We start from the raw sequence: 57,671 nt of genomic DNA, 5'->3' as shown, positions 1-57,671 counted from the left end.
CAAGTTGTTTTATCCATGCAGTTGCCATTTGCAGTGATACCGCTGGTACGGTTCGTATCAAATCGCACACTAATGGGCAGTTTTGCCATTAGTCGTAGCGTGGCGGCGCTGGCATGGTTTATCGCCCTGCTGATCGTTGCGTTGAACATCAAGCTGCTCTTCGATGTACTTACCGGCCAGGGAGGCGGCATCTTCTAGCTTTACGGCGAGCAGCGGCCAGGTAATAGCCAGGCTGCATACAAAAAAGCCAGGACCGTCTCCGATCCTGGCTTTTTTGTATCAGATGTTTTTATTGAGCGTCCTTCAGCGTCCCTGAACGACAGCGGCAGGTATCCGGTTGGCTGCCGCATGGCGCTTGCCCACCAGATTACCGATGGCGACCACGATCAGGGCCAGCAGGCCGGTTGCCATGATTTCCATACGGTGCGCCTCGCTGAACAGCATGACGGTCAATGCGCCAACGATGAAAACAATAACTGCCCAGGTCAGGTAGGGGAACAGCCACATGCGAAACTCGATCGCCTCGCCATGAGCTTCCAACTTGTGACGCAGACGCAGCTGGGAAATGGCGATGACCAGATAAACCAGCAAGGCAACAGCGCCGGAGGTTGCCAGCAGGAAGCCAAAGACGGCTTCAGGCATAGTGTAGTTTGCAATGGTACTCATAAAGCCTACGGCCGTGCTGGCCAATACAGCCGAGCGGGGGACGCCGTTTGCCGAGACACGCCCTGTCATTGCAGGTGCATCGCCACGACGGCTCAGCGAGAACAGCATGCGTGAGGCGGTATACAGGGCCGAGTTCAGACAACTGGCTACTGCCACCAGCACCACAACATCCACGATCAGCTTGGCGTGCGGGATGGACATCACCTCAAGCGCACGCTGATACGAACCCACGATAGGCAGCTGGGGGTCATTCCACGGAACCATGGAAACAACCAGGAAGATCGACACCAGATAGAACAGCGCAATACGCCAGATAACCGAGTTAGTCGCCTTGCTGATTTGTTTGGAAGGATTCTTGGACTCGGCCGCGGCAATGGTCACGATCTCAGTGCCCATGAAGCTAAACATTGTTGTAAGCAAGGCACCCAGCACTGCGCCAAAGCCATGGGGCATAAACCCACCGGTCATTTCCATCAGGCGCCCCAGGCCACTGACTTCCCGTCCTGGCAGCCCACCGGCCAAGGCAAATGCACCCAGCGCAATGAACGCAACAATAGCCATAACCTTGAGCAGCGCGAACCAGAACTCGAATTCACCGTATTTGGCAACACTAAAGAGATTGGTAACGGTAAGAAGCGCAGTGATAGCCAGTGCAAATTGCCACGTAGCCACTACAGGGAACCAGGAGTTCAGAATGGACGCTGCGGCAACGGCTTCGAGGGGGATAACCAGTACCCAGAACCACCAGTACAACCAACCGATTGTGAACCCTGCCCAACGTCCAATGCCGCGTTGCGCGTAAGAAGAAAAAGAACCCGTGTCCGGCGAAGCTACTGCCATCTCGCCCAACATGCGCATAACCAGTACGACAAGGGTGCCTGCCAGTGCATAGGCCAGCAGAACAGCGGGACCTGCAGCGGCAATGGCGTGGCCGGATCCTACAAATAAACCGGCACCGATTACCCCAGCGATTGAAAGCATAGTGACATGGCGGGGTTTTAAAGCGGGTGAAAGGCTTTTTTCATTATGTACTTGGCTCATAGGTGCTACCTAAAGCGGAAAAACCTTTCAGCAGCAATATATGAGCCAGCTACCAAACACCTTTGATAAACGCCATAAATTGAAGCGAACTTCCACCAATATGCACGATTTTTAAGCTTACTCCTTGCTAAAGGCTTGCTGAATGGTTTCACCTATATAAATAGCTCGCACTTTAATTGTGCTTATAACGGTAACAATGTGTGCAACCCGCATCAAAAAGGTGCATAGATTGGTAGCAACCTGGTTGCACCTTTGCAAGACAACTAAAGAAAGCCTCGCTTTAATGACGAGGCTTTCCTAAGTTAGATTCTGAAGCTTGAAACCAGCTGATCGAGGCGATTGGCCTGTTGCTCTAGGGCATGGCAAGCGCCCAAGGTCGCGTTCAGGTTTTCCACGCCCTGCTGGTTGAGCGAGTTGATCTCGGTAATGTCGACATTAAGCGACTCCACTACCGCGCTCTGCTCTTCTGTTGCGGCCGCCACCGATTGGGTCATGCCATCGATATCGGTAATGCGCTCGGCTACCGAGCCCAACCGCTCGTTGGCCTTTTGCGCGATGGTCATGCTGTCCTCGCTGAAGCGCTGACTTTCGGTCATGGTGGAAACCGCTTCGCCCGCCCCGGTTTGCAGCTCCTGAATCATGCTCTGGATTTCCCGGGCTGAACTCTGGGTACGATGTGCCAGACCACGCACCTCGTCCGCTACCACCGCAAAACCACGCCCGGCATCGCCTGCCCGTGCAGCTTCGATCGCAGCGTTGAGCGCCAGCAGATTGGTCTGCTCGGAAATGCCTTGGATCACCTCCAGGATATGTCCGATGCGGGTGGTCTTCTGGTTCAGCTCATCGATACGGCCGCAGGAGGCGCTGATGTTGGCGGACAGGGTTTCCATTGCCGTCAGGGTCTGGCCCAGTACGCGGCGACCCTCCTCTGCCTGCTGCCGGGCACTGGTAGCCTGTACGGACGCATCGGCAGCGTTGCGGGCGATCTCCTGTGTGGCGGCCCCTAGCTGGTTAATAGCTGCCGCCACGCTTCCGGTACGCCCGGCCTGATTGTCCGAGTTGTGCAGCGAGGAGTTGGAGGCCGCCAGCACCTGACGGGAGACCTCGTTGAGCTGACGGGTACTGGCCGATACTTCGCTGATCGAGCCATGGATACGCTCGACAAAGCGGTTGAAGGCAGCGGCCAGCACACCAAACTCGTCTTGGCTATTGATGGCCAGACGCCGGGTCAGGTCGCCCTCTCCTTGTGCGATGTCCTGCATTGCCTGGCTCATGGTCGTGAGCGGACGCATCAGTACACGGATCAGCACACCCAGGAGCAGCATGATCAACACAACGCCAATCACCATGGCCAGCACGGCCGAGGTTCTGAACTCCCTGAGCGGGGCGTAGGCTTTCTCTTCATCAACCATCAGGCCCAGGTACCAGTTGACCGATGGCAGACCGGTGACCGGCTTGAAGACCATAAGCTGAGGCTTGCCGTCCAGCTCGACCCGCTTGAGCGCGCCATCCAGTGCAGGCGCACCGGCGGGAAACAGCTCAGCGAGGCTTTTCATCACCTCCTCTTTTCTGGGACTGACCAGCACCTTGCCTTCGCTATTCACCAGAATCGCATGACCGATACCGCCCAGGTCGAGCGAATTGACGATACCCACCATCGTCTGCAGACTCAGATCGCCTCCCAGAACACCCGCCAGTTGCCCCTCATGCATGACGGGTGTGGCAAGGCTCATGATCAATCCGCCCGAAGCGGCATCTACATAAGGCTCGGTCAGAATCGAACCGGCTTTGGTTTGGGCGCCCTGATACCAGGGGCGTGTTCTCGGGTCATAGCCGGCAGGCATACTGATAGAGGGTCGAACCGTAAAGGTACCGTCCGCCTGCCCCAGATAGGTCAGGTCAAAACTTGAGGTATACGCTTTCTGCTCCAGCACTGCAGTGAATGCCTGAGGGGCGAGATCACGCTGTACCGCCTGCGCCTCTCCTTCAAGCAGCGTGATACGCCCGCTTACCCAGTTGGCAATATTGCTGGAGGCACTGGTGCCAAGTTCATTGAGGCGGACGGTCAGGTCCCGGGTGATTGCCGTACGTTGCAGATAATCGTTGTATGTCATGAACAACGAGAAGGCAGCAATCAGCACTACCGAGGCCGTTGCCAGGATCTTGTGGCTGAACTTTATTCTACTGAGCATACGACTCGGCCCTACTGAAGATGGGGATATACAAGGTCTGGTTAACAGATTTCTGTTTGGCTATAGAGGCTATCGGCCAGTCACGTGCGGTCTTCAGCGGCGCGATAATATTTTTCTACAGAGCGACGAGGATTGTCCTACTGTTTTCTTAAAGCCTATGACGATCCGGCCGATGTAGCCTAAGCAGTGGGATGGCCGGTACGGTCGCGGCAGAACCTTGGGCGCTCCGTCCGGTCAGTCATCTAGGATTGACAGAGGCGAGGTTCTCATGACGTATGCAGCAGCACGAGCGCTCAAGGTCGCGGTCTACGGCGCGCAAAGCCCGCTGGGCCAGGCGTTGATCAACGAGTTGCTTAATCGCGAACATGAGGCCGTGCCGCTACAGGCAGATCTCAAGACATTGCCGCCCCGCCCCTATCCTCAATCAGCTCCTGGCAACCTATTCAGCGCCTATAAGGTCAGCCAGGGGGTGGCGGGAATGAAGGCAGTCGTCGCGGTACTGGAGCCGCCTCGCGTAGTAATTGAGGTCGAAGATCCCAACTACCTGATCGATGCTGTGGCTGCACTCATCAGCGGCCTGCGCAAAGGCAAGGTATCCCAGCTCATGCTAGTAGGTGATTTCGCCGCGCTGGAAGATGAGGATGTCGACCCTCGCTGGCGACGTGTCTGCCAGAAGATTCACGAACGGCTCGATACCAGCCCGCTTCACTGGACGCTGGTCAACTGTCCCATTCTGGATGAACGGGGAGCCAACGACTCGACCAGTCTCGAAGAAGATTATGAGCTTCTTCATCTCGCCGCCGAGGTCGCCGATGTACTTGAAAAACCCGGACACAGTGGTCGCCAGCTGAACCTTGATTCCTGACCCGCTCGTTCGCTGGCCTGAGGCAAGCATGGCCGCCTCTGTCAAGCAGAAAGTTGGACACTTCTTATACGTACCGCTTCACAAATCCATCAGTTGTGATATACCACGCGCCCGTTACCCATGAGCAGGAGGCAGGAGTCACCATGGACGCGTACTGGAAGCGTTATATCCGCTGCATCAAAAACCCGGACAGCCTAGGAGAGATTCGCTGGAACAAGAAGGCAGTCGAATCCTATGGCTGGCAACTGCTGCTGGAAAACCAGATCACGGAGGATCAGTACGCGGCATTTCTGGAACAGGAAAAAGCTGGCCGGTATATCGATGAGGATGTCGTTGAGCCTCAGCAGAGCTCACAAGCGAGCTAAGCCTCGCTCTTAAAAATTGCTATTATTAGGCAAATAATACTATTTATTCTTGATTTTAGCTATTATTTAGCTATTAAATAGCCATCATTATCGAAATCTTGGGAAATTTTATTTCCCTGAACTTTGCACACGTTCGCCGTTTCGCTTGTTCCAAATAGCAGTACGTGACTCCCCGCACAGTCACTCCTTATAAATACCGCTTCCTCCTCGCACAATGCGCCCCCGCAAACGCACCAGGATGCCGTTTGCAGCCCACACCTGTTGTTTAACCATCATAAATGTATGGAGGATAGGGTCTTGTTCACCCGTTCCCTGAAGCTTGCCACACTCTTTGCTGGATGCATCGCCAGCGCACATTACGCCGCTGCTGCTCAGAGTTCTGAGGCTTCTTCGTGCACCATTCGCATGTTGTTCGTTGGTAACAGCTACACCTATGCGAACAGTTTGACGACCACCCTGATGGGAATGGCGTCACGCGCCCACGACAGTGCATCGTCGTCTTGCACCATCGAGGCGGACTCGATTGCCAAACCCTCATATACCCTTGAGCAGCACTGGAACAGTGGAGCGGTACAAAGCAAGCTGGCAAGCAACACCTATGACTATGTTGTCCTGCAGGAGCACGCCGCTCGGCCACTGCTTCAGCCAGAGCGGCTGGAAGAATATGCGCTGAAATTCAATGACCTGATTCGTGCCCACCATGCCAAGCCGATTCTGTTCGAAACCTGGGCCAACGAGAATCAACAGGGTAAGCAACCACAGATCTATAAGGAGTACGTGAGCCTGGCGCGCAAGATGGGCGCCCAACTCTCCCCTTGCGGTGAGTCCTGGAAGGGTACGTTTGCAAGCGATTCAGTGGCCAAGCTGTACATAGCTGACGGGCGCCATGCCTCTTTCTCAGGCGGGTATGCCTGCGCCGCCTCCTTCTACACCTTGCTGTTCCGTCAGAAGCCTCTTCAGCCCAGCGCAGAAGAGGCCAATATCCTCGCGTCGGATAAGACATCCGCACCGGAGCTGCACCAGGCGGCTCACCAGGCCGTCGGTAAGCTGGCTCCGGATGTACGCGGCTGGTAAGCGCTTGGTCATCTACTGATCGCGCATACTGCAGGCCAGTCTCTTGCAGGCTGGCCTGTTGCAGGAGAGCTGTGCTGACTAATGGACAGTAATGGCAAAACAGGACTGGTTACGTCCTGCGGCCTTGGCCTGGTAAAGCGCTGTGTCAGCCGCTCTGGAATAGTCGACACGCGTATCGTCTGGTCGAGGAGAGCGGCATTCAACGCCAATACTTACTGTAAAATGCAGCGTTCCGCTGTCCGTTTTGATGCTGAGGGAGGCCATGTCGAGTCGAATACGTTCAACAAGCGTTGCCATTTCAGTCGGGGTGCGATTCATGAAGAGTAGAATGAACTCTTCTCCACCAAAACGCGCTGCATGATCGCCTACCTCCTGGGTATGATTCAGCAATACCTGCCCAACCTTGACCAGACACTCGTCACCTGTCGAATGACCATAGGTATCGTTAATTTGCTTGAAGTGATCGATATCGATCATGACAACACTCAGTATTTGCCCAGCTGCCAGGGCCTGTGCAAGCGAGGCGGTAAAGTTTTCTTCAAAAGCACTTCGGTTCTGTAACTGAGTCAGAGCATCCAGCCGACTCAGGCGTGACAGCTGAAGGTTTGCCTCCTCCAGGGCCAGGGTCCGCTCCCTCACTCGCCGCTCGAGCGCTTCGTTGGCTTCCTGCTGAAGAGTCAATAGTTTCTCTTGTGCCTGCAAGGTCGCCAACCGCTCCCGTGCCAGATGCTCACTGGTTCTTATTGCCTCCTGCTTTGCCTGTATTCGTGCTGCACGCTCACGGTTTATCCGCTCGGCCAAAGCCATCGACAGCAACAGGAACTCAAGCGCGAACCCCAGCATCTGGACATACAACGGATTGACCCACCCCTTGCTCAAGCCAGACATGACCAGCGTCATATATAAGGTGGCTAGATTGAGCACTATCCAGGCGATGGTGAAATAACGGGCCGATACATGGCCTCGCCACCACAAGGCAAGGCCAACCCATAACCCCGTGAGGCAGCTGAGAAAGACCATGACATCGATACCAAGAAACGGAATGAACGCAGGGTCAATCGCGATAATCAGCGAGGCGCCAAGCCAATAGATCAGGAAGCTTTTACATAAGACTAAAAAGAAGCGGCTGTGGCTGGATAACTGAAGAAAGTGCTTGATGAACTGGGCGGCCCCGGCCATGCAAAGCGAAATGGACAGAACGGTGGCACGCACTGCCAGTTCAGTCCATTCCGGCCACAGATACAACCGTCCAAAGCCGGTCGCACAGACCATATAGAAGATAGCACCGGCCAGATAACCGCTATACCAGAGATAGGCCCGGTCCCGTATGAAGACATAGAGTGATAGGTTGTAAGCCAGCATGATTACTGCTGCGCCCAGAAAGGCGCTCAGGCTCAGGGCTGTTTGCGTATAGATGCGCTCATACGCGGCAGGAGACATGATCTCCATCGGAATGGTCAGCGGCTGGCTCGCACGCATGCGACCATACAGAACCATGGCCTGATTGGGCGGCAAGTCAAGCGTAGCGACCGGATAAGGGCCGCTGGTGGCTTGCCTACTCAAGGGTATGCGATTACCAAGCGATTCGACTGAAGACCACCGCTCCAGAACAGGATCGAACAGGCGCAGCTCAAGCTGATCGATCAGAGGGGTTTCGGCCACCAGTAACCATCGGCGAACCTCGGACGAGGGGTTTTCCAGCCTTAATCGGATCCAGCTACCGTCCTGCTGATACCCAAGACTGATTAATGCCTTTGCGTTCGGCTGCCACGCGCTATCAGGTACAGCGTAGCGAATAGCCTCGAATGTCTCGGCGAAGGGGTGCAACAGATAGTCCGTCTGGTAGCCTGCAGGATAGTTATCCTGGTTATCCAGAACCAATACGCGTCCTGGTGCAGCAGGTGCTTCTGCTGCCAACGTGGAGCAAGCGATCAGCACCACGACGAGCGACGTAATACCTGCTGAACAGGACAGCCTTCGAAGGCAAGCGTGTAATACAAAAAGCAAAGCGACCATCGAAGAACCTGTCACACATCATCAAGAATAAAGCAGATCGTCAGCCCTACGAGTGGCTTGTCACTATCTGGCTCCAATACTCAGCCGGTTACCAGTCAGTTACTTAGCAGCGGCTCATTCAACACCCAACCTTTCCAAACGGTGTGCCTGTACCCGAGAAACAAAACCGCCGATCAACATGGCGGATGTTCCACTGACAAGCCCGGCCCCTTCCAGCGCAATCATGAAACCGTCAATCTTGGCAGCAGCCAGCTCCAGCTCAGATACATTCCGGGCGGTACGCAAAGCGTCTAGAAAGAAGTAGAAGCTATCGATATTGGCGGCCGGCAGTCGGGCACCGCAAATATTGTCCAGCCGGTTTTGCAGTTGATAGCAATCGAATTCGGTCAAGATCATGGATGTCTGCCCCTACCCAGTCGAACTGCCAGCTGATGTCTAGATGACACTTCGACTATAAGGAACGAAAACGTTTCCACTCGATATAACAGAACACTGCCGCTCTGCTTGCACTACCTGATGTATTGCAACAAGTATAATGGCACTCAGCCATCATCGTAATCATCAATGAGCGCTACTGGATAAATGGAGCAACAGAGGTGACGGCATGATAATAATAGACTGAACGGCTAGTACCTTTGGCATGTACTGGTGTATCGGTTATCTTTTTCACGCACTTATGCACGCATTGCCTGATATTTCCAGCTCGGGATACGCAGGCTGGTAGGTAAAAAAACGGCCCTCCACGGGCCGTTTTAATGTCAGATGCGGTTCAGGCCAACTGATAAGGCTCCCGCTCAGGATGATTGGACAGCGATTCGTTGGGCATCTGGCTATGAAACGTTTTAAGTGCCTGGAAAACAAATAACAAGGCAGTCATACCCTCCTGATATTCGAAGATACCTTGCAAAGGCCAGATAGAAAGATGGGCCAGGAACACAGCCAAGGTAAAATCCAGACTGGGATTCAGCCGCTTGGCCACTTTGAAATACACCAGGAAGCTGACCGGAATGATCGCGATGGTTAGAAAACCAAAGCGGAACAGCGTACCGATCACACCTACATCGGAAAGGAAGAAGTAGTAACTGAAGTAGTGCTTGAAACCATCATTCCACATCAGGCTCAGACTACCGCTGGGTACCCAGTTGTACTCATGCAGATGATCCATGATCTGGGCGATGGTAGCCTCGCGCACATTATCCGTAGCGCCGCTCTGGGCAGATTGCATGTAGAAATCGATATTAACCCCGAAAAGCTCGAGCAGGTCAGGATCGATAACGAAGGGGGAAACGAGCAAGCCGCCAATCACCGCCAGCTTCACGGACTTAACCCGCAGGCACAGGAACGTAAAGATGATGCACAAGAGAATGACCTGCCGGGTCTGTGTGACGAACACCAGTGTCGCAAGGTAAACGAGCGCCAACACTCCATAGCGAAGACCGGAGCGAGGGCTGCCGTCGATAGGTGATTTTCCTTTGCCCCAGAAGTAGATGCTCAGGCAGTAGCCAATGATCAGGGCAAATGCCCCGGTCGAGGCGCGGCCCGGTCGGCTGAGGTCCAGGTCCATCCCATCTCGCAGATCTGGCAACACCTCGAAATAGCACAGCCAGGACAGGACAACAGCCCCTAGCGCCACGATCAGAATGCAATTTTCAAACTGTGCCGCCGACACACGTTTGGCCAGGTACAACAAGGGAATGACACTAAAGCAGAGCAGCACCCTGCGTTCTTCGATTACCCCATAGACCAGCGGCTGACCATAAAAGAGTTCGGCAAACAACGCCGGGAGGAAGGTAAAGGTAAAAGCCGAAAACAGACAGAACAGGAACGCAACACTGTAATCTTTTCGTTCAGCTCCAACGGTTCCCACTAGAAACATGGCGCTGAAACCCAAACAGGCGGCCAGATAAAGCTCTGTCAGGTATTTGATACCAATAGGGTTCTGGGGATTCTGCTCAAGCAGCCCGAAATGCAGCACAAATGCCAACCCCAACAAACCACAGTACAACGTATTTGTACTTACTTTCTTCATTGACTACCCGTCCTATTACCTGGACATGACGTGCCGCCTGATGCGGCTACACAACCGATATGCAATCCTTGATTGCACCACTCTGAAACACCAACAACCTACCGCGCTCAAGCCGTGGGGACACACCTGCTACTAAAGTCACTGCTCAAAAGCGCGAACGCAACCGATCAACTTACAGCATCAAATGGTTACATTTGTACATACAAAAAACTTAAATTGACTTGACAGACCTTGATGCCAACAGTCGGACTCTAGGATCTAAAAGAGTTCAATAGGGCGCAATGAAAGCCATCAAGGCGATGCATAAAGGGAGAAGTCGCTAACACTTAGGGCTGAGAGGAAGCGAGAAGATACTGCGCCCAGCAGATACAGGGCGCTACGGAAGAGCCCTATACGTAATAGAGCAGAACATCGCGCCTGTAATGCCAGGCGGCGAGTTCATTCAACAGTAATGGAGGTAACACAAGTTAACCCTGAATGACAGCGTTGAACTTTTCCTCCGTGTCGACATCCTCGGCCATGACCAGCTTGCCCTGGGCATGACATGGCGAAACGATGGATGCGAGGCTGCTCAAATAAGGGACATTTCCAGCCGCTTGACGATAGGCATGTCGAGCCTGATGGTGTCGGTAGGAAATTGGCGGACATTAGCCAAAGAACACTACAGCGCTTGCAAGAACAAAGGCAAACAGTCCGATATAGGCCAGAGGCCGATCAAGGCGAACAGTACGTGTCGCCTTATAGCTGCGCCCCATGTGCCCTAGCACAAGCGCTACGATCAACATCCCTGCTGCAATGAACATTCCTGTTAAACCTGTACTCAAACCGCTGCGCTGTTCTATTTCAGCGCTTGCCATTGACAAAAGTCCCCAATAACGGGCTCAGATCGCTGTTATCCGACGATTGGGCCGCATTTATCTAGCAATTTTGACTCAGACGTCTATCTGAATGCCAGTACGGAATTGCGCCTAGGCGAAGGAGACCAAAGTCGCCATGTTTGTGGATTTTCTTTCTAATGCCGCTTTACTTCTGGCGCTCTGCTGGCTACGGGACTACCTCTGGCGTACCTGGCCACACAAGGTACTGTCATCGGAACTGATTGTTGGATGTGCAACAGGCCTGATCTGTATTGCCGTCATGATACATCCCGTACCGATTGGCCTCGGGATCTTTGTAGATGCGCGGCTGGCCATACTGTCGGTAACCGCGTTGATGGCAGGCCCCCTGGTTGCTGGTATCGCAGCGGCAATCACGGCGCTGTATAGGTTCTGGCTAGGCGGCGTAGGGGCCTACCCCGGCGTATTGAATGCCTTCATGGCGGTGGCGTTAGGTCTCGCTTATCGCATGGCCTACCACCGAGGCTGGATCAGGCAAGGCCCTCTTCAGGTACTGTTGCTGGGCGGTGCGGTACATGCCCTCGCCCTGCTCACGCTTACCCTCGTATATGGCCCTTTCGGCCAGGCGGCTCAACGTACCATGCTGGCCATGATGCTGACGATGCCCCCTACAGGCCTGCTCGTCTGGCTTCTGTTTCGTGACCAGGAAAAACGCAATCAGGCTGAACAGGCTCTGGCGCGAAGCGAAGCCCGGCTGAGCGCCATTACCCAGGCAATTCCTGACATCCTGTTGGTTATCGATCAGGACGGTCGCTTTCAAGAGGTCGCCTCGTCCTCCCATGATACCAAGAAGATCAATGAGCACTTGGCGAAGGTGGGCCAGCGATTACAGGATGTGCTGCCTTATACCCAGGCGAACTACCTGACCACCTGGGTCAGAAAGGTCCTGAAAAGCCCGACACCTCTTACCGTGGAATACCAGCTCAGCTCTCCTTCGGGGGAGCGCTATTTCGAGGGCAAGGCCCAGGCAATCGCTTCGGATGCAGAACATAAGCAGGCGATCGTTATGGTAACTCGTGATGTCACGGCTAGGCATGAGTATGAAGAGCAGATCCGTCGGCTGGCGTTTTACGACACCCTGACCGAACTTCCCAATCGGCGATTTTTCCTGGAGCGGCTCAAAACGGCCCAGCTTGCCTGCCAGCGACACGGACATAGCGGCGCCCTGCTATTCATCGATCTGGATAACTTCAAAAACATCAATGATCTGTATGGTCACGATGCCGGCGATACCGTTCTCAAGGAAGCAGCACACCGTCTGAAACAGATCGTGCGGGCGACCGATACCGTGGCTCGCCTGGGTGGGGATGAGTTTGTCATCCTGCTGGAAGGCTTGTCGGAAGACGAACAAGCTGCCGCGCACCAGGCAAGTCACATCGGCCAGCAGGTGCTGGCGGCCCTAGAACGTCCTTTCGAATTCGAACAAGGCAATCAGACTATTAGCGGTAGCGTAGGCATTGTGTTGTTTGACAGCAGAAGTGCAAGCTACGACTTGCTTCAGCAGGCCGACATCTCCATGTATTCGGCCAAGAGCCACGGCAAGAATGCCATTCGCTTTTACGATCCGAGCATGCAAAGCAGCATTGCTGCTCGCCTGCAACTGGAGCAACAGATCCGGCAAGGGCTGCTCGACAATGAATTCCGCGTTTACTATCAGCTTCAGTGGAGCGATCAGAAAGGGCTTATCGGCCTTGAAGCGCTTCTGCGCTGGCAGCATCCGGATTGGGGCCTGGTAGGCCCTGCCGCGTTTCTGGAAGTCGCAAGCAACACAGGATTACTTACCGAGTTGGACCGTTGGCTGCTCGATGAGGTGTGCTCGCAGTTGCTTGCCTGGTCAAAAGAGCCTTCTCTCGCCCACCTACCGGTTTCGGTCAATGTCTGCGCGTCCCATCTACGGCAATCCAGTTTTGCCACTGAGGTTATGGACGTCTTGAAACACAAGCATATCGATCCTGCCCTGATCAAAATCGAGCTGACCGAGGCAACCCTGATACTGGACCTCGACCAGGCCTGTTCGCATATCGAAACACTTAGAGGACAAGGTGTTCGCTTCGCCCTGGATGACTTCGGTACCGGGTACTCATCACTCAACTATCTGCAGAAGCTCCCCATCGATCAGGTCAAGATCGACCAGAGCTTTGTGCAACGGCTGCCAGGGTCGGAGAGTGTTGCCATCATCCAGGCCATTTCCGGTCTGGCTACGACCTTTGGCCTCGATATCGTAGCAGAGGGTGTGGAAAGTGAAGCACAGCGCCAGCTGCTGGCCGAAAATGGTTGCACAACCTATCAGGGCTATCTGTTCGCTAAACCCTTGCCGGCTAGAGACGTAGTCCGTGCGGCGGAACTGGCCAGCAACTGACGGGAGTGATTGCCAATGTGACAGACCAGCTGCCTAATCCTGCCGCTGGTCTGTCATAAATATTTAATGACCATCTGTCTTTCATTAAATCCTGTGGGCGCCGATAAATGAACCAAGCCTCCCCTTTCGGCCGCTTACTTCAAGGATCAATCATGTTCTTCAAACGCCTCAAACAGGAATTGGCCGCCCTGCGGGAAAGACTCTCGGTTGTACAACAGGTCAAACAAAGCCTCGATACATCGATGATTGGCTTTACCCTTGACTCACGAGGCGTGATTGAACAGGTCAACGAGCAATTCATGCTTGAAATGCTCTACAAAAGCCATGAGATCGTCGGTCGCAATATTGACGAGCTGGTTCCAGTGCATATCAAGCAAACCGATATCTATCGACGGATGAAGGTTGCGCTTCAAAAAGGTGAACACTTCAGTGGCGTTGTACGTCTGCTCAGGGCAGACGGGAAAGAAGCTTGGCTACGCTGCCTGTGGCAACCGATACGCAATGCTTCGGGTCAAGTTGACCAGTTTTATATCTACGCAAACAACCTGACCCGTACGATCGAGACCTCCCGCGAGCACGAAAGCCTAATCAAGGCGCTGTTACGCTCAACTGCTGTCATTGAGTTCAACCTAAACGGCGAAGTAATCACAGCCAATGACCGCTTCCTCAGTGCTATGGGTTATACGCTGGATCAAATCAAGGGCAAGCACCACCGCCTGTTCTGTGAGCCGGCCGAGTACAATTCGTCTGAATATCAGGATTTTTGGGCCAAGCTCAATCGCAGCGAATTCGTCAGCGGCCGCTTCAAGCGCGTGGACAAATATGGCCATATCGTCTGGCTTGAAGCTTCCTACAACCCCATCCTCAACGCTGAGGACAAGCTGTGCAAGGTCGTGAAGTTCGCAACGGTCATTACAGATCAGGTCAACCGTGAAAACGCCGTCATCGAGGCGGCCGGTATCGCCTACGGCACGTCGCAACAAACCGATGCCGCGGCCAGAAAAGGTGCTGGCGTAGTCAACCAGACCATCGATATCATGCAGCAGTTGTCCAAGCAGATGGAGCATGCTGCTGAAGGCATCGAAGCACTAGACAAGCAGTCACTCATGATCGGCTCGATCGTTAAGACAATCAGTAGTATTGCAGACCAAACTAATCTGCTGGCTCTCAACGCGGCTATTGAAGCCGCCCGCGCGGGTGAGCAAGGTCGTGGTTTCGCGGTCGTGGCCGATGAAGTACGTCAGCTGGCAGCCCGAACGAGCAAGGCAACCGAAGAAATCGTTGGCGTCGTGCAAGAGAACCAGGCACTGGCTCAGGAAGCCGTCTCCCGCATGTCTCAAGGCAAGAACCAGGCAGAACAGGGTCTGGCGCTAGCCTCTGAAGCCGGTGTGGTCATCGTCGATATTCAAGACGGCGCTCAGCGAGTAGTTGACGCAGTGGGCCAGTTCAACCAACTGACAACATAAGCCACACAGCGTCTTCTCGCATAAAAGGGCTCTGCGGGTGACTGTTTGCAGACCGCGTGTTGGGCCGTACCAGGCTCTATGGAGCTTGGTCTGGAGCTGAATGTATACAGTTCGTCCAATAACGTAAAAAGCAACCCCAAAAAATTTAATTTTTTTTGGGTCAGCTAAGTCCATGCCAGCAAAAGATTTTTTTACACGTCAATGCAATATTACGGAAATATTTGCGTGCCATTGGGCAGAACCCCCTAGAGGGAACGAGCGGTCATCATTAGAATGCGCGCCCCTAACCCATGGAACTCGAACCGGTAGCGGCTAAAGTCGTTATCAGGTAATCCATGTGCGCACGGCGGCCGGCAGTCCACACGATATGTCTTGGCCCTGTGAAGTCGAATTACTCATTGAAATTGACAGATCTCCTGTGAGAAGGCCTCGCGCGTACTAACAGGAGGTAATACGCCATATCGATCTGATTATCCCACGAGGACATGATGGACGTTACCCAATTTGATACGCTTATCCAGCTGCTTGAAACGCTTCCCCTGCATAATCTGACCGAAGCCCAACTGGACCGTCTGCATGCTGCAGCCGATGTCTGTTTCTGTGAAGTTGAAGAAGAGTGGGACAAGCGGGAAAGCACGACGGTAGTCGCCTGATACGCCTTGCTTGACTACAGGGGACGCCTCCCCTGTCTGAAGAGCCCGCCGGTTGTTTTTATCTCCATCTCGTGACAAGACGCTCAGTCTGAAAACACAGCGGCTCGATGATCAAACAAAGCCGCCCCTGACCCAGGGGCGGCTTTGTCGTTTCTGGGTATAACGATCAACTCTGCCTATCCACTCTCACAAATAACTGCTTCATACGCTGGGCTTTACCGAGTCGACTAAGACATTTGACCCCCAACAGGTGTACGGAGACGTACCGAACCCGACAATTCTGTAATTCCGCCGACGCAGTGCGGCACGCCCTGGCGTACCGCACTGCTGCGTTCAAGGCTTCACAGGCACCAGGCACAACCGCAAGCGGCCGGAACTGTAGCCAATCGCCAGGACCTGATCATCTTCGCTCCAGGCCATGGAGCTTACACCCGCCTCATCCAGCAAGCCTGCCAATGGTTCACCACGGGCCAGATCAAAAATAACTGTGAGACCATCGTCTCCACCGGAGGCTAGGCGGCTGTCTGCATGGCTGAACACAATAGAGCTGATGGGTTTGGTATGTACGGGCAGTACTACCGGCTTGCTGCTTTGTGGCCCTTTACCTGAACAATCCCAGATAATCAGAGAAGCTGCACCGCCTGTTGCGAAGTAGCGGCTGTCAGCACTCCAATCAAAATGCCTGACCTTGGATGGGTACCCACTCATGCGAAAATCTTCGCCGCTTTTCAGATACCACAGGTGAATAGCATTGTCCTGGCATCCGGCGGCAATAAACCGCTGATCTGGACTGACCGAGAGACTCAGCAGAGAGTCTTTCCAGGGGAAGTGCCGCAGGGGCTGCTCACGCTCCGCAGACCATTGGTTGACCAGCCCATAGCAGCTGCTGAGCAGGGTAGCATCAGCCAGCCATAACAACCCTGTGACCGTACTGGCGGTCTGTCCAAAGCTTTGCTTCAGCTTGCCTTCGGCGGTCCAGAGCTGGATCTGCCGGCCAGCTGCTGAAGCCAATCCGCCCTCGGCTGACCAGCATAAGAATTCAACCCAACTACGTCCGCTATCCAGCTGATGTACTTTACTGCCCGTAGCGGGTTCCCACAGGATAATACCGCCCTGCTGCCCGCCACTGGCCAAAAGGTTACCGTCAGGTGACCACGCTAATGCACTGGTCGCCAGCCCATGCACCGCATGACGCCATACTTCGCGACCATTAGCCGTGTCATACACCGCAACCGAACCGTCTGCATAGGCCGTCGCCAGCCGGGTATTGTCTGGCGACCAGACCAGCGTGTTGATGTGCTCGCCACCCTCCACTTGCCATAGGCTCTGCAAGCGTTGTACCGCTGTGGAGTCGCTCATGCCAGGCAACCTTTCAGTCCTGCTATTAGCTCTTCGCGGTCCAGATTACGGCCAATGAATACGATTTCGCTCTGGCGTTTCTCATTGGGCTGCCACAACCGATCCGGGCCGCCATCAAGCAACATATGAACGGCTTGGAAGACGAATCGGCGATTCTCCTGTGCAATGTTTAGAATGCCTTTGGTTCGTAGGATGTCCTGCCCCTTCCGAGCCAGTAGCGAACCTAGCCATTGATTGACCTTTGCCTCCGACAGCGCCCCTTCCAAGGTAATGCCAACAGAGCTGATTTCTTCATCATGGCTATGGGACGCGGCAAACTCGCGTTGACTGCTCGGCTCAAGGCGAACGCCGGACTGCTCCAGTCGCAGCCCAAACTCTTCAGGCCCATGCTCGGTTATCAGAGCATAGTATCCCGCCGCCGGAATCAGCAGATTTACCGTCTGCTCTGCGTCGTCTTCCGGTACTTTCAAATTGACGGCCTGGCGACCAGGCACCAGCTTGGTACCTGCACGGATCTTTTTGGCCTCTCGATCAAAGGCTCCTTCGGCAATAACAACAGCCCTGTCCAGATCATCCTCACTGTCGCCATTGACAGGCATCAGCAGCGCGCCAATGAAAGGATCGGGTCCTGCCCCATAACGGAGCTCGGTAATACCCGCCGGCAAATGCCAGATTCCAGCCCACTCAAACGGATATTCCTTCTGTAGAAAGTCTGGCCGTTGGTCCAACACCCGTTCCAGATCAAAGCCGCCCACGTTCATGACAGTAGGAATATCGACTTCGGCATTGACGGTCCGATGGATACGAGCCAACGAATTCATCTTGCGGATTCGTGTTTCCAGTTCGTCCAGCCTGGCGGGCTCGACCAGATCCGTCTTGTTCAGCAGGATGACATCGGCAAAGGCAATCTGCTCTCGTACCTCACTGCTGTCCTCCAGGTGCAACCAGACATGGTGAGCATCGACCACGGTAATGATGCCGTCCAGCTGGAGCTGCGCTCGGATTTCGTCATCGACAAAGAACGTTTGCGCCACCGGGCCGGGATCGGCCATGCCCGTGGTCTCCACGAGAATATGATCGAACTTGTCACGGCGGTTCATCAGGTTGCCCAGGATCCGGATGAGGTCACCCCGTACCGTGCAGCAGATACAACCATTATTCATCTCAAAGACTTCTTCGTCGGCATTAACCACCAAGGCGTCATCAATGCCGATCTCGCCAAACTCATTTTCAATCACAGCAATACGCATACCATGCTGCTTGCTAAGGATGTGATTGAGCAACGTCGTTTTGCCTGAACCCAGAAAGCCGGTCAGCACCGTGACAGGGACACGTAGATCTGACATAAAGCACTCATTTAGCGATGTTATTACATAACTTAACGCATGAGGAAGTTAGCGTCTATATGGCGCTTGATAGGGTGTTTGGTTAATTCGATGTCCCTAGTCGGGAAAAACGTCTTATTTCATCGCACAGCATATAGGCGTCATGCATCTTTTTTCGAGCAAAAGGCTTCATGTTTTCTGCATTCATCGTTTCTGCCCTCAATATAAGAAAGAAACCGCCCAGAACAGCCGTTGCGATATCAATAGGAAGATCGTCGGATGTGAATAAGGTATGCTGCCATGTCAATCCATAGCAGAAACAGCCCGCCTAGTAGTGCTGCCGCCGGTAAAGGTTGCCGATGTTTGGCCCCGATAAACCGCCTCGCCAGATGTGGGAGCATCAGTCTGACAAATCCGATGGCGCTGCTGACCGCCACCATGACGCCTGAAAGCAACGAGGCACAGGTATAGGCCAGCAAGGGAACCCTGGTTTACTCAAGTATTACTGGCTTACTGAGTAAGGTTGAGCTGATAACTGAACTGCTCTTTCACCTATCCTCCGCCATCAAAGGCCATGCCACAGGTCATAGCTGCCGTAGCCCAAACGTAGATGATTTTGGATCGGCTTCTGCAGGGACTGTTTTGACAGGACGTTGTCCCCTACACCAGCCGCGACTTCGCCATAAAATAGAGAGGCGAGTCCCCATAGCAGCTTAATCAGCCCAACTGATTACAGGTCCGTTGGAAACGTGGCCGTCCGTAATCGATATAAAGGCTCGCTCCGTCATGGAGCTGAATGACCAAACGTTACTCTGTAAAACCACGACGTTCATGCAGTGCCGTACCGCCCTATACGACTAATAAAGGGCGGCCTTGAAACAGCGTCTTAACAGATAGATTTACATCTGATGAGCCTCCTCCCCGTCTATTACCGAAAGGCTGGCAGGCCTCTCCGGAGGCGTAAGACTACTCAAGGGGTTGTTACATTTTCGGTTTTAAGCCTGTCGCCGGGTTGCACTCCAAACCAGACGCCTACCGTTGCGTCTGGTAATGTTGGCGGTGTCTCGGCAGCCATAACTGAAAAATGAAAAGATGGAGTTACCAGGCCATGCAGCACGCTTCATGGGGTACGTCCACGATATAAATTGAGAGGATTAGCAATCCAATAAGTCAACTGAATCGGTTACGTTATGACGTATTATTAATGAAGGAGTGTAGGACCGATCTAAAACTCAGAAGCCTGCTGCCAGCTCCTAGGGAGAGTGTTGTCTCAGCGAGACGCAATCCTTTCGGCTCTGATGAAAGTGCAAAACCATAGGTATGCTAAGAATTGCCTGGTCTTCTGCATTCCCGAGCCGCCTTATCCGTCCAGATAGAATCATTTGCTTGTAGCCCCTCTTGGACAGCGCTACCTTAGATGGCTATATCCCAGATGTACGACTCATAACAACAACGCACTGATTAACCTATGCCCAGAACAGGTTCCCGTACCACTGGCCGCCCTACGCTGGCCGAAGTAGCCAGACTGGCCGCTGTTTCGCCCATTACTGCATCACGAGCCCTGCGAGGGGTTGCCACGGTTGCGCCCGAGCTGGTCGAAAAAGTTCGCGAGGCCGCCCGTGCCCTGGGTTACGTTGCCAACCCTGCCGCCCGCACCCTGGCCTCCGCAAAAAGTCAATCCGTTGTGGTGCTGATCCCTTCGCTGTCAAACCAGCTGTTCATCGAGAGTCTAGAGGCTATCCATCAGGTTTTAAGACCTCACGGGCTGGAGGTACTGATTGGCAATTATCACTACTCGCCTGAAGAAGAAGAAAACCTGATTCGCAATTATCTGGCGTATCAGCCCAGGGGAATTCTACTGACAGGCTTTGACAGAACGGAGCATGCCCGTCAGCTACTAGCTGCTAGTCGCGTTCCTTGCGTACATATGATGGAACTGGATGCGGATACGGCTACGTGCAGCGCTGGTTTCTCCCAATATGCTGCGGGGGCAGCGGCGGCCCGGCACCTGATTGAGCGTGGCCGCCAACGCATTGCCTATATTGCGGCCCAGCTCGATCCACGCGCGCTAAGGCGTGGCGATGGATTTCGGGAAACCCTACAGCAAGCCGGCATGTATGATCCTGCTTTGGAGATACTTGATGTCCGGCCCTCCTCGATCGAATTGGGAGCTACCTTGTTCACTGATCTCATGCACCGGCATCCTGGCGTGGATGGGATCTTCTTTTGTAACGATGACCTGGCACACGGAGCGATTTTTCAGGCCCAGCGCCAGGGTATTTCCATTCCCCACCAGGTCGCCCTGGTCGGTTTCAATGATCTGCCGGCCTCGGCCCATATGGTGCCGCGCCTTACGTCCATCCGGACACCCCGGGAAGCCGTAGGTCATCAAGCCGCCATGTTACTCCTGGACCTGATGGCAGAACGTACCGGACCAACCCAGATCGACCTGGGATTTGAATTGGTCGTGCGGGAAAGTAGCTAGACTGGGTGATATAGGGCCATCTGTTGGAATGCATGCTCATACGCAGCGGTCAGTAGGGCTTGTCTGATCCCGCCCCTTGTACGATCGCCACGCCAGAGCTGGTACCAAGGCGGGTAGCACCCGCCTCAATCATGGCAACGGCGGTGGCGTAATCCCGAACACCGCCCGAAGCCTTGACTCCCATATCAGGCCCAACGACCCGGCGCATCAGGCGAACATCTTCAAGGGTTGCGCCCTGATGACTGAAGCCGGTAGACGTCTTTACAAACGCAACGCCCAGCTCCCGACAGATAACACAAGCCTGCTCCTTCTGCAGATCATCCAGCAGGCAGGTTTCCAGAATGACCTTGAGCGGAACGGAACCGCAGGCAGCAAGTACCTGTGCAATGTCGCTGCGGACCTCTTCCAGCAAACCATCCTTCAACCAACCGATATTCAGCACCATATCGATCTCCTGAGCACCGTTTACAATGGCACGTTCGGCCTCGAACGCCTTGGTTTCGCTTAACCCTGCTCCAAGCGGAAACCCCACTACAGCGCACACACGCGACGGAGTCTCTTTCAGGCATTGAGCCACATAGGGCACATGCGCCGAATTTACGCATACGGAATAAAACCCATACTGCTGCGCCTCTTGGCACAGCTGCCGAAGCTGTTCGCGCGAGGCATTGGCAGCCAGTAGCGTGTGGTCGATGTAGTGAGCAAGGCTAGCCGGTTCGATAGTCATGGCGTTACGTCCGTAGCGGTCGCATTAAAGACGCGTACGTTAAATAAAAAACAGCCTGCAAGGCAAACGCCTGCTGGCTGCTCTTTTTCCCCTCACTCTCAAGATGACCGGGCAGTCATATAATCCTTGTCTATAGTTGCCTAGGACTGGCGCTGCGCTTATTCGACATCCTCGCAGGGACGTCGCTCTATAGCCGCAGCGTGCTCCCCTACCTCATAAGAAAAGCAAGAAGGTCCTATGCGCATCACGTTGCTTCGAAACAGCCTGCTTACCCTATGTGTAAGCCTTTCCACTGCCGTCGCTGCCGATTCGGCTGTCGCACCCGGGGCACCGGGTGAATCGCCCTTTTGGTCGTATTCAGGCAAGACCGGCATCGGAACGTCCTATGAGCAATACCATAACGGGGCTTATTCCAGCGATGCCGCGACAGGACAGGTGTCCAGGGTGTGGTTTTCCTTAGCCAACGGCATCGTGACAGAAACCATGTTCGGCCTGATTCATGAGGCACAGCTGCGTGCAATGCAGGTAGTGGTAAAAGGGCCTGACTTTGTCGATCTTGAAGAAACCGATACGACCAGCGAAACGCATTATCTCTCTACCGATAGCAAGGGCAGACCTACGTCCCTGGCCTACCGGCTGATCAATCGCGCCAAAAACGGCCAGTATGAAATCGAAAAGCATGTATTTACCGATCCAGACTCCGACGCATTGGTCATGCGAGTCATCTTTCGCAGTACCAACCCTGCACTCGAGGCTTATCTCCATATTGACCCTGCCATAAATAACAGCGGAAGCGGTGATCATGCCTTTACAGAGCGAAACGCACTGTATGCCCAGGAACAGGAAACCACTCTGGTGGTCAAGGCTAGTCGTGATCTGGAGCTACCAACCGTGGGCTTTGCCGGAGTCTCGGATGGGCTTGAGGAGTTGCGCAAGAAAGGATCGCTTGAGTCACGCTATACCACTACCGGCAGTATACCCGGCAATGTAGCCATGATGGCCCGGATACCCCGTACGGGGGACTTGACCACCATCGATGTCGTAGTCGGATTCGGTCGTACTCGACAGGCTGCAGACCAGGCAGCCGATAGCACCTTGCAGCGTGGCTACGAACACGTGCTTGCGCACTATAACGGTGAGGGAGATGCTATAGGTTGGCAGGACTATCTGGCCTCGCTGACCAGTCTGCCAACGATGCGGCAACAGACGACAGATAACGGCAAGCTGCTCAATGTCAGTGCGATGGTGCTGAAAGCCCAGGAAGACAAGACTCATGCAGGCGCTCTAATCGCCTCGCTGTCCAACCCCTGGGGTGAAACGGTACCCGCTACCAAAGGCACTACCGGCTACAAGGCCGTCTGGCCACGGGACTTTTACCAATGTGCCATGGCTCTGCTGGCTCTGGGCGATACACAGACCTCCAGGGTAGCGTTTGAATACCTGAAAAAGGTCCAGGTCACAAAAGACACACCTCCCCTGCAGGCAGATGGCTCTGCCTATATCCATGAGCAAAAGCAAGAGAGTGCCCAGAAAAGCGCTGAGTCTGGAGCAACCGGCTGGTTTCTTCAGAAGACCCATGTCGACGGCACGATTGAATGGGTAGGTGTTCAGCTCGATCAAACCGCCATGCCGATCATGCTGGGCTACAAGCTCTGGAAAAATGGCGTGCTTTCTGACAACGACATCACCCGGTGGTATCGGGAGATGCTCAAACCGGCCGCGGACTTCCTGGCTCAAGGTGGGCAGGTCAGGCTGGGCTGGAATGACTGGACCGTAAAACCTCCACAAACACAGCAGGATCGCTGGGAGGAACAATGGGGCTACTCCCCCTCTACCACCGCGGCCGTCATTGCAGGTCTTGTAGCCGCATCGGAACTGGCCACCCGGGCAGGTGACCAGGAAGGAGCCAAATCCTACCTGGATACTGCCAGGCGCTACTCCAGTCGTATCGAATCCAGCATGTTTACACAAAAAGGTGTTTTTGGAGACGAGCGCTATTACCTGCGGATCACACAAAACGATAACCCTGACGACGGCGGGTTGCTGCTGGACAACAACAGCCGGCCAGGCCTTCCAGAAAACCAGATACTGGACGCGGGCTTTCTGGAGCTTGTCCGTTACGGTGTTCGTCCTGCCACAGACACCCACATCGTCAATAGCCTGAATGTACTGGACAATCAAGCCATTCCGGAAAACCTCAGGGTCAAGTACACCTTTACCTACCCGGGCGTTTCAGGAGAATTTCCCGGCTGGAGACGCTACGGAAATGATGGCTACGGTGAAAGTGAGACCACGGGTATCAATTATCCCGCGACTGAAGAGCCGGTCATGAACTCAGGGTTGCGTGGCCGTGTCTGGCCTATTTTCACAGGCGAGCGCGGCCATTACGCTCTGGCACTTGCAAAAGCGCAGCAGCCGGGTGGAGAAAAGATCTTATCCGAGGATCAGTTAAAGGGAATCCGTGACACCTACGTCAAGGCCATGGAGCTTTTTGCCAACCAGGGGTTCATGCTTCCCGAACAGGTATGGGACGGCGTGGGTAATAATGAGCGTCATCAATATACCAAGGGCGAGGGGACTGACAGCGCAACGCCCTTGGCATGGTCCCATGCCGAGTATGTCAAATTGGTGCGTTCGCTCAGTGATCAGCGTGTGTGGGACCGTTATCCCGTTGTCTCAGAGAAACTCCAGCCATAAGGCCGGAATACGGTATGCTGAGCGGGATACACTTCATCCTGACAGTTCCATTGAACAGAATGAAAAGGAGTTCACGCTGTTGGATGAGAAAAAGACCTTATTGGGCATCAGGTTGTCTGTTGAAGAGCCTTATCTCTTTGGCAGGCTTCCTATACCATCCGGGATGAGAGATAACGCATAATGGAAAGCAAGGCCGCGATTCCATCAAGACAACTGACTACTCTGGAGTATTTGCATGAATAAAGGGGAATTGATCGATCAAGTGGCTGCAGCAGCAGGCCTAACCAAGGCTCAAGCTCAAGCAACTGTGACCGCCATCACCGACACTATCAGCCAGGAATTGGCCAAGGGTAACGATGTTGCTCTGGTTGGTTTTGGTACCTTTACCGTCAAAGAGCGCGCCGCCCGTGAAGGCCGCAATCCTCAGACTGGCAAGACCATTAAAATCGCAGCTGCCAAAGTGCCTGGCTTCAAGCCTGGCAAAGGCCTGAAAGACGCTGTGAACTGACAGGCGTCCGACGCGGTAAGAAAAGGCCTGCTTGAAGCAGGCCTTTTTCATTTCTCAGGGCTTATACCCTGTCCGGGCCCGGTAGGTGCTTTCAAAGGATAATGGACTGACCTCCAGGCCAGGACGTGACCTCCCCCACAATTCGTCCTCATCCATATACAGACCGTATTCGGGAAGTACAGGAATTCGCTGGCTGCTCTTGTTGCTGCGCCGTAGTGCAATGCGGTTTTCGATATTGAAATCCTTTAACCCCACCACCTCTGTAGGCTGCTCACCCGCCAAAAAGAATAGGGGTAGGTTGGCGTGCAACATGGCATCGTAGCGAGAGCGATGACTGAAAAACACATTGACTCTTGGGTGAGGCGCTACCTTCTCGACCTTTACCAGCCGGGCATGATCGGCCAGATTGAAGATCACCCTCAAGGCCGCGCCTGCTGGTGTCCCTTCAATATCGCTCCCCTCACGCTGTGCCTGTAGCTGAGCCAGCTTCTCCAGCCGACGTCTCACCTCCCCCACGGGTACTCGCTTGGTCTTGCCGGTATGGCCTGCCCAGGTAAAGCTCAACAGCCGCGGTGTCGCATCAAAGGCCTGTATATGACGTGTCAGTTGTTTAAGGCTGATACTCGCTCCCAGGGCCTCTCTTACCAAACGGGTACGCGCCGTCTCAGCCAGTCCCTGCTTCAGCCTTACACGCTCAATAGCAGCCTCTACAGCCCCTTTCATTTGATTGACCTGTCGTATCGGCCCCAGCATTGATTCGCTCAGCAGAAACCAGCCTGGCAAACGCCTGACTGTTCCCGGAGCCTGATCGGCTTCCCGTTCGAACTGTTGAAGTACTGCTTGGCTGAGTTCAATGGCCTGCCTACCTCGCACGGACACGGGAGTGATCGCTTTCGGTGCAGCTTGCTCAGTGAGTGTCGGCAATGACCACACCTCACCTGAAACCACACAGGTAGACCATCGCGAATTCAAATCGGCGACAGCCTGCTTAAGATGCATATAAGCAGTTTCGATACTTTCAGGCATTTCTTTTAATACCACTCCTAATATATACCTCATATTAACATCTGTTTATCGTGGTTACTTTACCTATAATCCGGAATAAAAGCTTTTAAGGTCAATATGAGGTATCTGCAAGCTTAATCGTATAAATTCCTGTATGGAGTGGTATTATTACGAGTATAATAGGTGCAAGTGATTCCATTCCTGATAGACAAACGTGCTGAAGTCATGGCTCTTTCAAACAGTATGGATTGTCTCGACTGTGCAGGCCGAAACATGGACCTGTGTAATCAATAATCCCAGGACCGTTTATTAATATTGTCAGCTTGAGGTAGAACGCGACTTCTATAGGAGGCTCTACCCTCTCATTTCACCCACGTTCTGTCTTTTGTACAGACTTATGAGCTTCGCTCAGCACCGTAAACAAATCGCTTTACCCATAAAAATACACTTTAATGGGTTAAAAGACGGTTATTTAAGGTTAAAGAACGGTTAAGGGCTGTGGATATAACTGCTAACTTATTGATATATAAGGGTTTTATTGGGTATGCGGAAACGTCAACATGACGTTTATATACGTCAACATGAGGTATGTGCCTGTCAACATGACGTATAGATGCGTCATGTTGACGTATATCGTACCCTAAAGCCCTTCTTAACAACGTAACTCATTGATTTTTAAACACTTTTTTAATATTTAATACTTAAGTCATTATGAGGTATAGATACGTCATTATGACGTATCATATGTCATTATGAGGTATGGTTTTCCATAAGTTACTGATATTTAAGTACTTTATTCCATTGCCCAATCGGTCTGACAGACCATTTTGAGGCCATCAAACAAGGGTGAGCCCTCCTTTTTTGGCGATAACTCCCTAATTTTTAAGCGGTTTTTAACTTTTCCCTAGGCTTGCAGTACCTTCGCTCCGTTTACTTAGCTAATACAAAGGCAATGTCAAAATGAGGTATTTTTGCGTAACTCCTTGATTTTTAAGGACTTTTTATAGAATTGACGTCGAGTAAGTAGTCATTTGCTTAAAATGTCGCCACTATCTCCAGTGCATACTTGTCAAGCCATGCCCTTTCGCTGCTTAAAAGCTACCTCATCCTGACATGCAGCTTGGAAAACCTTCGGTTTCAGCAGAAAAACTACCTCATCCTGACACTTTCGCCGTCTTTTACTCTTACAAGATCCTAAAATAGGTCCTCGACCGCTATAAAACCCCTGAATTAGATGATTTAGCGGCATGAATCGGTGTTAATAGGCATACAGAATAAAACACTTAATAAAAAACGGAGCTACTAGGCTCCGTTTTTCGAGAGTTTTACGTTATTCGCTCTTTAGTAAGGGCTTGTTGTTTCGGACTACCCTTACAATATTGTCTTTGCCTATATCCCATTCCTTGAGAAAATCGATGTTCTTTAGCTCATCGAGTGCGTCCCGCAACATCTGTTTGAACTTTGCCTCTGTCTTGGCTTTGGATCCACACGATTCCCGGATGGTTTCTACCTTAATGCCATAAGGCTCGCGATGGGTACCATAGAAGCCATGTAACCACTTAGCCAGCGGACGTAGTTCCAGGCGTGACTGCCAATCGAGACGTGTTGTATACACATCGGCTGCAAAGAGAATAGCCATTTCTGGCTCAATTTCGACATGCCACGTGTCGCTCAAATCACCTTCTTCTGTTGTGTACTCAAAACGCCGCAGTAGAGAGACGCCCACCCCTTTACCCAGGCGGGTCGATTCGATACGAACAGACGTCGCTTTGAGGCGCTCCAATACATTCAGGAGCTTTTGGGTGTAGTCTTTCCCTCTCGGCCAGCGCAATTCCTTCTTCATTTCCGAAGGGCGGAAACTCACTCGGTTGCCAAGCTTCTCTGTACGAGCCATATGGACAACCTGCAGCCAGACATCCATATCGTCTTCCTGACGAAGTTCCTGGCCGGTGTAGTAAATTCTTGCGTTACCGTAACAGTGCAATTCACGCCCATTGATGAACTCGCGGGCCTGGTTTCGGTTACCAACCGTAAACAGCGCACTACGCAGCATTTCATTGGGCGCACTGCGTAAATCATCTGCCCATAAGGGCAGTTGATTGACCTTTTCCTCGATTACCTTTTCAGCGCGCTGTTGTATGCGAGTAAGTGCTGTTTCTCGGGGGGGCCTGCCTTTACGCTCCGTTTTTTCAGGAGCGGCTGGCTCTTTCTCATCACTCACGAGGTTCTGCTCCCTGTTCAGCCAGATTACTGATCAGAACTCTTAGCTCTTTGAGTTGGTCATCGCTAAATGTTTTGCGGTCCAGCTCAAATATCACTCTGTCCTTCTTGGTGGAAACGCGTGCGACCTTTCGCTCACCAATAACGATATCTTCACTGGGCGTCGAAGCCTTGGGTGCAGAGACTGATTTGGTCAGCAAGTCTTCACGAATACGTTTGGCCAGCCCAGCTTGTGCCAGTTTTCCGTTGGCCAGATCTCTAAGGGCCTTGTTCAAGGCAGACTCATAATCAAGACCTGCTGCCTGAACTTCCTTGATAACAGGTTTCAACGCATCTACTGCGTTCGCGCCCAGCATTTTGGGGTTGGCCTTGAGCATATTAAGGCTCGACTCTGGCAGAGCGCCAAAAGCCATGATGCGGTAGAGCTGAGATTTGCTGATATCCAGTTTGCGCTGCAAATCATTGACTTGAGTGAACGAGGTGCGCATTCGGGTAATAGCATGGTACTTCTCAAAGTCCGAGAGGTCCTTGCGGTGTATATTTTCGAACAGACTGCGCAGTGCGCTTTCGAAATCATCGACGACTTCTACCAGGGCATCGATATATTTCTTGCCAAGCTTTTTGTGAGCACGTAGTCGGCACTCTCCGGCAATTAGCTCATAGCGCTCACCAGCGATTCGAACGTTGATTGGACTTAACAGCCCTTCCTCTTCAATCGATAATGCCAGCTCTTCAATATATTCCTCGTCAAAAACCAGGCGAGGTTGATAGGGGTTAGCGTCAACCAGATCGACAGGAATCGAGCGCGGTACTCGATGGGACTTTAAATTCTCTACCTGCTGAACCGCCGAATGACGAGATATCTGGCTGACCAAGCCTTGAGCGAGAATGGAACCCAACTTTTGCTTGGGTGCGTTTTGTGAGGAGGTCGATTTCTTTTCCATAATATGCTCTTACGCTGCGGTCTCTTTGTCGATGTACTTGGCCAATTCCTTGTATTGCTTGGCCACCTTGTTCGTTGAGTCGAACATCCGCAGGGAGGTTTGAACGGTTGATGACTGGTTGATCTTCGTTGTTGTTCCTATCTTTACTGGAACAAGCTTTCCAAATAGGCCCATCGCTTTTTGTTCAATGTTCTGACAAACCAGTTGACGATCATCATGACGAATCAGCAATGCGCCTAAGTTGATCAATGTCGGGTTGATCCGCGTGATCTGCTGAACTCGTTTGGTCAGATCAGCGAGGCCGTACAAGCCATAAGGCGATCCTGACTCTACGGGAATCAATAAATGGGTCGCCGCGGCCAATGCATTGGAAGTCAGAAGCCTAAGGCTAGGCGGGCAATCAATGATGATGTAATCCGCTTTACCCAGTAGAGGCTGAAGCCGGTCCCGTAATACTTCATTAGGGCGAGGCTCCATGCGAAGTGCATCGTCTGCATTATCCAGAGCCATGCTTCCATAGATAAGTGCAACGCCATCGATCCTGGTTTCGTCATGAACAAAGTAGGTGAGTGGTAGTTCAGGATTCGTCAGTAATTCGGCTGTTGTATAATTTATCTCAGCAGGGTGAGACATCCCGATATGTTGACTTGCGTTAGCCTGGGGATCCATGTCTACGACACAAACCAGTTTTCCCATTTGTGCCAAGTTATCTGCCAAGTTGATACAGGTTGTCGTCTTGCCAACCCCGCCTTTGTGGTTGGCGATAGCGATTACAACCGTTTTCTTCTCTTCTTTCTGCACAGCCGATCCACTCCGGGCCATTTTCTATCCTCTTCGTTGAGGCCATGTGTTGGAGTAATCGTAACAGACAAACATACTGCTTTTAACGGTTATTTGGCTTTGGTCAGAATGTTTTAGGCCTATATCTCATTATGAGTCCCTAGTAGGGAAACTGCTGAGGTCAGGTAACGCTGGATGTCTAGAAAAGTCCCTAGTAGGGAATTAATGTCATAGGAAGCTACGACCTGCTATTTACGTTTTATTAAATTCTTTTAAAGTCTATTTATACGATAGAGCGATATGCATAATTATTAAGTCCCTACTAGGGAATCTACTAAGCGTGACTCAGCAGATGGATAATATTTCTATCGACAGGGTAACCAAATAACTTTTCAAATGAATGCTTTTTCTTGCTTAATCTTATTGAAACTCGCAAGCGGCATACCTTGTTGGACACGAGTAGGTAACCTAGGATAAATAAGGATGCGCCGAAAGACGCGCCGTAGCCGCTGTGTTAAAGCAAATATGGTTTACGGGGATCAAGGTATAAAAAAACGCCCTGCAGGCGTTCTTTTATAAGAGAAGATGAGGTAACTACACACCTCATACTGACATAGCATTAGCGAGTCCGACTGTTACGTCTAGAGTTCAGTCGCTCAGACCAGTTTCCCAGGTCTTGTAGGGAAACATTGTCATCCCAGGCGTTTAGGGAGAATCCCTTATTGGTAAGCTCTCTTCTTACTTTACATAAGTAAAGACGCAGCGCACGCCGATTGGCGTAAAACAAGGGCACCAGTCGTTCTGACCTGTATACGGTGCGACCCGATTCGTCGGATGCAGTAAAGGTCATAAAACCGAGAGTTGTTTTGGGTGTGAAATGACAGACTAGGGGCGCTAACCCTGCGCAAATCATTTCCTGAGCCTGCTCATGATGAGGCACTACCATATCGCTTACCGTCCTTGTGATATGTGAGAACCACTAGACACTTTCGATGGGGTTAAGTTCCTGCTTCTTATAAACCATAGACCAGGATCGTCAGTATTGACAGGCAGAGCAGGTCGCGGGGATTAAAGATCGGAGCATGACGTCATTGCTTGGGTCTTTCATACGGTTTTACCCAAAAGAAATCGAGCTTTCAGCCGATAAATGAATCAACAAACCTAACTGCATAAGTGTGTAGATCCAAGATGACTCTGACAGAACTGCGCTATATCGTAACGCTTGCCCAAGAACAGCATTTTGGCCGTGCCGCTGAACGCTGCCACGTCAGCCAGCCAACGCTGTCAGTAGGCGTCAAGAAGCTTGAAGACGAGCTTGGTATTCTGATTTTTGAGCGCAGCAAAACCAATGTTCGCCTTACACCTACCGGCGAAAGCATTATTGTTCAGGCGCAAAAAGTCCTGGAGCAGGCGCAAGGTATTCGTGATCTTGCCAAGGCCGGTAAAAATCAACTGAGTGCACCACTTAAAGTGGGTGCTATTTATACGGTAGGCCCGTATCTCTACCCTCATTTGATTCCGCAGCTGAATCGTGTTGCTCCTGAAATGCCTCTCTATATAGAGGAAAACTTTACACCGGTTTTGCGTGACAAGCTGAGAACAGGCGAGCTGGATGCAATCATCGTTGCGTTGCCTTTTAGCGAAGCGGATGTACTGACCAAGCCGCTTTACGATGAGCCGTTCTATGTGATGATGCCGGCGAAGCACCCCTGGACGGAGCTTAAAACCATCGAAAATGCAAAGCTGGACGAGATGAGCCTCCTGCTGTTAGGGGAGGGGCATTGTTTCCGAGATCAGGTGTTGGAAGCGTGCCCAACGATCAAGAAGCCAGGTGTGGAGTCCAAGCATACCCAGGTCGAGTCCTCATCTCTTGAGACGATTCGTCATATGGTTGCCTCGGGCTTGGGCGTGTCGGTGCTTCCTCTCTCTGCCTTGGAAAGCCACCATTACGCACCAGGAATGATCGAGATTCGACCATTCAGCGCTCCCGTGCCTTTTAGAACGATTGCAATTGCATGGCGTGCAAGTTTTCCACGTCCCCAGGCCATTGATGTGCTTGCTGATTCTATCCGGCTATGCTCGGTTAATCGGGACTAACAACGACGCTCGCGCAGCCTGTTTCTCCCACAGGCTACCGCTATTTCACCCTGTTGGAGCCTGGGGTCTTGCTCATAAACGCTACCTGCTAATTCTTATAAACAGACCTTTTACGTTTGTCTGATCAAGCGGTGGGGTCGTAAATTCTACTAATTTAGGTGGCTGAGCTAGGTCTTGCCCAAACGAACCGTGCAGCCAATAAAAAGATTGAGGCGGCTTGTATCAAGTGTTGAAATTAACCCGAAGTATTAGGCCCTCCTTGGTGTTGCCTAAAAGGGAGAGTTATCCGTGATACTTAACGGTATGGCGGATAGGGTATAGCCATGATGTAGCGGCGGACATCAAGCGGGGCACTAAGTGGAATGGCCCATGCTCCACCACAAGACTGTTTTTACCTTTAAGACGCCGCGATTAAATACGGCCGGAAACAAACAGGCCGATCTCTTTACCGGCTATTTATTCGCTTGGTAGCCCCATTTTTGTTGACATCGCATGCTTAGGTCAGAATGGCGTATCAGCCTTCTTTTATAGATTTGTATAAATAACCACTTTAGAGAAGCAGGTTAAAAGACATGCGACTCTTATGCTGTAGATGGACCAAATCCGTTCATATTCAAAAAGATAACGGTGTTCTGACCCTAAAAAGCGAGAGGTAAAGTGATTTGTCTGGATGTGTTTCACTTTTCTAGGTGTCAGGATGAGGTATCGCCTGAATGAAAAAAGCCGTGCTCAGGCTGTTTCAGAAAAATTACTGCATTTTCAATTTCTTTACTCAAGGCAGTAAAGACGTGGGCTCTGGTCAGCGTATGGCCAAACCGGACGTGTTGTACATTACAGAAATGAGCCTGTGATACCACCTGAATGACCGATGTCAGGATGAGGTATAAAGGATAACGCTAGATGGAGTGCGGTTATCTAGCCCTTTCTAGTTGGATCTAGATAACCTAGACGTTGACCCTCAGCTCATCTGACTTAATCTGTACTCTTGGCCCAGGGCACGGTACATAGTGATTTCCTGGCATATGCGTTCTGTGATCTGCTCAGGTGACAGCGAGACAGGAGACATTAGCATTTGGCTTTGAAACGTACTGAGCTCATGAGCACTTTATAGAAATGCCATGCTTTCAATGGCGGGACGGATAGGGCGGAGGAGGACCTTGCGCGGCTCATGCTTAAGGAGCAGCCAGGAGCAATTCATGACTGATATCTTTACGCTGGAAGCCTGTGCCTTTAATGCCTGGCCTGCACAAAAGACGGTCTTTCACGAGGGGTGGGTGCTGCGTCTGGCAGGCGGCTATACCAAGCGCGCTAATTCGGCCAATGCCTGGCAGCCAACGGCCTCGTTCGATAGCGTACGGTCCTATATCGAGTCGCTGTACCGCCGGCAGGGTTTGCCTGTCATCTTTCGATTGACGCCTCTGGCAGGTGATGAGCCAGACAGGCAGCTCGAAACGGCGGGTTATGAGCGGGTCGACCCTACCGAGGTGATGACGCTGGGCTTAGGTAATCTAAAAGAGAGCCAGGGTACGGTCACGCTTGAATCCTTGCGTACACAGGCCTGGGGCAACGGCTTTGCTTTGCTCAGCGGCCTGGATGCGCCCTGTCGCCAACACCATGATACCTTGCTGGACGCTATCGTCTGGCCTGTGGTCTACGCGACGGTTTACAGAGAAGGGCAGCCTGTTGGCTATGGCCTAGCAGTGGCGGAAGGTGACTGGGTGGGCCTGTTTGATCTGGTGGTAGCGCCAGCCTGGCGTGGGCGTGGTCTCGGGCGTCAGCTGGTTAGCGCACTGTTGGCGTGGGGAAAGCGCCAAGGTGCCCGACAGGCATACCTGCAGGTAACAGACTCAAACACCTCTGCAATAGGCCTTTACCACTCGCTCGGCTTTGAGCGTCGCTATGGCTATCACTACCGTGTTTTGATGTGAAATGGCAACGTTCCTGAACCTGTGTGGTCGCTTTTAACATGACATCACACAACAGGAAACCCTATGCGTTTACAACCTTCCCGACTTAAGAACGGCATTCTTCTCATGGCTGCGGTGGGCATGGGCGTGTCGCTGGCGGCCTGCAGCAACCGGTCGCCGGACAAGCGGCCCTTGTCCGAACTGGCGATAAGCGGGGCTAAAAGCTCGGTACGTAATGATGCGGACATGCAAAAAGTACTGAATCAGTACGCCCGCTTCGATCCGAAAGCCATCGAGAAGATCACTCCGACTGAGGCGCGTCAGCAGCCAACCATTGCAGACGCGGTAAAGGCGGTGCTTGACAAGGAAGGGCGCGACAGTGCGCCTGAAGCGCTGGTACCGGGGGTCAAAAGTGTGGATACCAGCGTATCTGGCGCCGCAGGTACGTTACCGGCTCGCGTGTATATTCCTGAAGGCAAGGGGCCTTTTCCAGTCATCCTGTACTTTCACGGTGGCGGCTGGGTGTATGCGGATCGCAATGTTTATGACGCTGGTGCACGTGGGCTCGCGAAGCAGGCCAATGCTATCGTTGTTTCGGTCGACTACCGTCTTGCGCCCGAGCATAAATTCCCGGCTGCCCATGATGATGCCATCGCAGCCTACCGTTGGGTGATCCAGAATGCCGGCTCGCTGGGCGGTGATCCCAAGCGCCTGGCACTGGCCGGCGAAAGCGCCGGTGGTAATTTGGCTGTTGCAACGGCCATTGCCGCAAAGAAGGCCGGCCTGACGGCGCCCAAGCATATTCTGTCGGTTTACCCGGTGGCCCAGACCAACACCCACACCGAATCCTATGACAAGTACGCCGATGCGATGCCGCTCAATCGACCCATGATGCTGTGGTTCGTGGCCCAGGCTACAAAGTCTCCGGTCGACCTGAACGACCCACGTATCGACTTGGTCCATGCCGACCTGAAAGGCTTGCCGCCAGTCACAATTATCAATGCCGAGGTGGATCCGTTGCGGGATGACGGCGCCCAGTTAGAGGCTGCCCTGCGCAATGCGGGCGTAGCGGTGGATCGCCAGTTATATTCAGGGGTTACGCACGAGTTCTTTGGTACGGCAGCGGTCGTTGAGAAAGCCAGACAGGCTCAGCAGTATGCAGGCGAGCAGTTGAAGGCGGACCTTACGCGTTAATTGAAATCCTACGGACAGGCGCCTTGCTGTGCTTGTCCGTAGAGTGCCTAGCGGGCCATGTTCAAAATAGCTGCCGGAATCTGGTCCAAAGGCAGTTCACGCTCTACAGCGCCTAACTTGAAAGCCTCCTTGGGCATTCCATAGACTACACAGCTCTGCTCATCCTGGCCCAGTGTCTTGGCGCCTGCTTCACGCATTTCCCTGAGGCCTCGTGCCCCGTCGTCTCCCATACCGGTCATGATGATGCCCAATGCATTCTTGCCGGCGCAGCGCGCCGTTGAACGGAACAGGACATCAACAGAAGGGCGGTGACGGCTTACTGGCGGCCCGTCGACGATCTCTACCTGATACTGCGCGCCATTGCGCTTGAGCAGCATGTGCCGGCCGCCGGGTGCGATCAAGGCGCGACCGGGAATGACGCGATCACCATGCTGGGCCTCGCGTACTTCGATTTGACAGAGTCCGTTCAGGCGTTCGGCAAAGGCGGCGGTAAAGCGCTCGGGCATATGCTGAACGATAACAATGCCCGGACACACCCGGGGAAGGGCAGTCAGGACCACTTCCAGCGCCTGCGTACCGCCAGTAGAGGTGCCAATACTGATTACTGTATCGGTCGTGCGGGTCATCGCTTGGCCCGGCGGCAGGATGACATCTGCGCTGAGTTTAGGCGGCGGGCTGGCCGGTGGCGCGGACGTTGCGATACGGCGAACGTTGGCGCGGGCCGCTGCCTTGACCGCGGAAATCAACTCCTGGCTACTTTCTACCAGAAACTGTCGGAGTCCAGCCTGTGGCTTGGTGACAAAGCTGACCGCGCCGGATGAGAGAGCCTGCATGGTGGTCGCGGCACCTTTTTCCGTCAGCGTCGAGCAGATCACAACCGGAGTAGGGCGCTCGGCCATGATCTTCTTGAGAAAGGTAATGCCGTCCATGCGGGGCATTTCCACATCAAGGACGATGACATCCGGCCATTGCTTATTCATCTTGTCCATGGCGAAAAGCGGATCAGCCGCCACGCCAATCACTTCGATGGCACTGTCGGCAGATAGCGTCGTGGATAACACCTGACGCACCACGGCGGAGTCGTCGACGATCAGTACTTTAATGCTAGTCATAGGCGATCTCTTTGCCGTGGTGGAGCCTGTACAGGAGGCGATTGCTCAAGCTTGACCTCCCCATCCCAAATGGAAAAGCTAAGGCGTCGATGACCGATACCCTCCACATGGCTGGCGCTACAAACAAGTCCGTGTGCCTGTAGAAGGCGCTTAGCCGCCTTGACGTTCTGCAAGCCGATGTGGTCCTTTTCATTACGTGCAATTCCCGGAAACATGTTGCCGCCACCGAAGACACGCAAGGTAAACTCCGATGGTTGTGTACCTGACATCTGGATAGCCTGGAGCAGTAGCGCCAGCGCCTCGTCACCGTAGTGACCATCGAGTCGGTCCGATACCTTGTGCCCCTTGCTGCGAGTAGGCAATAAGTAATGGCACATCCCGCCCAGCTGGCGCTGGGGATGCCAGAACACCAGCGCCACACAGGAGCCTAGCAACGTTCGGATGCGTGTATCAGCACCCCCGAAATGCAGCTCCCCAGGCTTAAGATAAACATCTTTAATCTTGGTTGGCTCAGGCATGAGGCTTCTGATAGATAGAGGGTCTAACCATCTTGAGCGCTTCAGTGATGCCATTGAGGCTTTCTGAATGGCTTACCATGAAATAACCTCCTGGACGTAAATGGTTTACAAGACGTTGGACCACCTGGCGCTTGGTGTCGTTGTCAAAGTAAATCATTACATTTCGCAAGAAGATCACTTCAAACTGACCAACATCAGGCAGGGTAGTATTGAGATTGATCTGTCGAAAGGTAATACGTGCCGTCAGATTTGGATCAATCAGGAATGTCCCTTCATTTTGACCAATACCCTTGAAGCAGTGTTTGTGCAGTAACGCCTTTGGAATACCTTCGGCATCTTCCAAGGGGTACTGGCCCCGACGCGCTTTTTCCAGCACCCGGGTACTGATATCAGATGCAACGATTTCCCACGGGCGGGTGCCGAGCGTATCAGCCAGGGTCAACGCCAGGGTATAGGGTTCCTCACCGGTCGAACACGCTCCACTCCAGATACGAACGGACGCGCGGTCACGTATCTCTGGTAGTACAACGGTACGGAGGAACTCAAAATGCTTGGGCTCACGGAAAAAATAGGTTTCATTGGTGGTGAGTAAGTCAACCGCTGTTTGAAACTCGCTCCGATCGCGCATCAGGACGTCAAAGTAGGCTCCATAACTGGGAAGGCCCCGCTGACGAACCCGCTTGGCCAGCCGTCCGCTGACCAGGGGCTTTTTGGAGTCTGCCATGCTGATCCCAGCAGCATCGTAAATCATTCCACGAAACTTGCGGAAATCGCTGTCTGAAAGAGCAAGGTTATCCATCGTCATGGCATTTACCGTCAGTTCTGGCTGGCCAGGTAATCAATATCCTCAGCATTGAGGACTTGGTCGATATTGAGCAGGATTACAAAACCATTTTCGCGCTTGGCCATGCCGAGAATGAAGTCGGTACGGACATGGGTGCCAAAGCGCGGCGCTGGTTCAATGGCATCGGCACTGATTTCCAGTACTTCGTTAACGGCATCTACCACGATGCCAAAGATCTGATGTCGGCCTCCGACACTTAGCTCCAGCATCACAATGCAACTGCGCCGGTTGACCTCGGTAGGCGCACCACCAAAGTGCACCCCAAGATCGAAAACAGGTACTGCTGCACCACGCAGATTAATTACGCCGCGAATGCTACGAGGCATCATGGGCATGGCCGTAATCGGGCCATACTCGATAATTTCACGTACACACGTCGTGCTGACCGCAAACATCTCTGCATTCAATGAGAAGGTCAGGTATTGCTGTGGCTGCTCGATAGCAGCCACGCGGTTAGCCTTTAGAAGACTCATGGGCGTTAATCCTTGAAGCGTACAAAACCAGCCGGTACGCCAGCCAATTGACCGGCGGCAGGGCTGTAGTCACGCGCTGGCGTTGCTGCCTTGCGAGTCGGTACAGCCGCTGGTGGTTGGCTGCGCGGAGCTTCACTGGAAGAAACACTCCCGTTGTGAGCCAGGGTAAAGAACTCCATCAGCTGTTGAAGCTGTTCGGCCTGACCACTCATTTCTTCGGAGGTCGCAGCCAGCTCTTCCGAGGCAGAAGCGTTCTGCTGAGTGATTTGGCTCAATTGACTCATCGCCGTGTTGATCTGGCCTACACCTGAGGTTTGCTCTTCGGATGCGGCCGCAATCTCCTGTACCAGATCGGACGTCTTGCCGATCGAGGGTACGATTTCGTCCAGCAACGTACCGGCACGCTCAGCCAAGGCCACGCTTGTTTTGGCTACATTGCCAATTTCCTGGGCTGCAATCTGGCTACGCTCGGCCAGCTTGCGTACTTCAGCTGCCACAACCGCAAAGCCCTTGCCATGCTCACCGGCACGTGCGGCTTCGATCGCCGCGTTCAAGGCCAACAGGTTGGTCTGATAGGCGATGTCGTCCACGATGCCAATCTTGTCGGCAATGGTCTTCATGGCTGCGACTGTGTCCTTCACGGCCTTGCCACCTTCGGCTGCTTCCTGGGCGGCCTTGCTGGCCATGCCGTCGGTAACCTTGGCGTTCTCGGTATTCTGGCCGATAGAGGCAGACATCTGCTCCATGGACGCGCTGGTTTCTTCAACCGATGCGGCCTGTTCAGAAGACGCTTGACTCATGCTTTGTGCTGTAGCGGAAACCTGCTCTGAGGCACTAGACAGCGCATCGGCAGAGCCCCGCACTTCACTAATAATATAAGCCAGTTTGTCTGTCATGCCTTTGATAGCCGCGAGCATGCTAGTGGTATCACCAGGCTTGGTCACAACATTGACGCTCAGGTCACCTGCAGCAACGCGGCTAACAACTTCAGCAGCATAGGCCGGTTCGCCACCTAATTGCTTGATGAGACTGCGGGCGATGATGAAACCAAGAAGAGTAGCTATTACTAATGCCACTGCACCTATAGAAATCATCAGGAGGCGAGCAGACTCATATGCCTGGGTTGCCTCTGCTCCCGCTGAATCCATTTGCTCTTTCATGAATTTGTTCAGCGCACTTAACGTCTCAATATAAGCGTTATTGGCTGGGGCAAACTCTTTGAGCATGTAATCAACAGCCCGGCTATGGTCTTGGTCTACTAAGGTATAGAACGGCTCGTACTTGGCCTGCAATGCCGTACGCTTGCTGGATAATTCCTTAAAAAGCTCTTTGCCTTTTTCGGAATAGATAGAGGCCTCAAGTTTACTGATGAGCTCGGAGTTAGCGCTGCGATTTTTAGTGACTTGATCTTTGAATTCCTGCCGCTTGGCTACATCGTCTACAAGCAGCATGTTGCGTAAAAGGCGGCCGTTATCAAGCGTTCCGCGCACAAGAGCATTGGTCATCTCCGTTTTCGGAAAACGATCTAATGACATAGTGTCCGTTGAGGCTTTCATGGCCGCCATGTTGACGACGCCCACTAGAATAACGATGACAAGCAGAGCGACGACTGTGCCAAAGCCCAAGGCAAGCTTGGTGGTAACGCGCATGTTTCTAAACATGGCTATGACTCCGAAAGGTTACAACGAGCGCTGCGGAAGCGCTGCACGCGCGCTGCCGAAGGCCATAGCGGTTTCTGGGGTTTTGACGAGTCCTGCGATTTCGCTGATGGACAGCACTTGGCTGACGTTCAGCAGTACCACGAACTCGTCCTTGATCTTGGCAATGCCCTGAATGAAGTCAGTCCGGATGCGGCTGCCGAAAGCCGGAGTCGGACGGACATGCTCCAGAGGTATTTCAAGCACTTCACTTACAGCATCAACCACCACACCAATGACTTGGGGTTGTTCGTCATCTACAGTCTCGAGGATGACGACGCAGGTCCGCGATGTAACAGCCGTACGAGTGCCTCCGAACCGTGCTTCCAGATCAATGACTGGCACGACGGCGCCGCGCAGGTTGATTACTCCGCAGATAAACGCTGGCATCAGCGGAACGACAGTAAGCTGGCCGTATTCAATAATCTCCCGTACGCACAGCGTATCCACGGCAAAGGTCTCACCGTTTACTACAAAGGTCAGGTGTTGACGCTCGGCTTCACCGTTTGAAGAGAGCAACGCAGTAGTCACATCGGTACTCATGTCTTATTCCTCGAACCGGACGAATCCTTCCGGTGACGAGCCTGTACGAAGTGGACGTTGCGCCATGACCCGCTCCCTGCTATGGCTCGGCTTGCTAGAAACCGGCCTTACATGATCGATGGCGCGCTGCAGATCAGCTGCGGCACGATGGGCTGAGAAGAAGCTCATCAGTTGCTGCAGTTTTTCTGCTTGGCTACTCATTTCTTCGGCCGTTGCCGCCAATTCTTCAGAGGCTGAAGCATTTTGTTGCGTAATTTGATTGAGCTGACCCATTGCGGAGTTGATTTGGCCTACACCTGAGGTTTGCTCTTCGGATGCAGCAGCGATTTCCTGTACCAAGTCGGAAGTCTTGGTAATCGACGGAACGATCTGATCCAGCAACGTACCGGCACGCTCGGCCAAGGCAACGCTGCCCTTGGCCACGTTGCCAATTTCCTGAGCGGCAACCTGGCTACGCTCGGCCAGCTTACGCACTTCCGCTGCTACAACGGCAAAGCCCTTGCCATGCTCACCGGCACGTGCGGCTTCAATCGCAGCGTTCAAGGCCAGCAGGTTGGTCTGGTAGGCAATGTCGTCCACAATGCCGATCTTCTCGGCAATGCTTTGCATAGCAGAAGTGGTCTCACGAACCGCCTGACCACCCTCAACGGCTTCTTTAGCAGCCTTGCTGGCCATGCCATCGGTAACCTTGGCGTTTTCGGTATTCTGAGCAATGGAGGCGGACATCTGCTCCATGGACGCGCTGGTTTCCTCAACCGATGCGGCCTGCTCAGAGGACGCCTGGCTCATGCTTTGCGCAGTTGCTGAAATCTCTTCCGATGCGCTGGCCAATGCATCGGCCGAATCACGCACATCCATGATGATCTGGGACAGCTTGCTGACGGTGCTGTTGACCGACTGCTTGAGTTCCAAGAGCTGACCTTGGTAATCGCCTTGAATCGTACGGCCTAGGTTGCCGTTTGACAGCGCCCCCATGACGTCCATAGCTTCGCTTAGTGGTGCAACGATGGCGTCCAATGTGCCATTGACGCCTTCGATGATCCGGCGGAAGTCACCCTGGTGCTGGGAAGCGTCGGCTCGCTCATCAAGCTGACCAGCTATTGCCGCCTGACTAAGTTGCTGGGTATCGGTAATCAGTGCCTTGATGTTGGCACGCACCTGCTCAATGTTATCGTTAATGAATGCTTTCTTGCCCGGCAAGCGGGCCAGAGGCGCGTCCAGGTTGCCTTCACCAAAGCCTTTTACGCAGGCCATTGCACTACGCTGGTCATCGATATGGCCCTTGACCATATCGTTCACGCCTTGCGCCATTGTGCGGTAGCTACCCTCGAAGCGATCAGCCGGAATGAAGGTATCGGTCTCGCCCTTGTCGTGCTCGGTGGACATGCGATTCATTTCATTGAGCAGGCCGCGTAAGGTTTCCACCATACGGCTCATTGCCGCCATGAGGCTGGTAGAGTCGCCTGCTTTCAAGGCAATCTCATTAGGCAGGTCACCGGCCGCAACACGATTGGCCATGGCTGCAACGTCGGCGGGTTCGCCACCTAACTGCCGAAGCAGGCTGCGGGTAATGACAAAGCCGATCAGGCCTACGGTTGCCAATGTAGCCAGCGCAATTATGATAGAGATAAGAGTGGCAGTTCCTTTCAGGCTTACTGCGGTCGCGGCGCCTTCCTTACCGAGTTGCTCATTGAATCTGACGTGAGCATCAAGTGCCTGGCTAACTTTTTCAATGACTTGAAGATTTTCCAAGAGCATTGATTTAGCTTCCTCAGTACGGTTTTCCCGTGACAAGGGCAGCACCTTGTTTTCTAGTTCTCTCAGTCCTTTTAACGCTTCACGATCGCTAGCCAGCAGCTGACGGTCCTGATCGTTTGACAGTAGGGTTTCATAGTGCTTCAAACTCTGGTCAATATCCGTGCGAATAGACGCCAGTGTCTCATCGACTTGCGCCATTTGAGCCGCGTCAGTGCTCAATATGTGCACGTAAAAACTCTTGATGGAGCTATCAACGCTCCGGCTAATCTCATTGATCGCCAATAGGCTAGGCACTGTATTGTCATTGCCATAGTTAGCCGCCTGGAATACACGGTCGATCTGGTACTGACCTGTCCCTGCCAATAGCACAATGCCAAGCAGGGCTGAGAACACCAGAAGAAGCATTTTCTTTGAAACAGTCATGATCAGCCTCACAGGTAAGCCTCTGGCCAACCTGGGTTAAATATCTTGATAGAAGAGCGCCTGCGGAAGATGCAGGCGCCCTGTATGATCATCAGCTCTGGAAGCGGATAAAGCCTTCCGGTAACGCGCCAGATGCCATTGCAGCATGCGGATGAGCCTGAGCTTTGTTGCGTACCTGCTCCATGAGCGGACGGGTATGGTCTAACGCACGTTGAAGGTCTGCCGTAGCCGTGTGGCCATTGCTGCTGAAGAAGCTCATCAGACGCTGCAGTTGTTCAGCCTGACTGCTCATTTCTTCGGCTGTAGCGGCCAATTCTTCAGAGGCTGAAGCATTTTGTTGCGTAATTTGGCTCAACTGGCCCATGGCTGCATTGATCTGGCTGACACCTGAGCTCTGCTCCTCTGATGCGGCGGCGATTTCCTGTACAAGATCAGACGTTCTGCCAATGGAGGGCACAATTTCGTCCAGTAACGTACCGGCACGTTCGGCAAGGTCTACGCTGCCCTTGGCGACGTTGCCAATTTCCTGAGCGGCAACTTGGCTACGCTCGGCCAGCTTGCGCACTTCAGCCGCCACAACCGCAAAGCCCTTACCATGCTCACCGGCACGTGCCGCTTCAATCGCCGCGTTCAAGGCCAGCAGGTTGGTCTGGTAGGCGATGTCGTCCACGATGCCAATCTTGTCGGCGATGGTCTTCATGGCTGCAACTGTGTCTTTTACGGCCTTGCCACCTTCGGTGGCTTCCTGGGCGGCCTTGCTGGCCATACCGTCGGTTACCTTGGCGTTTTCGGTATTCTGAGCAATGGAGGCGGACATCTGCTCCATAGACGCGCTGGTCTCTTCAACCGATGCCGCTTGCTCTGTCGAGGCCTGGCTCATGCACTGGGCAGTTGCTGAAATTTCTTCTGACGCACTTGCCAGTGCATCGGCCGAATCGCGAACGTCCGTGATGATCTGGTTCAGCTTGCCAACGGTGCTGTTGATGGATTGCTTGAGTTCCAGCAACTGACCTTGGTAGTTACCTTGTACCGTGCGGCTGAGGTCACCTTGGGCAAGGCCGGCCATAACGCTCATGGCCTCATTAACGGGGCTGACAATCGCATCGAGCGTCCCGTTGATGCCTTCAACGATACGGCGGAAATCACCCTTATGCTGACCAGCCTCGGCGCGGGTTGCCAACTGGCCTGCCATGGCTGCACTGCTGAGCGCGCTGGCATCATCTACCAGCCGCTGGATATTGGCCCGTACCTGCTCGATATTGTCGTTGATTATTGCCTTTTTGCCTGGGAAGCGCTCCAGCGGTGCAGAAAGATCACCTTCGCCAAAAGCCTGTACACACGCCATGGCCTTGCGTTGCACCTCAAGGTGGCCATCGACCATCGTGTTGATGCCTTCCGCCAGCGCCTGATAAGAGCCGCTAAAACGGGCTGCTTCGATGAAGACGTCGATGTCACCTTTGTCATGAGCACGGGACATGCGCTGCATTTCATTGACCAGCTGCATGATGTTTGCACGTACCTGCTCGATGTTATCGTTGATCACCGCCTTCTTGCCGGGGAAGCGCTCAAGAGAGGCGTCCAGATTGCCTTCGCCAAAGGCCTTTACGCATGCCATAGCTTTCTGCTGGACTTCGAGATGGCTAGACACCATGGTGTTCACGCCTTGCGCCATAGTGCGGTAGCTGCCCTCGAAGCGGTCAGCGGGAATGAAAACATCTATATCCCCTTTGTCGTGCTCCTTGGACATGTGATTCATCTCGTTGAGCAGATTGCGTAACGTACCTACCATGCGACTCATGGCCGCCATGAGGCTAGTTGTATCGCTTGCCTTGACTACAATGTCATCCGGCAGATCGCCCTTAGCCACGCGATTGGCTACGGCTACGACTTTTTGCAGGCTGCGGATGATGACGAAACCAATAAAGCCGATAGCAAGCAGAGTCACCAGGGCGATAACAATGGATGTAATTGTTGCATTGGTCTTGATGCTGGCTGCCAGCTGAGCACTTTGTTCACCCAGGCGCTGATTGAACTCACGATGAGTACCCAAGGCTTCGGCCAGCTTGGTGAAAACCGGACGGTTAGCCATCAGTATTTCCCTGGCTTGATCCAGTTGTCCCTGCTGGGAGAGCAGAAGCAATTTATCCTGAAGGGCGAACAGGGCACCGATGGCTTCACGGTCCTGCTCCAGCAGACGACGATCCTCATCGTTGGCTAGGAGGTTTTCATAGTTTTTCAGAGCACCTTGGACCTTGTTCTGCAGGTCATGGACTTCTTGAGCCAGCTGCCCTTTTTCAAGGGCATCGTTGCTCTGTAAGTGAAGGAACATAGCTCTTACAGACTTATTGGTAGGATCGTTGACCGCTGCGATAGCCAATAAGCTCGGCACTGCGTTCTCGTTGCCGAAGTTTGCTGCCTCGAATACCCGGCTGATCTGGTACTGCGCAGCGCCGGCCAGGACCAGAATGCCTAGTAATGCAGAGACTACCAGCAGCACCATTTTTTTCGTTTCGTTCATGATAGCTGTCTCAATCAGGAATTGATGGTCATGGCGGCGCTGGAAGCGGCCTGCCTTTGTGTAATTGTGCCGATCATTCCCGGCACACTGAGGATCAACGCCACGGCACCACTACCCAATATGGTGAAGCCGCCCAAGGCGCGGTTGTTATCGAAAATCTTGCCGAGTGGCTTGATAACGGTCTGAAACTCACCCATGAGCTGATCTACGACCAAGCCGGCACGACTACCTGCGTAGTTCACGACAACCACGTTTTCACGGCGTGGCGGTTCATCTTCAACGGCAAACAATTCACGTAGTCGGATGAAGGGCAGGGCATCGCCCCGTAAATCGATGTAATCGCTCGTACTTTGTCTGGCCGCAGAGGACTGATCGCTGGTCAGCTCAATGCATTCCTCAACCATGTCCAGTGGAACCACATAGGTGGCTTTGCCAACGCCAATCAGGAAGCCATCAATAATGGCCAGTGTCAGGGGCAGGCGGATACTAATCGTAGTGCCTATGCCTTCAACGCTGTCCAGATCCACTGTGCCACGTAGAGCCGTGATATTTTTCTTTACCACGTCCATCCCAACGCCACGACCGGACAGGTTGCTGACTTGCTCGGCGGTAGAAAAGCCAGGCTCGAAAATCAGGTTGAAGATTTCCTTGTCAGTCAGGCTCTGGTTGTCGCTGACGAGTCCGCGCTCTATGGCTTTGCGTAGGATGCGATCTTTGTTAAGACCACCACCGTCGTCCGATACCTCGATGACAATGCTGCTGGACTCGTGATACGCATTCAGGCGCACCGTACCCTGAGCAGGCTTGCCACGCTCGAGGCGAACAGGGGCCGGCTCAATACCATGATCCATGGAGTTGCGAATAAGATGGGTCAGCGGATCGCCGATCTTCTCGACTACGGTCTTGTCCAGTTCGGTGTCACCACCGCTGATTTCCAGAACGATGTCCTTACCCAGCTCTTTGGACACATCACGCACGACGCGCTGGAAGCGGTTAAATGTCGTGCCGATTTGTACCATTCGCAGGGTCAAGGCTGAATCACGTACCTCTTCCACCAAGCGCGACAGTACGCCAGTAGACTCTACCAGTTGGGCAACGCCACTTTGCTGAGCGGCTAGTTGGGTACCGGCCCCTGCAATAATCAGCTCACCGATCAGGTTAATAAGCTGATCAAGCTTGTTGGCATCCACTCGAATCAGGTTACCTTCAGCTGTCCGGTTGTCCTTGACCTGCTTTTGCTTCTGCAGCGCAGCGGTCACGACTTGTGGTTGGACATTCTTCTCATTGATCAGTACCTGACCAATAGGCGCTGCTTCTGCTTCTGGCTCTGACTGTTTTTGAAGTGCTTTTTCCAGCTCCGATTGTGTCAGCGCACCGCAACGTACCAGCATTTCACCCAGGCGCAGATCTTCTTCCGGTAGCTCGTTGATCAACTGGATATAATCGGCCGTCTTGCTGTTCGGTGGAAAGATACGAATTTGACTGTCTTCACGAACAAATTCGAAGGCACCTTCAATCGTTTCCTTATCGGCATCCGTTGCAAACGCCACTTCAAAACCCAGATAGCTGGTTTCCGGGTCCATTTCGTCAGCCGTAGGAACATGTTCAGTTAGCGTGACGATATGAGTGATCTGCCCGAAGGTATTGAGGTACCGTAAAAACGCTAAGGGATCCATGCCATTGCGTAACACATCGGGACCAAAGCGCAGTGACAGATGCCAATGCTCGCCAGGCTTGTCACTGATCTCACGGGCCACGGGCGCAGCCGCTTCCACAATCGAGGTCGGTACGGCATTGCCAGACAGATACTGGCTCAAGGTCTCGACCAGGGCTGTACCCTGCTTGTGCAGTGCCGGCTCCAATTCATCCAGCGAGCCGCCAGCTTCTACATGCGTAATAAGGGCGTTGAGCTGATCGCATACCTGCAGGAATAGGGCGGCCAACGCATCGTTGAAGGCAAGCTCGCCACTGCGAATGCGATCCAGAACGCTTTCTGCCACATGGGTAAAACTGACGATACCGTCCAGCCCGAACAGGCCTGCTGAACCCTTGATTGTATGGGCAGCACGGAAAATCGCATTGATCAGGTCTGGATCATGCGGGTTCTGCTCGATCTGCAACAGAGCATCTTCCATCTGCTGGAGAAGCTCTTGGCTTTCGGCAATAAAAATCTTTAACACGTCATCGATATTCACGGCGTGGCCTCAAGCGAGATGCGGCTGAATAAGAAGAGGGTCGCCAAAAAAGCTGACTAGCCCGCTTAGCTCAAGCAACTCCACAACCGCAGGGCTGTGATTGCACAGGCTAAGCGAGCAGCCACGCCTGGCTGCTTCCTGTTTTGCAAGGATGAGCAGCTGCAGGCCAGCCGAATCGAATTCATCTACTCCTGCCAGATCAAATTCGACAAGTGCGCTGGCCTTGAGCGGATCGAGCACCTTGGCCTTGCTCTCAGCTGCTGTATAAATAGTCAACGGGCCATCCAGGGCCACACGGTGATGCAGTTCAATAGCGGCTTCGGTCATGGTGACGATCTCGTAGCAGGGTTACGGCAGAATCAGTTTGGAAACAGCCGCCAGCATCTGAGCGGGCTGGAAGGGCTTGACCATCCAGGCTTTGGCGCCTGCGGCCTGACCGGCTGATTTCTTGTCGGCACCCGACTCGGTGGTCAGCATGATGACTGGCGTGAACTTGTAGGCAGGCAGCTTCTTGGCTGCTGTAACAAACGCAATGCCGTCCATATTGGGCATGTTCACGTCGCTGATGATCAGGTGGATCTTGCGGCCGTCTAGCTTGCCCAATGCGTCCTTGCCATCACAGCCCTCGATCACGTCGTAGCCGGCGCCCTTGAGTGTCATGCCGACGACCTGGCGGATCGAAATGGAGTCATCAACGATAAGAACGGTTTTTTTCGTGCTCATAATGGTCTCGAACAGAAGTGTGGCTTAGAAGAAGGTGATATCGGACGAAGCGGCTGAGGCCGGCGTTTTGCCGTGATGGACAGCCAGCTGCTCCGCTGTGGTATAGGTCTTGGCCAGCTCATCAAGCCAGGCTTTGGTGTCGATCGGCTTCAACGCCTCGCCCTGCGCGGCCTGAGTACGCCGGTCAAGCAGGCGCTGTTCCAGCTTGTTCAAATCATTGCGGATATGGCTCAGCATCTGGCTGACGCGATCCTGGAATTGCAGGGCTACCAGGACGTCCGAGATTTCAGCGCCCACGGCTTCACTTTGCTCGCGCAAGGTGTTGCTCTGCTGCACCAGATGACTGGCGTTGGCATTGAACTGGGTGATGACGTTTTCAATGACATTGCCGGAATTTGCCAAAGTTTCAGCATCCTGGCGCGCATACTGCTCGGAGGCATCCAGGGTGCGGCGAATGGCGGCATTAACGGTCTCCACCGTTTCGCTGATCTTTTGTCCGGTGTTGCCTGACAGAGTCGACAAGCTGCGAACTTCATCGGCGACTACCGCAAATCCACGGCCTGCCTCGCCTGCACGTGCAGCTTCGATAGCCGCGTTCAAGGCCAACAGGTTCGTCTGCTTGGCAACATCGGCAACATCCTTGGCCATGGCCTGAAGCTGGCCGGTAAATTCATGCAGTTGCGTGATTTCACGCTGGAGCACTGCCTTGCTTGACAAGGCTTCACGCAGGCCGGTAATGATGCCGTTGAGTTCGTTCTGGCTGGAGGACAGGAGCGCAACAAGCGCCTGAGCACTGCCATCATGGGACCCTTCGACTGACATCTGGATACGTCCTGCCAGCTCAGCAAAGCGATGGGTCAGTTGAGTAACGGCTTCTTCCGTGTGACTACGCGCTGTTTCGATCTGCTGTGCCCACACCGGGAGCACTTCAATACAGATCCCGTCCACAGCACCTTCTTGGGCCTTTTTGCCGGTCATGCCGCGTGCCTCGCTTTGTGAGGCGGAAAGTGCTTTCAGCATCTGCTGCTGACGCGCCTGGCCCCAGACAGCCAAAAGCCCGGCTGCAATCAGTAGCGCAGCTGCCAGCACCCAGCTCAACAAGGAAGCGTTTCCTGCCCAGACAATTCCGGCTCCGCCAGCTACGCCACACAGCGCAAGCGGAATCCAGACGGTACCTGTCATTGAAGCGTGGTTGGAAGCTCCAGAAATGGAATGATCGAGAGAAACATCAGAGGAAGGCATCAAGCACCACCATTAAGTCGATTGCGCAGAGAACCGCATTGGAGGGGTTATCGTTTTCTACGCTTGAAACTTAATGGCGGTTATAGGATTTATTTACATGTCAATAATGAGGTGATGGTTTAATGCCATTACTAATGGTTGGATTTTTCTTGCTGTGATTGGTTTCACATTATTTTGGGCGTGCTCAGACTTTTCTCGGCCTCCAGGTCCCGACGCTTGAGCGCACTGGCCTCTTTATCCTATCTCCTTATACTTCTTGCGCAGCGCTTTGAGTTCATTTGCGTCGAGGTTTTCCAAGTGGAGCAGGCGATCCGGTGCGCCTTGGGTAACGCGCAAGAATTCGTCGAGCTTGATGTGCAGGGCAACGTTGTCACGGTTCTGTGTGTTCTGGATCAGAAACACCATGAGAAACGTAATGATGGTCGTGGAGGTGTTGATGATCAGCTGCCACGTATCGTTGTAATGAAAGATTGGGCCTGTGACAGCCCAGAGAATGATGCCTGTGACAGCCAGCTGAAACGTGCGGGCCTAGCCTGCCGAATTTGAGAGTTTTGCCGAGAGTTCATTGAATGTCATGGTGCACCCTTAAGGTATTACCTGATGTTGCAGACGTAATGCCTAAGGGCTTGGTTCCTGGCTGCCGTATGCGGTGCTGCGACAGGGGGATGAGGCAAGGCACGGCGTGTGCGCGCAGAACTAATGAGTGTCCCGGCTTTCAACCGTAACAACAGGCCAGGGACGTAAATATGTCAACGCCAGACGATAAGAACGAGTTTTCCAGCCGCCAGTATCCGATCCAAGAAGACCTTTGCGTACAGAAACGGATCTGGATGATCGAGCGTATAGGCTGGTACATGCTATGCGTCATTGTCATCCTGACGTTGCTTGGTCTGTTCTCCAAGGGTCCACTAAGTCATACCGAAATCCAGAGCCCTGATGGCGAACTGATCATTGTCTACGAGCGCTTTGCACGTAATGGTGCATCCATGCCGGTCACCATCAAGGCCAAGGCTGGAGCAGATGGAAAAGCGACCATCCTGCTCGACGGCAGTCTGTTGGACTCATTCAGTGTCGACAGCCTGCAACCCGAGCCAGTCGAATCCCGCAGCTACGGTTCAGGGATGCGCCTTACCTACCTGGCTGATGATCGAGGCTGGGTCCAGACGCACCTGAGTCTTCGGGCACAGGGGGTTGGTCTGTCTCGCAGTGTCGTTTCAACGCTGACTTCAGGGCCCGCCCTGCAACTGACGCAATTCATTTATCCGTAAGGAGCAATCATGGACGCGGTATTACGCGCTGCGGCGGTTTATCTGGTGGTCTTTGTTATCTTCAAGATTGCCGGGCGGCGTACCCTGGCTGAAATCACAACGTTTGATTTTGTGCTACTTCTGATTATTGGCGAGGCGACTCAACAGGCGTTGCTGGGCGATGATTTTTCCGTAACCAACGCAGCGCTCATCATCGTGACCCTGGTAGTCATTGATATCGGGTTATCGCTGGTCAAGGAGCGGTCGCCCAAGCTTGCGCGGTTCATAGACGGGATGCCCATGATCATCGTGGAGAATGGGCAGTTGCTCAAGGCGAGACTGAACAAGGTACGTCTGGCCGAGGAGGACATCCTGGAGGCGGCCCGTACCACGCATGGGCTTGAGCAAATGGATCAGATCAAATATGCGATTCTGGAGAAAAATGGTGCCATCTCCATTATTCCGAAGGAGAAGTAACACCAACAGGAATGAAGATGTTGGGTCTGGTCTCAAACTAATGGCATTTATTTCAAACTAATTCCTCGACACAGCGGTCGGAAGATAGGCAAGCCCTGCACAAGCAGGTCACCGTCTCGATTGATAGATGAGGAGTTTATATGAGCCTATTTGGCAATATCCTGTCCAAGCTTGGTATTGGTAAAGAAGCACACGCTGCCGAACCTACCGCGCAGCAGCCGGGCAGCACTGATGCAGCGGCAGGTACGCCCGCTGGCACGTCATCCTCGTCCACGGATACAGCTACCGGAGCCGCACCACAGGCCATCAGTCAGGTGGATGTGGCTGCCAAGCTCGACGGGCTGGCGGCCAACCATGCCGAAAAGCTCAACTGGAAAACGTCCATCGTCGATCTGCTCAAGCTGCTTGACCTGGACAGCAGCCTGTCTGCTCGTCAGGAGCTCGCCAAAGAACTGAACTGCCCAGCAGACAAACTGCAGGACTCCGCGCAGATGAACATGTGGCTGCACAAAGCTGTACTGCAAAAGCTGGCTGAGAACGGCGGCAACGTACCCGCAGATCTGCTAGACTAGTGTCGCTAGCGAAGCCTTACTGATGAGCGCAGGCAGGTAATGCTGTGATGCTGGGAGTAACCGAACCCAGAAATATCTAGCCTGCGCTCACTACAAGTACGTAATTGCTCATGCCTGCCATTTATATCCTTCCCGGCCTAAAGGACGGGGATTCCCACAGATGGACGCTCATGCCCGAGCGCAAGAATGTTTCTAGCCGCGTTAATATCGCGATCGTGAGCGACACCGCACTCACAGCAGGTCCATTCTTTTATACGCAACCCATTGACGCCCTGCGGTCCTACTAAGGAGCCGCAAGCTGAACAAACGCGGGTGGTGTAGCTTCTCGCCAGAAGGAATTTTCCGGAGTGTCAGCGCGGACTTTGAATCTGAACTCATTGAGCTCAATGGCGGGCCTGACTATGTGCATTTGCTATGCATTATCCGTCGAAGGTAGCGCTCTCGCGACTCGTGAATAGCCCCAAGGGCGTCTCCAGCAGGCGACTGCGGCTGATGTACCCGGAACTCGTGGTGGCTGCGTATTTAAATAACGCCCTATGGAGCCCAAGCTATTTCGCGGGCAACGTGGGCGGGGCGTCGATATCGAACATACGCCAGTACATCGAGCAGCAGAACAGGTCGCATTAGGGCCGCTTCGCGTCCCGCGCTATGCTTCCCACACTAAAAGTACGGAGCATGTTGCGCTTTTTGGTCATTGCTTCACCATCGTTAGGCCAGTGTTCATGCAGGACGATGGTCATATCACGCAGTACTTGCCCATTACTTATCAAAGCCAGCGAGAGGTCTAGGGCGTCACCTAAAGCCAGAGCCAGATATTCTGCTGCTTGTCTGTATAAGGTAACGACACACCTTATTATTGACCTTCAAGAATCTGTATGACCGTCTGTCTGCCACTAGGCTTAAAGGCTGCCGCCAAGCTCAGGTTTTTGAAGGGTTGGTCGATGCTTATGACAATGAACAGACCTGTGATTATGGAGCGAGCTATTTTTATTTCCCTTAGGCCTGCTTTCATAGTTTCTTGGTGAGCGCCTACTCACAAGCTGGCGCTTACTAGAGCAGTACGTTTCTATAGCCTTCTCGTTCCTTTAGGTACGGCTGACTTTGGCTCTGCTCAACCGGATTTGGTAGCAAGGTTAATGTATGGCGTTCAGAAAGGCTCGGCTCAAGCTTGCTGCCGGCAGCGCTTCAGTCATTATGATCCTAACCGCAGCAGTTGCCCCCCTTAACCTGTTTTGGGTCAACGATACGCGCCAAGAGCGTAATGTTGTCCAGATGCAGATAGAAAGTCTCCGTATTGTGCAGGAGCTGGTGGTCGATGCAGAGACTGGCCAGCGTGGTTATGTCATTACCGGTAATGAGGTATTTATTACGGCCCTACTATGTTTCGCTATCCTCCCTGCCTAACGAATTCAAGAGGCTCAAGAGTGTTTACGCTGGCGACGTTCTGGATCAGACAGAAAAAGTAGATGTGCTTATTAAGCATGCTCAGCTGAAGCTCGAAGATCTGGCCAGAACCATCACCCTCAGGCATGAGCAGGGGTACGCTGCAGTAGAGGCCATTATTCGTACCGGTCACGGCAAGGATTTGATGGAGAACGTTCGTAACGTGGTAGGCGAACTCATATTTGGAGAGCAGCAGGAACTGGCAGCGCTTGATAATAAGCTTGGAGAGAAAAGTATAGCGGCAGTAGGCTTTTCTCTAATCAGTACACTCCTGACCATGCTGCTTCTATCCTTTATGTTCAGGTCAATGCGTAACGCTATCCTTGCTCAAGAAAACTCAGCCAATGATGCTCAACTCATCAGCCGAAAGCTTGAGGAGAGCGTCAGAGAACTTAGCCAGCGTAACCTTGAAGTATCTCTCTTGGGAGAGATGTCTCGTACGCTTCAGACTGAGATGACGTTGCAAGAGGGACTGGCAATCAGCTCGCTGTATTGCTCAAAACTGCTGCCAGATACAGTAGGTGCGATCTTTCTCTACCGTAATTCAGCAGACATGTTGGAGCGAGGCGCCACATGGGGCAGCGAGGAGGTCGAGCCACGTATGATGGCTCCCCATGATTGCTGGGCTTTGCGCCGGGGACAAGTGCATTACTGCGAGGAAAGTCATTCTGCATTACGCTGTAATCACTATATGGCAGAGGACCCGTGCAATCATTACTGCCTACCCTTAACCGCTTACGGTGAAGTGCTGGGCCTTTTGTATATCAGCAAGCCCATTAAGGACGGCGCCCTGGTTGATCAAGCGATGAATCTGGCTGAAGCCATCAGCGAGCAGACAGCGCTGGCACTAACCAATGCGAAGCTGAGACAGGTAATGCGTGACCAGTCCGTTAAGGATGCTCTGACCGGCCTCTACAACCGACGCGTCATGGAGGAAAGTCTGGCTTGTGAACTGGCCCGCTCACAACGTAATGGAGCACCTGTTAGCGTAATCATGCTTGATATCGACCATTTCAAGCAGATAAACGATCTCCATGGGCATGCCGGAGGGGATGCAGCCCTGCGCATGACAGCCCAATTATTGAAAAGTCCTTGCGTGCCTCTGATCTAGCCTGCCGGTATGGCGGTGAAGAACTGGTCATGATTTTGCCGGATTGTACAAAGGAAAACGCCGTGGCTCGCGCTCAGCAGGTATGTGAGGCGCTGCGCCAGCTCAATACTCTAGAAGGTGGCCACTCCATTTCCGTTACAGCCTCCTTTGGTGTAGCCACTGCGCCAGAAAACAGCACAGAGCCGGTAGAGCTAATCGGTATGGCTGATAGTGCGATGTATATGGCTAAAAGGGCTGGTCGTGACCGTGTAATAGCAGCTTAGTAGGAGCCTCGCCCTGCTCGCAATCCAGGCCTGTGCTGACTTATTCAAAGCCCAATTATGTTTTTGAAACAAAGTACTCCTGGTCAATATTCGATATCAGCCATTCTTCTATATCTTGCATGCCTCTGGCTTCACGAAAGAGACTATTCATAAGGCCTGCGGCTGCACTACTTCCTGCGTCTACTGCCGCAAATCTCTAACCACTGACTATAACGCGATAAAAGTAAATTCATATCGGCTTCAAGTAGGCTCGCAGATTTTCAGCCGTACCGAATCGAGGGGCAGGAAAACGAGAAATTGCTCTAACGGCTGAGCAAGAGGGTGTTAGATAATATTGGGAATAGGATGGACTCTGTTTCGTCCCAGCTCCTTTGCTGTATACAGATTCATGTCAGCAAAGCCCAGCTCATAGGCCGGATTGTATTCAGAACTGTCTGGAATCACTACATGGTATCCGATACTGGCTGTGACGCGACCCAGAGGAGAGTCCATATGCTCAATGTTTGCCGCCCTGATACCTTCCATGATGGCCGTCGCAATGCCATAAGTACCCGCTTCATCGGTATTAGGCAGCAGGATGACAAGCTCTTCACCACCATAGCGTGCGGCTAAGTCACCTGCGCGGCGAACATTCTGTTTGATGACCTGCGCTACAGCTTGAAGGCACAGATCTCCCATCTGATGGCCATAGCGGTCATTAAATCGTTTGAAATAATCTACGTCGAGCATGATAAGCCCGATCGGGTGAGCCTGACGGCGTCCTCGGTTCAGCTCAACCGGCAGCATGACATCGAAATGGCGTCGGTTGGCTAAACCGGTCAGGCCATCTTCCATTGCCAGCCTTTCAACAGCGTCATAGGCGGCTTTAAGTTCGAGTTGATTTTCCCGGTCCAGTCGCATGTAGCGCAGCACGACCAGCGCCAGGGCAAATAAAACAGCGAGCATGACCATTAGCCCGCCGGTGTAAATCACCACCTCGGTCAGCCAGGGGGCTAACACATCTTTTAAGGAAAATCCAACCTGTACCACCAGCGGATAGCGCTCAAGCGCCTGATATCCCTGGATACGCTTTACGCCGTCTACAACTGAAGTAATTCGAGTAACGCCAAAGCGTCCTTGGTGCAGGTACTTGCTGTATACCTCTCCCTTGGAGAGATTAAGCCGTATGTTATTTTCTGAATTGGGCAACCGTGAGATCACTTCACCGCTACGCAAGGCCTGGACAATGATATCCCCGGCACCCAGTCGGAAGTCAGCATAGTAGGCGTTGAAATACTCGATATTGACGGTAACCAGTACAACGCCGGCAAAACTCTTGTCCGGGTTGTTGATTCGGCGCGAAACAGGGACTACAAGGTCGCCTGTAGATCGGCTGCGCAGGGGTGTACCAATATAAACCCCTCGGTCCCTGAAGGTCTTGTGGTAGATGAAATATTCGCGGTCACTGTTATTGATGCTGGCGGGATAGTCATCCTTATCCGTCACGATCCACTTGCCGTCCTTGTCATAGACGAAAACGCCATGCACCTGGTTCATCTGAGCAACCTGGCGTTTGAAAAACTGCTTCAAACGCGCCACATTTTCATCCGATAGCCCTGCGCCAAAGTTATCCCACTCCAGCCTCTCGACTATGCCATAGCTGGTCAGATCCAGTTCCTCGTAAGTGTCCTGAGCATGCTGCGCAATTGATTTCACCAGATTAGCCGCATTCACCTCAGCAGCATTTAAAGTAGCCTCATAGCTTCTAAAAAGCTGAAGTGACACAACGCTGGTAAGCCCCAGGGTAAAGCACAGGGCAAACACGATGAAGACGCGCCGAAGACGATTGGCCTGGTTCATGGAGATCATTTGTTGTGGGTACCAGTTACGCTTTTCCCTGCGGCGCAGCTTAAGGGGTGGTTCTTGTGTATCGACTACATGGGATATTCATTGACGGCTGTATTTGGCGCATGTGTTGCAGCACATGAGCGTACCGGGATATGGACCTCGGACTACGAGCGTAATTTCAGAAACGACGCAGTCGGCCGTTAAGCTTAGGATCTGAAACCGGGTAACCCTATGCTTACTGGTAGTTATGACCCATTCCTAGTCTTGATCTCTATCATTGTGGCAGTTCTGACCTCCTACACTGCGCTCCAGCTGGCCTCTGCTGTGTTTAATACATCCGGCACTGCTGCGCGGAAATGGCTTGGTTGTGGCTCAGTAGCCATGGGGGTTGGAATCTGGGCAATGCATTTCATTGGCATGCTGGCTTTCAGCCTGCCTATCGAGCTTAGCTACCAAGCCTCGGCCACTGTGCTTTCGTTAGGGCTGGCTATTTTAGCAGCGGCTGTAGCGCTGGGAATCGTCTGCCGTCCAGCGCTGGCGACTCGGCATTTTTTCTGGGGTGGTCTGGTCATGGGCGCCGGGATTGCAGCGATGCATTACACCGGCATGGCTGCAATCAATATGCATCCAGCCATCAGCTACGACCCCATATGGCTAGGCGCCTCCCTGGTCATCGCAGTACTTGCCTCAATCTCGGCGCTGTATGTAGCTTTTCATCTAAAGCGGCCTTTGGCGCATGTCTGGATGCTGCGTTTCGCCGCATCCATTTTTCTCGGCTTTGGCATAGCGGCAATGCATTACACCGGAATGGCAAGCGCACGTTTCCACATGGGAAGCTCTAGCGGGAATATAGATGGCAGTATCGATACCTACTGGCTAAGCGCACTCGTAACGCTGGCCAGCGTCTCGCTACTGGCTATGGCATTAGCTGCCGTAGTGCTCGAGCGGCATACGCGGCGCCAGAAGCTTGCAGACAGGCGAGCCGATATCAAACACTACCTTGCCACCCGGCAGGTTGCACAAGACCCCCTAGAAAGACTACCGCGTTGTCCTGAACCAAAAGAGTTACAGCCCCGGGATTGATCACGCTCATGACTGTCGTTTGATTGTTATAGTGTCTACTCTAAGCATCAGGGGTATCCTAATGGCTCGCGAAGACAGGATTGGATAGGGTCGTACTTGATGTAATGGAGCGGTAGTAGTATCGCTATCAGCCATAGGGTAACGCCAAAAAAAGCCGCCCCTACGGACGGCTTTTTGATTTATAGAGGCTGAAGTCGTTTATTTAGTTAGGCACGACTACCAGTGTTTTAGGATACCCAACCACCGCGCCGTTAACCGCCGCGCCCTCAAGATACACCGCCATCTTTGCACCGACCTGTGCGGAGCTGATCTTTCTGACCTGGCCATCAGCCAAGCGTACCGACGCCCCTACTTTAAAGGCCGCCTTGTTAGCATCATTGGCCGGAATCGAAAAACCAGGCTTCTTGCGATACACGCCGTTTAGCCAGTCCACGTTAGTGATGTTATTAATCTCACTCACCGTGCCTGCTGAAGCCGGTGTAGAGGCCACAGGAGTAGTCGATGCTGCAGGTGTTGTAGCAACAGTTTTTTTCGGACCAATCTCGGTGCAGCTGCTGCTGTCCATGTACTTCTTGAGCGTCGGCCACTGCGGGCGCTCTACACCATTGATAGGCTCAACCGACATGAAATAGTTGCCCCAACCCGGACCTGCCGCCCAGTAGGACGCCGGTACGCAATTCTCTTTCAGGTAGGCCAGCATATTGTCCATCAGGATGTTCCAGCGCGGGTTGT

General features: G+C 53.1%; 45 protein-coding genes and 6 pseudogenes (1 of these 51 running past the window's edge). 20 read left to right on the top strand and 31 right to left on the bottom strand.

Annotated elements, in window-relative coordinates; translation table 11 throughout:
• On the top strand, nt 1–198 hold the end of the coding sequence (locus tag QWJ10_RS20965) for an Nramp family divalent metal transporter (RefSeq protein ID WP_289929569.1). 1,164 nt of this gene lie to the left of the window's left edge; 198 of the gene's 1,362 nt are visible here — the last part of the coding sequence; its start codon lies off the left edge, out of view; it ends in the stop codon at nt 196–198.
• Nucleotides 199–303: 105 nt separating this feature from the next.
• Here QWJ10_RS20965 and gabP read toward each other — a convergent pair whose 3' ends face one another.
• Both gabP and QWJ10_RS20955 read right to left on the bottom strand, forming a co-directional pair.
• Entirely contained in the window at nt 304–1,707 is a 1,404-nt protein-coding gene (gabP, locus tag QWJ10_RS20960) for a GABA permease (protein ID WP_289929568.1), read from the bottom strand.
• Between the two features lie 302 nt (nt 1,708–2,009).
• Nucleotides 2,010–3,899 carry a methyl-accepting chemotaxis protein gene (locus tag QWJ10_RS20955; RefSeq protein ID WP_289929567.1) on the bottom strand — a complete coding sequence of 630 codons (1,890 nt, stop codon included), beginning with the start codon at nt 3,897–3,899 and terminating at the stop codon, nt 2,010–2,012.
• Nucleotides 3,900–4,167: 268 nt separating this feature from the next.
• Between QWJ10_RS20955 and QWJ10_RS20950 the strand changes: the two genes are divergently transcribed.
• The 3 genes from QWJ10_RS20950 (at nt 4,168) to QWJ10_RS20940 (ending at nt 6,203) form a co-directional block, all read left to right on the top strand.
• Nucleotides 4,168–4,764: an NAD(P)H-binding protein gene (locus QWJ10_RS20950; protein ID WP_289929566.1), complete on the top strand. Its 597-nt coding sequence runs from the start codon at nt 4,168–4,170 to the stop codon at nt 4,762–4,764.
• A gap of 143 nt (nt 4,765–4,907) precedes the next feature.
• Nucleotides 4,908–5,129 (top strand): hypothetical protein, encoded by a 222-nt coding sequence (locus tag QWJ10_RS20945; protein ID WP_289929565.1) that lies wholly within the window; start codon nt 4,908–4,910, stop codon nt 5,127–5,129.
• A gap of 297 nt (nt 5,130–5,426) precedes the next feature.
• On the top strand, nt 5,427–6,203 hold the full coding sequence (locus tag QWJ10_RS20940) for a hypothetical protein (RefSeq protein WP_019366715.1): 777 nt from the start codon (nt 5,427–5,429) through the stop codon (nt 6,201–6,203).
• 78 nt (nt 6,204–6,281) lie between these two features.
• Here the strand turns inward: QWJ10_RS20940 and QWJ10_RS20935 are convergent, their stop codons facing one another.
• From QWJ10_RS20935 to QWJ10_RS20920, 4 genes are all read right to left on the bottom strand, one after another.
• On the bottom strand, nt 6,282–8,144 hold the full coding sequence (locus QWJ10_RS20935; RefSeq protein WP_289929564.1) for a diguanylate cyclase: 1,863 nt from the start codon (nt 8,142–8,144) through the stop codon (nt 6,282–6,284).
• Nucleotides 8,145–8,333: 189 nt separating this feature from the next.
• Nucleotides 8,334–8,615, bottom strand: a complete 282-nt coding sequence (locus QWJ10_RS20930; RefSeq protein ID WP_010798824.1) for a hypothetical protein — start codon at nt 8,613–8,615, stop codon at nt 8,334–8,336.
• A 373-nt stretch (nt 8,616–8,988) separates the two neighbouring features.
• On the bottom strand, nt 8,989–10,248 hold the full coding sequence (locus QWJ10_RS20925; RefSeq protein ID WP_289929563.1) for a hypothetical protein: 1,260 nt from the start codon (nt 10,246–10,248) through the stop codon (nt 8,989–8,991).
• Nucleotides 10,249–10,895: 647 nt separating this feature from the next.
• Nucleotides 10,896–11,051, bottom strand: a complete 156-nt coding sequence (locus QWJ10_RS20920; protein ID WP_019366710.1) for a hypothetical protein — start codon at nt 11,049–11,051, stop codon at nt 10,896–10,898.
• A gap of 190 nt (nt 11,052–11,241) precedes the next feature.
• Between QWJ10_RS20920 and QWJ10_RS20915 the strand changes: the two genes are divergently transcribed.
• From QWJ10_RS20915 to QWJ10_RS20905, 3 genes are all read left to right on the top strand, one after another.
• Nucleotides 11,242–13,503, top strand: a complete 2,262-nt coding sequence (locus tag QWJ10_RS20915; protein ID WP_289929562.1) for an EAL domain-containing protein — start codon at nt 11,242–11,244, stop codon at nt 13,501–13,503.
• 152 nt (nt 13,504–13,655) lie between these two features.
• Nucleotides 13,656–14,969, top strand: coding sequence for a PAS domain-containing methyl-accepting chemotaxis protein (locus QWJ10_RS20910; RefSeq protein WP_289929561.1), 1,314 nt, complete (start codon nt 13,656–13,658; stop codon nt 14,967–14,969).
• Nucleotides 14,970–15,457: 488 nt separating this feature from the next.
• The gene (locus QWJ10_RS20905) at nt 15,458–15,622 is read left to right on the top strand and encodes a hypothetical protein (RefSeq protein WP_010798829.1); all 165 of its coding nucleotides are present in this window, start codon (nt 15,458–15,460) and stop codon (nt 15,620–15,622) included.
• A gap of 333 nt (nt 15,623–15,955) precedes the next feature.
• Here QWJ10_RS20905 and QWJ10_RS20900 read toward each other — a convergent pair whose 3' ends face one another.
• The 3 genes from QWJ10_RS20900 to QWJ10_RS20890 form a co-directional block, all read right to left on the bottom strand.
• Nucleotides 15,956–16,981 (bottom strand): hypothetical protein, encoded by a 1,026-nt coding sequence (locus tag QWJ10_RS20900; RefSeq protein ID WP_289929560.1) that lies wholly within the window; start codon nt 16,979–16,981, stop codon nt 15,956–15,958.
• Nucleotides 16,978–18,327, bottom strand: coding sequence for a GTP-binding protein (locus tag QWJ10_RS20895; RefSeq protein WP_289929559.1), 1,350 nt, complete (start codon nt 18,325–18,327; stop codon nt 16,978–16,980). The genes QWJ10_RS20900 and QWJ10_RS20895 overlap by 4 nt, the downstream gene beginning before the upstream one ends.
• 239 nt (nt 18,328–18,566) lie before the next feature.
• Nucleotides 18,567–18,746 (bottom strand): iron chelate uptake ABC transporter family permease subunit, encoded by a 180-nt coding sequence (locus tag QWJ10_RS20890; RefSeq protein WP_289929635.1) that lies wholly within the window; start codon nt 18,744–18,746, stop codon nt 18,567–18,569.
• Nucleotides 18,747–19,774: 1,028 nt separating this feature from the next.
• Between QWJ10_RS20890 and QWJ10_RS20885 the strand changes: the two genes are divergently transcribed.
• Entirely contained in the window at nt 19,775–20,791 is a 1,017-nt protein-coding gene (locus QWJ10_RS20885; protein WP_289929558.1) for a LacI family DNA-binding transcriptional regulator, read from the top strand.
• Between the two features lie 49 nt (nt 20,792–20,840).
• On the opposite strand, the gene deoC is transcribed toward QWJ10_RS20885, so the two are convergent.
• Nucleotides 20,841–21,518 carry a deoxyribose-phosphate aldolase gene (gene deoC / locus QWJ10_RS20880; RefSeq protein ID WP_289929557.1) on the bottom strand — a complete coding sequence of 226 codons (678 nt, stop codon included), beginning with the start codon at nt 21,516–21,518 and terminating at the stop codon, nt 20,841–20,843.
• 237 nt (nt 21,519–21,755) lie between these two features.
• On the opposite strand from deoC, the gene QWJ10_RS20875 reads away from it, so the two are divergent.
• Together QWJ10_RS20875 and QWJ10_RS20870 are read left to right on the top strand one after the other, a co-directional pair.
• Nucleotides 21,756–24,215, top strand: coding sequence for a glucan 1,4-alpha-glucosidase (locus QWJ10_RS20875; RefSeq protein WP_289929556.1), 2,460 nt, complete (start codon nt 21,756–21,758; stop codon nt 24,213–24,215).
• Between the two features lie 235 nt (nt 24,216–24,450).
• On the top strand, nt 24,451–24,723 hold the full coding sequence (locus tag QWJ10_RS20870; protein WP_010798836.1) for an HU family DNA-binding protein: 273 nt from the start codon (nt 24,451–24,453) through the stop codon (nt 24,721–24,723).
• A 54-nt stretch (nt 24,724–24,777) separates the two neighbouring features.
• On the opposite strand, the gene QWJ10_RS20865 is transcribed toward QWJ10_RS20870, so the two are convergent.
• The 4 genes from QWJ10_RS20865 to QWJ10_RS20850 all read right to left on the bottom strand — a co-directional run bounded on the left by QWJ10_RS20865 (nt 24,778) and on the right by QWJ10_RS20850 (nt 29,693).
• Nucleotides 24,778–25,722: a DNA replication terminus site-binding protein gene (locus QWJ10_RS20865; RefSeq protein ID WP_256680847.1), complete on the bottom strand. Its 945-nt coding sequence runs from the start codon at nt 25,720–25,722 to the stop codon at nt 24,778–24,780.
• A gap of 1,336 nt (nt 25,723–27,058) precedes the next feature.
• Nucleotides 27,059–27,949, bottom strand: a complete 891-nt coding sequence (gene trfA, locus QWJ10_RS20860) for a plasmid replication initiator TrfA (RefSeq protein WP_289929555.1) — start codon at nt 27,947–27,949, stop codon at nt 27,059–27,061.
• A complete protein-coding gene (locus tag QWJ10_RS20855; RefSeq protein WP_289929554.1) occupies nt 27,942–28,892 on the bottom strand; it encodes a ParB/RepB/Spo0J family partition protein in 951 nt (316 codons plus the stop codon). The genes trfA and QWJ10_RS20855 overlap by 8 nt, the downstream gene beginning before the upstream one ends.
• Nucleotides 28,893–28,901: 9 nt before the next feature.
• On the bottom strand, nt 28,902–29,693 hold the full coding sequence (locus QWJ10_RS20850) for an AAA family ATPase (protein ID WP_026004067.1): 792 nt from the start codon (nt 29,691–29,693) through the stop codon (nt 28,902–28,904).
• Nucleotides 29,694–30,860: 1,167 nt separating this feature from the next.
• On the opposite strand from QWJ10_RS20850, the gene QWJ10_RS20845 reads away from it, so the two are divergent.
• The 3 genes from QWJ10_RS20845 to QWJ10_RS20835 all read left to right on the top strand — a co-directional run bounded on the left by QWJ10_RS20845 (nt 30,861) and on the right by QWJ10_RS20835 (nt 34,870).
• Nucleotides 30,861–31,769: a hydrogen peroxide-inducible genes activator gene (locus QWJ10_RS20845; protein WP_019366699.1), complete on the top strand. Its 909-nt coding sequence runs from the start codon at nt 30,861–30,863 to the stop codon at nt 31,767–31,769.
• Between the two features lie 1,196 nt (nt 31,770–32,965).
• Complete coding sequence (locus QWJ10_RS20840) at nt 32,966–33,697, top strand: GNAT family N-acetyltransferase (protein WP_289929553.1); 732 nt, start codon at nt 32,966–32,968, stop codon at nt 33,695–33,697.
• A 63-nt stretch (nt 33,698–33,760) separates the two neighbouring features.
• The gene (locus tag QWJ10_RS20835) at nt 33,761–34,870 is read left to right on the top strand and encodes an alpha/beta hydrolase (protein WP_289929552.1); all 1,110 of its coding nucleotides are present in this window, start codon (nt 33,761–33,763) and stop codon (nt 34,868–34,870) included.
• Between the two features lie 47 nt (nt 34,871–34,917).
• Here QWJ10_RS20835 and QWJ10_RS20830 read toward each other — a convergent pair whose 3' ends face one another.
• The 14 genes and pseudogenes from QWJ10_RS20830 to QWJ10_RS20765 all read right to left on the bottom strand — a co-directional run bounded on the left by QWJ10_RS20830 (nt 34,918) and on the right by QWJ10_RS20765 (nt 49,492).
• Nucleotides 34,918–35,982: a chemotaxis response regulator protein-glutamate methylesterase gene (locus tag QWJ10_RS20830; protein WP_019366695.1), complete on the bottom strand. Its 1,065-nt coding sequence runs from the start codon at nt 35,980–35,982 to the stop codon at nt 34,918–34,920.
• Complete coding sequence (locus QWJ10_RS20825; protein WP_010798847.1) at nt 35,979–36,500, bottom strand: chemotaxis protein CheD; 522 nt, start codon at nt 36,498–36,500, stop codon at nt 35,979–35,981. The genes QWJ10_RS20830 and QWJ10_RS20825 overlap by 4 nt, the downstream gene beginning before the upstream one ends.
• A complete protein-coding gene (locus QWJ10_RS20820) occupies nt 36,493–37,305 on the bottom strand; it encodes a CheR family methyltransferase (protein ID WP_122043936.1) in 813 nt (270 codons plus the stop codon). Before QWJ10_RS20820 ends, QWJ10_RS20825 begins: the two co-directional genes overlap by 8 nt.
• A gap of 11 nt (nt 37,306–37,316) precedes the next feature.
• Nucleotides 37,317–37,817 (bottom strand): chemotaxis protein CheW, encoded by a 501-nt coding sequence (locus QWJ10_RS20815; protein ID WP_122043935.1) that lies wholly within the window; start codon nt 37,815–37,817, stop codon nt 37,317–37,319.
• A 5-nt stretch (nt 37,818–37,822) separates the two neighbouring features.
• On the bottom strand, nt 37,823–39,478 hold the full coding sequence (locus QWJ10_RS20810; protein WP_019366692.1) for a methyl-accepting chemotaxis protein: 1,656 nt from the start codon (nt 39,476–39,478) through the stop codon (nt 37,823–37,825).
• A gap of 18 nt (nt 39,479–39,496) precedes the next feature.
• On the bottom strand, nt 39,497–40,057 hold the full coding sequence (locus tag QWJ10_RS20805; protein WP_019366691.1) for a chemotaxis protein CheW: 561 nt from the start codon (nt 40,055–40,057) through the stop codon (nt 39,497–39,499).
• Between the two features lie 3 nt (nt 40,058–40,060).
• Nucleotides 40,061–42,238 carry a methyl-accepting chemotaxis protein gene (locus QWJ10_RS20800; protein ID WP_083848890.1) on the bottom strand — a complete coding sequence of 726 codons (2,178 nt, stop codon included), beginning with the start codon at nt 42,236–42,238 and terminating at the stop codon, nt 40,061–40,063.
• 205 nt (nt 42,239–42,443) lie between these two features.
• Nucleotides 42,444–43,193: pseudogene (locus tag QWJ10_RS20795) on the bottom strand (methyl-accepting chemotaxis protein); the annotation flags it as partial.
• A gap of 15 nt (nt 43,194–43,208) precedes the next feature.
• Nucleotides 43,209–44,738 (bottom strand): annotated as a pseudogene (locus QWJ10_RS20790) (MCP four helix bundle domain-containing protein); the annotation flags it as partial.
• A gap of 32 nt (nt 44,739–44,770) precedes the next feature.
• Nucleotides 44,771–46,951 (bottom strand): chemotaxis protein CheA, encoded by a 2,181-nt coding sequence (locus tag QWJ10_RS20785; RefSeq protein ID WP_197873441.1) that lies wholly within the window; start codon nt 46,949–46,951, stop codon nt 44,771–44,773.
• Between the two features lie 9 nt (nt 46,952–46,960).
• Entirely contained in the window at nt 46,961–47,278 is a 318-nt protein-coding gene (locus tag QWJ10_RS20780) for an STAS domain-containing protein (protein WP_019366687.1), read from the bottom strand.
• Between the two features lie 21 nt (nt 47,279–47,299).
• Nucleotides 47,300–47,674: a response regulator gene (locus tag QWJ10_RS20775; RefSeq protein ID WP_019366686.1), complete on the bottom strand. Its 375-nt coding sequence runs from the start codon at nt 47,672–47,674 to the stop codon at nt 47,300–47,302.
• Between the two features lie 24 nt (nt 47,675–47,698).
• Nucleotides 47,699–48,916, bottom strand: coding sequence for a methyl-accepting chemotaxis protein (locus tag QWJ10_RS20770; RefSeq protein WP_289929551.1), 1,218 nt, complete (start codon nt 48,914–48,916; stop codon nt 47,699–47,701).
• 234 nt (nt 48,917–49,150) lie between these two features.
• Nucleotides 49,151–49,492: pseudogene (locus tag QWJ10_RS20765) on the bottom strand (low affinity iron permease family protein).
• A gap of 170 nt (nt 49,493–49,662) precedes the next feature.
• Between QWJ10_RS20765 and QWJ10_RS20760 the strand changes: the two are divergent.
• The 3 genes from QWJ10_RS20760 to QWJ10_RS20750 all read left to right on the top strand — a co-directional run bounded on the left by QWJ10_RS20760 (nt 49,663) and on the right by QWJ10_RS20750 (nt 51,212).
• Nucleotides 49,663–50,184: a hypothetical protein gene (locus tag QWJ10_RS20760; protein ID WP_289929550.1), complete on the top strand. Its 522-nt coding sequence runs from the start codon at nt 49,663–49,665 to the stop codon at nt 50,182–50,184.
• Between the two features lie 9 nt (nt 50,185–50,193).
• The gene (locus tag QWJ10_RS20755) at nt 50,194–50,640 is read left to right on the top strand and encodes a YetF domain-containing protein (protein WP_289929549.1); all 447 of its coding nucleotides are present in this window, start codon (nt 50,194–50,196) and stop codon (nt 50,638–50,640) included.
• A gap of 140 nt (nt 50,641–50,780) precedes the next feature.
• Complete coding sequence (locus tag QWJ10_RS20750; protein ID WP_010798861.1) at nt 50,781–51,212, top strand: DUF3597 domain-containing protein; 432 nt, start codon at nt 50,781–50,783, stop codon at nt 51,210–51,212.
• Nucleotides 51,213–51,349: 137 nt separating this feature from the next.
• On the opposite strand, the gene QWJ10_RS20745 is transcribed toward QWJ10_RS20750, so the two are convergent.
• On the bottom strand, nt 51,350–51,544 hold the full coding sequence (locus tag QWJ10_RS20745) for a zinc ribbon domain-containing protein (protein WP_289929633.1): 195 nt from the start codon (nt 51,542–51,544) through the stop codon (nt 51,350–51,352).
• A gap of 26 nt (nt 51,545–51,570) precedes the next feature.
• Here QWJ10_RS20745 and tnpA point away from each other — a divergent pair.
• The 3 genes and pseudogenes from tnpA to QWJ10_RS20730 form a co-directional block, all read left to right on the top strand.
• Nucleotides 51,571–51,839 (top strand): annotated as a pseudogene (tnpA, locus tag QWJ10_RS20740) (IS200/IS605 family transposase); the annotation flags it as partial.
• A gap of 513 nt (nt 51,840–52,352) precedes the next feature.
• Nucleotides 52,353–52,616 (top strand): CHASE3 domain-containing protein, encoded by a 264-nt coding sequence (locus QWJ10_RS20735; protein ID WP_289929548.1) that lies wholly within the window; start codon nt 52,353–52,355, stop codon nt 52,614–52,616.
• A pseudogene (locus QWJ10_RS20730) lies at nt 52,528–54,029 on the top strand (diguanylate cyclase). The gene QWJ10_RS20735 and the pseudogene QWJ10_RS20730 overlap by 89 nt, the downstream one beginning before the upstream one ends.
• A gap of 324 nt (nt 54,030–54,353) precedes the next feature.
• Here the strand turns inward: QWJ10_RS20730 and QWJ10_RS20720 are convergent.
• Nucleotides 54,354–55,868 (bottom strand): sensor domain-containing diguanylate cyclase, encoded by a 1,515-nt coding sequence (locus tag QWJ10_RS20720; RefSeq protein ID WP_289929545.1) that lies wholly within the window; start codon nt 55,866–55,868, stop codon nt 54,354–54,356.
• A gap of 219 nt (nt 55,869–56,087) precedes the next feature.
• Between QWJ10_RS20720 and QWJ10_RS20715 the strand changes: the two genes are divergently transcribed.
• A complete protein-coding gene (locus QWJ10_RS20715; protein ID WP_289929544.1) occupies nt 56,088–56,939 on the top strand; it encodes an MHYT domain-containing protein in 852 nt (283 codons plus the stop codon).
• Nucleotides 56,940–57,174: 235 nt separating this feature from the next.
• Here the strand turns inward: QWJ10_RS20715 and QWJ10_RS20710 are convergent.
• Nucleotides 57,175–57,671, bottom strand: a pseudogene (locus tag QWJ10_RS20710) (glycoside hydrolase family 5 protein); the annotation flags it as partial.

Origin of the sequence: Pseudomonas sp. WAC2 (assembly GCF_030403525.1) — a bacterium.
GTDB lineage: Bacteria > Pseudomonadota > Gammaproteobacteria > Pseudomonadales > Pseudomonadaceae > Chryseomonas > Chryseomonas luteola.
Note: the sequence above shows the minus strand (reverse complement) of the source record. Positions and strands in the feature narration are given on the sequence as shown.

Coding starts and splice junctions, on each gene's coding strand:
- gabP (WP_289929568.1), bottom strand. CDS start 1,707: ATGAGCCAAGTACATAATGAAAAAAGCCTTTCACCCGCTTTAAAACCC.
- QWJ10_RS20955 (WP_289929567.1), bottom strand. CDS start 3,899: ATGCTCAGTAGAATAAAGTTCAGCCACAAGATCCTGGCAACGGCCTCG.
- QWJ10_RS20950 (WP_289929566.1), top strand. CDS start 4,168: ATGACGTATGCAGCAGCACGAGCGCTCAAGGTCGCGGTCTACGGCGCG.
- QWJ10_RS20945 (WP_289929565.1), top strand. CDS start 4,908: ATGGACGCGTACTGGAAGCGTTATATCCGCTGCATCAAAAACCCGGAC.
- QWJ10_RS20930 (WP_010798824.1), bottom strand. CDS start 8,615: ATGATCTTGACCGAATTCGATTGCTATCAACTGCAAAACCGGCTGGAC.
- QWJ10_RS20925 (WP_289929563.1), bottom strand. CDS start 10,248: ATGAAGAAAGTAAGTACAAATACGTTGTACTGTGGTTTGTTGGGGTTG.
- QWJ10_RS20920 (WP_019366710.1), bottom strand. CDS start 11,051: ATGTTCATTGCAGCAGGGATGTTGATCGTAGCGCTTGTGCTAGGGCAC.
- QWJ10_RS20915 (WP_289929562.1), top strand. CDS start 11,242: ATGTTTGTGGATTTTCTTTCTAATGCCGCTTTACTTCTGGCGCTCTGC.
- QWJ10_RS20910 (WP_289929561.1), top strand. CDS start 13,656: ATGTTCTTCAAACGCCTCAAACAGGAATTGGCCGCCCTGCGGGAAAGA.
- QWJ10_RS20905 (WP_010798829.1), top strand. CDS start 15,458: ATGGACGTTACCCAATTTGATACGCTTATCCAGCTGCTTGAAACGCTT.
- QWJ10_RS20900 (WP_289929560.1), bottom strand. CDS start 16,981: ATGAGCGACTCCACAGCGGTACAACGCTTGCAGAGCCTATGGCAAGTG.
- QWJ10_RS20895 (WP_289929559.1), bottom strand. CDS start 18,327: ATGTCAGATCTACGTGTCCCTGTCACGGTGCTGACCGGCTTTCTGGGT.
- QWJ10_RS20890 (WP_289929635.1), bottom strand. CDS start 18,746: ATGGTGGCGGTCAGCAGCGCCATCGGATTTGTCAGACTGATGCTCCCA.
- QWJ10_RS20885 (WP_289929558.1), top strand. CDS start 19,775: ATGCCCAGAACAGGTTCCCGTACCACTGGCCGCCCTACGCTGGCCGAA.
- deoC (WP_289929557.1), bottom strand. CDS start 21,518: ATGACTATCGAACCGGCTAGCCTTGCTCACTACATCGACCACACGCTA.
- QWJ10_RS20875 (WP_289929556.1), top strand. CDS start 21,756: ATGCGCATCACGTTGCTTCGAAACAGCCTGCTTACCCTATGTGTAAGC.
- QWJ10_RS20870 (WP_010798836.1), top strand. CDS start 24,451: ATGAATAAAGGGGAATTGATCGATCAAGTGGCTGCAGCAGCAGGCCTA.
- QWJ10_RS20865 (WP_256680847.1), bottom strand. CDS start 25,722: ATGCATCTTAAGCAGGCTGTCGCCGATTTGAATTCGCGATGGTCTACC.
- QWJ10_RS20855 (WP_289929554.1), bottom strand. CDS start 28,892: ATGGAAAAGAAATCGACCTCCTCACAAAACGCACCCAAGCAAAAGTTG.
- QWJ10_RS20845 (WP_019366699.1), top strand. CDS start 30,861: ATGACTCTGACAGAACTGCGCTATATCGTAACGCTTGCCCAAGAACAG.
- QWJ10_RS20840 (WP_289929553.1), top strand. CDS start 32,966: ATGACTGATATCTTTACGCTGGAAGCCTGTGCCTTTAATGCCTGGCCT.
- QWJ10_RS20835 (WP_289929552.1), top strand. CDS start 33,761: ATGCGTTTACAACCTTCCCGACTTAAGAACGGCATTCTTCTCATGGCT.
- QWJ10_RS20830 (WP_019366695.1), bottom strand. CDS start 35,982: ATGACTAGCATTAAAGTACTGATCGTCGACGACTCCGCCGTGGTGCGT.
- QWJ10_RS20825 (WP_010798847.1), bottom strand. CDS start 36,500: ATGCCTGAGCCAACCAAGATTAAAGATGTTTATCTTAAGCCTGGGGAG.
- QWJ10_RS20820 (WP_122043936.1), bottom strand. CDS start 37,305: ATGACGATGGATAACCTTGCTCTTTCAGACAGCGATTTCCGCAAGTTT.
- QWJ10_RS20815 (WP_122043935.1), bottom strand. CDS start 37,817: ATGAGTCTTCTAAAGGCTAACCGCGTGGCTGCTATCGAGCAGCCACAG.
- QWJ10_RS20810 (WP_019366692.1), bottom strand. CDS start 39,478: ATGTTTAGAAACATGCGCGTTACCACCAAGCTTGCCTTGGGCTTTGGC.
- QWJ10_RS20805 (WP_019366691.1), bottom strand. CDS start 40,057: ATGAGTACCGATGTGACTACTGCGTTGCTCTCTTCAAACGGTGAAGCC.
- QWJ10_RS20800 (WP_083848890.1), bottom strand. CDS start 42,238: ATGACTGTTTCAAAGAAAATGCTTCTTCTGGTGTTCTCAGCCCTGCTT.
- QWJ10_RS20780 (WP_019366687.1), bottom strand. CDS start 47,278: ATGACCGAAGCCGCTATTGAACTGCATCACCGTGTGGCCCTGGATGGC.
- QWJ10_RS20775 (WP_019366686.1), bottom strand. CDS start 47,674: ATGAGCACGAAAAAAACCGTTCTTATCGTTGATGACTCCATTTCGATC.
- QWJ10_RS20770 (WP_289929551.1), bottom strand. CDS start 48,916: ATGCCTTCCTCTGATGTTTCTCTCGATCATTCCATTTCTGGAGCTTCC.
- QWJ10_RS20760 (WP_289929550.1), top strand. CDS start 49,663: ATGTCAACGCCAGACGATAAGAACGAGTTTTCCAGCCGCCAGTATCCG.
- QWJ10_RS20755 (WP_289929549.1), top strand. CDS start 50,194: ATGGACGCGGTATTACGCGCTGCGGCGGTTTATCTGGTGGTCTTTGTT.
- QWJ10_RS20750 (WP_010798861.1), top strand. CDS start 50,781: ATGAGCCTATTTGGCAATATCCTGTCCAAGCTTGGTATTGGTAAAGAA.
- QWJ10_RS20735 (WP_289929548.1), top strand. CDS start 52,353: ATGGCGTTCAGAAAGGCTCGGCTCAAGCTTGCTGCCGGCAGCGCTTCA.
- QWJ10_RS20720 (WP_289929545.1), bottom strand. CDS start 55,868: ATGAACCAGGCCAATCGTCTTCGGCGCGTCTTCATCGTGTTTGCCCTG.
- QWJ10_RS20715 (WP_289929544.1), top strand. CDS start 56,088: ATGCTTACTGGTAGTTATGACCCATTCCTAGTCTTGATCTCTATCATT.